Origin of the sequence: Streptomyces sp. NPDC016459 (genome assembly GCF_040632845.1) — a bacterium.
In the GTDB taxonomy this organism is placed as follows: Bacteria; Actinomycetota; Actinomycetes; order Streptomycetales; family Streptomycetaceae; genus Streptomyces.
The window spans coordinates 52743-110006 of the sequence record NZ_JBEYCR010000008.1; the positions used below are offsets into that span (position 1 = coordinate 52743).

Annotated in this window: 46 protein-coding genes and 10 pseudogenes (2 of these 56 running past the window's edge); 24 read left to right on the forward strand and 32 right to left on the reverse strand. The window is 69.0% G+C overall.

Annotation, left to right across the window (positions count from 1 at the left end; genetic code table 11):
• Positions 1-104, reverse strand: the beginning of a protein-coding gene (locus tag ABZ567_RS20495) for a GAP family protein (RefSeq protein ID WP_360791877.1). Its footprint begins 541 nt before the window's first position; the window shows 104 of its 645 coding nt (coding positions 1-104); it begins with the start codon at positions 102-104; its stop codon lies beyond the left edge, outside the window.
• A 1051-nt stretch (positions 105-1155) separates the two neighbouring features.
• Here ABZ567_RS20495 and ABZ567_RS20500 point away from each other — a divergent pair.
• Positions 1156-1474 (forward strand): annotated as a pseudogene (locus tag ABZ567_RS20500) (transposase); the annotation flags it as partial.
• Between the two features lie 761 nt (positions 1475-2235).
• On the opposite strand, the pseudogene ABZ567_RS20505 reads toward ABZ567_RS20500, so the two are convergent.
• Together ABZ567_RS20505 and ABZ567_RS20510 are read right to left on the reverse strand one after the other, a co-directional pair.
• Positions 2236-2703: pseudogene (locus tag ABZ567_RS20505) on the reverse strand (transposase); the annotation flags it as partial.
• Positions 2704-3179: 476 nt separating this feature from the next.
• Entirely contained in the window at positions 3180-3473 is a 294-nt protein-coding gene (locus tag ABZ567_RS20510) for a chaplin (RefSeq protein ID WP_360791880.1), read from the reverse strand.
• Positions 3474-3876: 403 nt separating this feature from the next.
• Between ABZ567_RS20510 and ABZ567_RS20515 the strand changes: the two are divergent.
• Positions 3877-4407, forward strand: a pseudogene (locus tag ABZ567_RS20515) (DUF4394 domain-containing protein); the annotation flags it as partial.
• Positions 4408-5245: 838 nt separating this feature from the next.
• Here the strand turns inward: ABZ567_RS20515 and ABZ567_RS20520 are convergent.
• The 7 genes from ABZ567_RS20520 to ABZ567_RS20550 all read right to left on the reverse strand — a co-directional run bounded on the left by ABZ567_RS20520 (position 5246) and on the right by ABZ567_RS20550 (position 12622).
• On the reverse strand, positions 5246-5683 hold the full coding sequence (locus ABZ567_RS20520; protein WP_360791883.1) for a hypothetical protein: 438 nt from the start codon (positions 5681-5683) through the stop codon (positions 5246-5248).
• A gap of 39 nt (positions 5684-5722) precedes the next feature.
• Positions 5723-6124, reverse strand: coding sequence for a cupredoxin domain-containing protein (locus tag ABZ567_RS20525; RefSeq protein WP_360791886.1), 402 nt, complete (start codon positions 6122-6124; stop codon positions 5723-5725).
• A 127-nt stretch (positions 6125-6251) separates the two neighbouring features.
• Positions 6252-7076, reverse strand: coding sequence for a ferritin-like domain-containing protein (locus tag ABZ567_RS20530; RefSeq protein ID WP_360791888.1), 825 nt, complete (start codon positions 7074-7076; stop codon positions 6252-6254).
• Entirely contained in the window at positions 7073-7858 is a 786-nt protein-coding gene (locus ABZ567_RS20535; RefSeq protein ID WP_360791891.1) for a ferritin-like domain-containing protein, read from the reverse strand. The genes ABZ567_RS20530 and ABZ567_RS20535 overlap by 4 nt, the downstream gene beginning before the upstream one ends.
• Before the next feature lie 120 nt (positions 7859-7978).
• Complete coding sequence (locus ABZ567_RS20540; RefSeq protein ID WP_360791893.1) at positions 7979-9628, reverse strand: sulfite exporter TauE/SafE family protein; 1650 nt, start codon at positions 9626-9628, stop codon at positions 7979-7981.
• The gene (locus ABZ567_RS20545) at positions 9625-10905 is read right to left on the reverse strand and encodes a tetratricopeptide repeat protein (protein ID WP_360791896.1); all 1281 of its coding nucleotides are present in this window, start codon (positions 10903-10905) and stop codon (positions 9625-9627) included. The genes ABZ567_RS20540 and ABZ567_RS20545 overlap by 4 nt, the downstream gene beginning before the upstream one ends.
• 148 nt (positions 10906-11053) lie before the next feature.
• Positions 11054-12622 (reverse strand): DUF4331 domain-containing protein, encoded by a 1569-nt coding sequence (locus tag ABZ567_RS20550; protein ID WP_360791899.1) that lies wholly within the window; start codon positions 12620-12622, stop codon positions 11054-11056.
• A 538-nt stretch (positions 12623-13160) separates the two neighbouring features.
• Between ABZ567_RS20550 and ABZ567_RS20555 the strand changes: the two genes are divergently transcribed.
• The 4 genes and pseudogenes from ABZ567_RS20555 (at position 13161) to ABZ567_RS20570 (ending at position 16020) form a co-directional block, all read left to right on the forward strand.
• Positions 13161-13304 carry a hypothetical protein gene (locus tag ABZ567_RS20555; protein ID WP_360791901.1) on the forward strand — a complete coding sequence of 48 codons (144 nt, stop codon included), beginning with the start codon at positions 13161-13163 and terminating at the stop codon, positions 13302-13304.
• A 194-nt stretch (positions 13305-13498) separates the two neighbouring features.
• Positions 13499-13723, forward strand: coding sequence for a chaplin (locus ABZ567_RS20560; protein WP_360791904.1), 225 nt, complete (start codon positions 13499-13501; stop codon positions 13721-13723).
• 314 nt (positions 13724-14037) lie between these two features.
• Positions 14038-15315: pseudogene (locus ABZ567_RS20565) on the forward strand (molybdopterin-dependent oxidoreductase).
• Between the two features lie 57 nt (positions 15316-15372).
• Positions 15373-16020 (forward strand): fasciclin domain-containing protein, encoded by a 648-nt coding sequence (locus tag ABZ567_RS20570; protein WP_360791907.1) that lies wholly within the window; start codon positions 15373-15375, stop codon positions 16018-16020.
• 134 nt (positions 16021-16154) lie between these two features.
• Here ABZ567_RS20570 and ABZ567_RS20575 read toward each other — a convergent pair whose 3' ends face one another.
• From ABZ567_RS20575 to ABZ567_RS20610, 8 genes and pseudogenes are all read right to left on the reverse strand, one after another.
• A complete protein-coding gene (locus tag ABZ567_RS20575) occupies positions 16155-16913 on the reverse strand; it encodes an anti-sigma factor (protein ID WP_360791910.1) in 759 nt (252 codons plus the stop codon).
• Entirely contained in the window at positions 16910-17494 is a 585-nt protein-coding gene (gene sigK / locus ABZ567_RS20580; protein WP_360791913.1) for an ECF RNA polymerase sigma factor SigK, read from the reverse strand. The genes ABZ567_RS20575 and sigK overlap by 4 nt, the downstream gene beginning before the upstream one ends.
• Positions 17495-17772: 278 nt before the next feature.
• Positions 17773-18441: pseudogene (locus ABZ567_RS20585) on the reverse strand (hypothetical protein); the annotation flags it as partial.
• A gap of 292 nt (positions 18442-18733) precedes the next feature.
• Positions 18734-19588 carry a helix-turn-helix transcriptional regulator gene (locus tag ABZ567_RS20590; RefSeq protein ID WP_360792320.1) on the reverse strand — a complete coding sequence of 285 codons (855 nt, stop codon included), beginning with the start codon at positions 19586-19588 and terminating at the stop codon, positions 18734-18736.
• A gap of 97 nt (positions 19589-19685) precedes the next feature.
• Complete coding sequence (locus tag ABZ567_RS20595; RefSeq protein WP_360791916.1) at positions 19686-20162, reverse strand: ATP-binding protein; 477 nt, start codon at positions 20160-20162, stop codon at positions 19686-19688.
• Between the two features lie 158 nt (positions 20163-20320).
• The gene (locus ABZ567_RS20600; RefSeq protein ID WP_360791919.1) at positions 20321-21040 is read right to left on the reverse strand and encodes a cation transporter; all 720 of its coding nucleotides are present in this window, start codon (positions 21038-21040) and stop codon (positions 20321-20323) included.
• The gene (locus tag ABZ567_RS20605; RefSeq protein WP_360791921.1) at positions 21040-21375 is read right to left on the reverse strand and encodes a metalloregulator ArsR/SmtB family transcription factor; all 336 of its coding nucleotides are present in this window, start codon (positions 21373-21375) and stop codon (positions 21040-21042) included. The genes ABZ567_RS20600 and ABZ567_RS20605 overlap by 1 nt, the downstream gene beginning before the upstream one ends.
• Positions 21376-21884: 509 nt before the next feature.
• On the reverse strand, positions 21885-24884 hold the full coding sequence (locus tag ABZ567_RS20610; RefSeq protein ID WP_360791924.1) for a BTAD domain-containing putative transcriptional regulator: 3000 nt from the start codon (positions 24882-24884) through the stop codon (positions 21885-21887).
• A 493-nt stretch (positions 24885-25377) separates the two neighbouring features.
• Between ABZ567_RS20610 and ABZ567_RS20615 the strand changes: the two genes are divergently transcribed.
• Entirely contained in the window at positions 25378-25641 is a 264-nt protein-coding gene (locus tag ABZ567_RS20615) for a hypothetical protein (protein WP_360791926.1), read from the forward strand.
• Positions 25642-25681: 40 nt separating this feature from the next.
• Complete coding sequence (locus tag ABZ567_RS20620; RefSeq protein WP_360791929.1) at positions 25682-25966, forward strand: hypothetical protein; 285 nt, start codon at positions 25682-25684, stop codon at positions 25964-25966.
• A 420-nt stretch (positions 25967-26386) separates the two neighbouring features.
• Here ABZ567_RS20620 and ABZ567_RS20625 read toward each other — a convergent pair whose 3' ends face one another.
• Both ABZ567_RS20625 and ABZ567_RS20630 read right to left on the reverse strand, forming a co-directional pair.
• Complete coding sequence (locus ABZ567_RS20625; protein WP_360792322.1) at positions 26387-26836, reverse strand: DUF2254 family protein; 450 nt, start codon at positions 26834-26836, stop codon at positions 26387-26389.
• 179 nt (positions 26837-27015) lie between these two features.
• Positions 27016-27208, reverse strand: a pseudogene (locus ABZ567_RS20630) (hypothetical protein).
• A 279-nt stretch (positions 27209-27487) separates the two neighbouring features.
• On the opposite strand from ABZ567_RS20630, the gene ABZ567_RS20635 reads away from it, so the two are divergent.
• Positions 27488-28819: a hypothetical protein gene (locus tag ABZ567_RS20635; protein WP_360791932.1), complete on the forward strand. Its 1332-nt coding sequence runs from the start codon at positions 27488-27490 to the stop codon at positions 28817-28819.
• Between the two features lie 108 nt (positions 28820-28927).
• Here the strand turns inward: ABZ567_RS20635 and ABZ567_RS20640 are convergent, their stop codons facing one another.
• Positions 28928-30241, reverse strand: a complete 1314-nt coding sequence (locus ABZ567_RS20640) for a cation:proton antiporter (protein ID WP_360791935.1) — start codon at positions 30239-30241, stop codon at positions 28928-28930.
• The gene (locus ABZ567_RS20645) at positions 30238-31323 is read right to left on the reverse strand and encodes a DUF2254 family protein (protein ID WP_360791937.1); all 1086 of its coding nucleotides are present in this window, start codon (positions 31321-31323) and stop codon (positions 30238-30240) included. The genes ABZ567_RS20640 and ABZ567_RS20645 overlap by 4 nt, the downstream gene beginning before the upstream one ends.
• Before the next feature lie 349 nt (positions 31324-31672).
• On the opposite strand from ABZ567_RS20645, the pseudogene ABZ567_RS20650 reads away from it, so the two are divergent.
• The 3 genes and pseudogenes from ABZ567_RS20650 to ABZ567_RS20660 form a co-directional block, all read left to right on the forward strand.
• Positions 31673-32045 (forward strand): annotated as a pseudogene (locus tag ABZ567_RS20650) (tyrosine-type recombinase/integrase); the annotation flags it as partial.
• Between the two features lie 66 nt (positions 32046-32111).
• A pseudogene (locus ABZ567_RS20655) lies at positions 32112-32478 on the forward strand (transposase family protein); the annotation flags it as partial.
• Positions 32479-32497: 19 nt separating this feature from the next.
• Positions 32498-33448 carry a DUF1214 domain-containing protein gene (locus ABZ567_RS20660; protein ID WP_360791940.1) on the forward strand — a complete coding sequence of 317 codons (951 nt, stop codon included), beginning with the start codon at positions 32498-32500 and terminating at the stop codon, positions 33446-33448.
• A gap of 126 nt (positions 33449-33574) precedes the next feature.
• Here the strand turns inward: ABZ567_RS20660 and ABZ567_RS20665 are convergent, their stop codons facing one another.
• Both ABZ567_RS20665 and ABZ567_RS20670 read right to left on the reverse strand, forming a co-directional pair.
• Positions 33575-33853, reverse strand: coding sequence for a hypothetical protein (locus ABZ567_RS20665; RefSeq protein WP_360791943.1), 279 nt, complete (start codon positions 33851-33853; stop codon positions 33575-33577).
• Positions 33854-34429: 576 nt separating this feature from the next.
• Positions 34430-34849 (reverse strand): hypothetical protein, encoded by a 420-nt coding sequence (locus ABZ567_RS20670; RefSeq protein WP_360791946.1) that lies wholly within the window; start codon positions 34847-34849, stop codon positions 34430-34432.
• A 597-nt stretch (positions 34850-35446) separates the two neighbouring features.
• Here ABZ567_RS20670 and ABZ567_RS20675 point away from each other — a divergent pair.
• Both ABZ567_RS20675 and ABZ567_RS20680 read left to right on the forward strand, forming a co-directional pair.
• A pseudogene (locus ABZ567_RS20675) lies at positions 35447-35957 on the forward strand (transposase); the annotation flags it as partial.
• Positions 35958-36598: 641 nt separating this feature from the next.
• Positions 36599-37468, forward strand: a complete 870-nt coding sequence (locus ABZ567_RS20680) for a hypothetical protein (RefSeq protein WP_360791948.1) — start codon at positions 36599-36601, stop codon at positions 37466-37468.
• 57 nt (positions 37469-37525) lie between these two features.
• On the opposite strand, the pseudogene ABZ567_RS20685 reads toward ABZ567_RS20680, so the two are convergent.
• Both ABZ567_RS20685 and ABZ567_RS20690 read right to left on the reverse strand, forming a co-directional pair.
• Positions 37526-37960: pseudogene (locus tag ABZ567_RS20685) on the reverse strand (serine/threonine-protein phosphatase); the annotation flags it as partial.
• 126 nt (positions 37961-38086) lie between these two features.
• Positions 38087-38479 carry a DUF87 domain-containing protein gene (locus ABZ567_RS20690; RefSeq protein WP_360791951.1) on the reverse strand — a complete coding sequence of 131 codons (393 nt, stop codon included), beginning with the start codon at positions 38477-38479 and terminating at the stop codon, positions 38087-38089.
• 384 nt (positions 38480-38863) lie between these two features.
• Between ABZ567_RS20690 and thrS the strand changes: the two genes are divergently transcribed.
• The 4 genes from thrS (at position 38864) to ABZ567_RS20710 (ending at position 44048) form a co-directional block, all read left to right on the forward strand.
• Positions 38864-40090 (forward strand): threonine--tRNA ligase, encoded by a 1227-nt coding sequence (gene thrS / locus ABZ567_RS20695; protein ID WP_360792324.1) that lies wholly within the window; start codon positions 38864-38866, stop codon positions 40088-40090.
• Between the two features lie 1227 nt (positions 40091-41317).
• Positions 41318-42196 carry an alpha/beta hydrolase gene (locus ABZ567_RS20700; RefSeq protein WP_360791953.1) on the forward strand — a complete coding sequence of 293 codons (879 nt, stop codon included), beginning with the start codon at positions 41318-41320 and terminating at the stop codon, positions 42194-42196.
• A gap of 17 nt (positions 42197-42213) precedes the next feature.
• On the forward strand, positions 42214-42717 hold the full coding sequence (locus ABZ567_RS20705) for a hypothetical protein (protein WP_360791956.1): 504 nt from the start codon (positions 42214-42216) through the stop codon (positions 42715-42717).
• A 401-nt stretch (positions 42718-43118) separates the two neighbouring features.
• A complete protein-coding gene (locus ABZ567_RS20710; RefSeq protein ID WP_360791959.1) occupies positions 43119-44048 on the forward strand; it encodes a glutaminase in 930 nt (309 codons plus the stop codon).
• A gap of 863 nt (positions 44049-44911) precedes the next feature.
• On the opposite strand, the gene ABZ567_RS20715 is transcribed toward ABZ567_RS20710, so the two are convergent.
• The 3 genes from ABZ567_RS20715 to ABZ567_RS20725 all read right to left on the reverse strand — a co-directional run bounded on the left by ABZ567_RS20715 (position 44912) and on the right by ABZ567_RS20725 (position 45895).
• Entirely contained in the window at positions 44912-45097 is a 186-nt protein-coding gene (locus tag ABZ567_RS20715; protein ID WP_360791962.1) for a hypothetical protein, read from the reverse strand.
• Positions 45098-45227: 130 nt separating this feature from the next.
• Positions 45228-45461 (reverse strand): hypothetical protein, encoded by a 234-nt coding sequence (locus ABZ567_RS20720; RefSeq protein ID WP_360791965.1) that lies wholly within the window; start codon positions 45459-45461, stop codon positions 45228-45230.
• A 236-nt stretch (positions 45462-45697) separates the two neighbouring features.
• Complete coding sequence (locus tag ABZ567_RS20725; protein WP_360791968.1) at positions 45698-45895, reverse strand: SOS response-associated peptidase family protein; 198 nt, start codon at positions 45893-45895, stop codon at positions 45698-45700.
• A gap of 1509 nt (positions 45896-47404) precedes the next feature.
• Here ABZ567_RS20725 and ABZ567_RS20730 point away from each other — a divergent pair.
• Entirely contained in the window at positions 47405-47692 is a 288-nt protein-coding gene (locus ABZ567_RS20730) for a hypothetical protein (RefSeq protein WP_360791970.1), read from the forward strand.
• 422 nt (positions 47693-48114) lie between these two features.
• Here the strand turns inward: ABZ567_RS20730 and ABZ567_RS20735 are convergent, their stop codons facing one another.
• Positions 48115-48273, reverse strand: a complete 159-nt coding sequence (locus ABZ567_RS20735; protein ID WP_360791973.1) for a hypothetical protein — start codon at positions 48271-48273, stop codon at positions 48115-48117.
• Between the two features lie 320 nt (positions 48274-48593).
• Between ABZ567_RS20735 and ABZ567_RS20740 the strand changes: the two genes are divergently transcribed.
• The gene (locus ABZ567_RS20740; protein ID WP_360792326.1) at positions 48594-50309 is read left to right on the forward strand and encodes an ABC transporter ATP-binding protein; all 1716 of its coding nucleotides are present in this window, start codon (positions 48594-48596) and stop codon (positions 50307-50309) included.
• Positions 50310-50922: 613 nt separating this feature from the next.
• Here the strand turns inward: ABZ567_RS20740 and ABZ567_RS20745 are convergent.
• Positions 50923-51936, reverse strand: coding sequence for a LacI family DNA-binding transcriptional regulator (locus tag ABZ567_RS20745; RefSeq protein WP_360791976.1), 1014 nt, complete (start codon positions 51934-51936; stop codon positions 50923-50925).
• Positions 51937-52234: 298 nt separating this feature from the next.
• Here ABZ567_RS20745 and ABZ567_RS20750 point away from each other — a divergent pair, with 298 nt between their 5' ends.
• The 4 genes from ABZ567_RS20750 (at position 52235) to ABZ567_RS20765 (ending at position 57123) form a co-directional block, all read left to right on the forward strand.
• Positions 52235-53545, forward strand: a complete 1311-nt coding sequence (locus ABZ567_RS20750) for an extracellular solute-binding protein (RefSeq protein ID WP_360791979.1) — start codon at positions 52235-52237, stop codon at positions 53543-53545.
• Positions 53546-53645: 100 nt separating this feature from the next.
• The gene (locus tag ABZ567_RS20755) at positions 53646-54641 is read left to right on the forward strand and encodes a sugar ABC transporter permease (RefSeq protein ID WP_360791982.1); all 996 of its coding nucleotides are present in this window, start codon (positions 53646-53648) and stop codon (positions 54639-54641) included.
• Positions 54642-54653: 12 nt separating this feature from the next.
• Positions 54654-55577: a carbohydrate ABC transporter permease gene (locus tag ABZ567_RS20760; protein WP_360791985.1), complete on the forward strand. Its 924-nt coding sequence runs from the start codon at positions 54654-54656 to the stop codon at positions 55575-55577.
• Between the two features lie 103 nt (positions 55578-55680).
• Positions 55681-57123, forward strand: coding sequence for a GH1 family beta-glucosidase (locus ABZ567_RS20765; RefSeq protein WP_360791988.1), 1443 nt, complete (start codon positions 55681-55683; stop codon positions 57121-57123).
• 107 nt (positions 57124-57230) lie between these two features.
• On the opposite strand, the gene ABZ567_RS20770 is transcribed toward ABZ567_RS20765, so the two are convergent.
• Positions 57231-57264, reverse strand: partial view of a Gfo/Idh/MocA family oxidoreductase gene (locus tag ABZ567_RS20770; protein WP_360791991.1) — the end only. It continues 956 nt past the right edge of the window; the window shows 34 of its 990 coding nt (coding positions 957-990); its start codon lies beyond the right edge, outside the window — the gene reads right to left on this strand; its stop codon occupies positions 57231-57233.

Consider the following 57264-nt stretch of genomic DNA (forward strand, 5'->3'; position numbering starts at 1 on the left):
CCCTTACGGACGCCCCGCCGCGAGGAGAGCAGCAGGATGAACGCGCTGTTATGCAGGGGCCCCAGGGTGATAGCCGTACCGATCACTACCAGGTCGAGGACCATCGGACCAGTCGCTCCTGGCTGTCAGGGTCGTCCGCGCCCCGTGGACGAGGGGCCAGCCGACAGAGGGAAGCGGCGCTGCCGCGGTGCCGCACCCCGACTGTGCAGGCGGCGGCCTGGCGGGTCAAGCAGGCCACGCCCACGAAGCCCTGTCGGCCCATTCGGGAAAAGCCTCGTCGGCTGACGTCTGCCTCGGCTTCAACGAGGCCACTGATTGATCCTTGGAGGTCATCTCATCTGGCTGCCGATAGTGGGGAATATTGCTGGTAGGAGCGTCTCGATCGCTGTTGAATGCCCCGATGAGCGACTACTGGACACGGAGGAGTCGGCAATCCTGAGGAGGACGTTCAGCGCCACTACCTCACCCCCACCACGCTCGAGGCCGCGACCGGCGAAGTCGCTGTCTCCCCCGGAGGCCTCACCCTCAAGCCCAGCTAGGTTCTGTCCGGCCGATCTTGGGTTATGGGAGGATGCCGCCCATGACATACATCCGAAGGGGCCGTGCCTCGTAGAACACCAGCGTCACTTCGGCCGCGGGAACGCGGCTGGGGGGGTAGACCCTGGGCACGGTATCGCGATGTCACGGGGCTGTCGGGAGCGGCGAATGCCGCTGTCCGTGTGCTCGAACGGGATCGGTTGTCTCCGGGCATCGTGGCGGTGGCGCTGAGGGTGTGGTCCGTGCGCGTCCACGGCACGAGGCGCCGGTGGAGACAAGGGGAGGCGGAGTTCACCTGTCTCTGCTGCGGCGAGGGTTGGGCCCGGGACAAGCTGCAGGATGCCCTGTTTATGCTTCCGCCAAGGGCCTCCAGCGAACTTCGGGTGCAGGTCGAGCGCCTGGACGCGGTGCTCCTCGGGCGAACGCACCACGAGGCGACGACAGAGCCGGAGTTGGCGTGGTGGCATCGCAGGTGCTGACCCGTAACAATGTCGCCTACTGGTTCGTCGGCTCTTGCGTGACTGGCCGGGGGGATCTGACAGAGGGCGGAGTAGCGAAGTCTGGAGCCACTGGCCCGCGGGCAGTAACCGCTGCGAGCGGTGGCGCGATCACCGCCAGGTGGGCAACGGCATCCTGCACCGGTGCGAACCGGGGGTGCAGTGGCGTGACCTGCCTGAACGCTACGGGCCGTGGAAAACCGCCTACGAGCGCCACCGGCGCTGGCCGGCCGTGGAAGACCGTCTACGAGCGCCACCGGCGCTGGCCAGCCGTGGAAGACCGTCTACGAGCGCCACCGGCGCTGGCCAGCCGACCGTACCTGGGAACGGCTACTCCAGCAGGTACAGGCCAAAGCCGATGCCGCCGGTGGGATCGACTGGGACGACTCGGTAATCCCACCTCGATTCCTGCCCACCAGCATGCCGCCGGCGCGCGGAAAGCCCCGCCGCCCGCCGCATCACAAGGGGTGGGCCGCGCAGCCCAGCACCCTGAAGATCACCACTCCGTCACAGCAACAGGCCTGGGGTGTAGGTGCTCGAGCTCCTGGAAGGGAAGGCGTCCCCACGGCTGAGGTGGGTGACCTGGTGGCGGGCTGGAGGCCCGGGGGCGCAGCCGGGGGCGCAGCGTGCATTGGTGGAGCTGGGCGGCATGGCGTCTGTCGGGACGGCGGGGCTCAGGCGCGCCGCTCCCGGCAGGCCTGCACGTACTTGATGCAGACCCACACGGCCAAGGTGAGGACGCCAGCCAGTATGACGACGCCGACAAGGAAGGGAACGATCATGCTGCCAGCATCTCAGGCGATCCTGCAACGACCTCCAGTACCCCCGGCTGGGGGTGGAGCACCTGGAAAGGCGTATGTCCGGGAGACGGTCCTGCCGCGCACCCACCCCGCACGACGCGGTTGTCTTTGCCCACGGCCTCGAAGGCCCATTTGTGCACGATGGTGACAGGTGCGTTGAAGGGCGGCTTCTTCGAGTCCTTGGGCAGACAGTTCTCGGGTTCTGGCTCACTTTCCGTGGAGCTTGCCCCCTGAGTGACGGTTGCGCCGGGTGCGGCTTGTCGGAGCGCGTTTACGGCTCCTGTCTGCGTCTTCCTGCCGACGTGCCCAGCGTCGGCAGGCGCCCTGGCTCGTGGCGCGCCTCTACCCGCGTGCTCGCCGACGTGGCAAGGAGGGGCGGATGGCGGGCGTTCTCCGGCCATAATCTCGGTGAGGATATGCGTCCAGTGCTTGGCGCCCTCGCAGCCGTCGCCGACCCACAGCCCGAGGACGTCGCGGCGGCCCTCGGTGGTTACGGCCAGGGCGACGTAGATCGGCCGGTTGGCAACGGCGCCGTCGCGGATCTTCACGTGGATCGCGTCGATGAAGACCACCGGATAGACCGCGTCCAGAGGCCGGTTCTGCCATTCGGCCATGCCGTCCATGACCTTGTCGGTGATCGTTTGAGATCGTCTGGCGGGAGACATCCGCGCCACAGACCTCAGCGAGGTGGGCCTGGACCTCGCCGGTGGTCAGGCCCTTCGCGGACAGGGAGATGACCATCTCGTCGACGCCGGACAGGCGCTTCTGCCGCTTCCTGGCGATCTTCGGCTCGAACGTGCCTTCGCGGTCGCGGGGGGGCACGGCTATCTCCACCGGACCGACGTCGGTCAGATGCAGGCCCTCGGCCTGGGCGCGGAGCCGTGTCCGTCGGACTCCCTGCCACACAACGGCACTCCCCGAAAGGAACACCGCCGGACCCTCTGGGACGCCGATTGTCCGTGCGCGTCCAGATGGGAGGGGATGTGGGTGCGGAAGGATGGCGGGCTGCGGAAGAACTTCCGCAAGCGGCGCGGCCCGGGCATCAGCCGAGCAGGTGATGGTTCAGTCGCTGCGGCCAGATCCCCGGACTGAAGTCCGGGCCCGCGATCCGCATCCGCGCCGTGTCAGGTCCGGGCCGGTCGTGGCAGCCCGGCACGAACCCCACCTCGGCGTCGGCGGCACCCTGGCGCGGTCCGGCGACCACATCAGGTACGCCCGCGGCCTCCCCCCGGAGGAAGGGGGAGGCCGTTTTGTTCAGGGCGGTTGCCCTGCGGCTGTTTTTTGAAGCTGGCGGACCTGCGGTCGGCATCCTGCTCTCAGCAGGACGTCACAACCGGTGGTGCTGTCAGTACTCGCCGTTGTGCTCGCCCTTGTGCTCGCCCTTGTGGCCGTCCTTGAAATCGCCGTTGATGCAGGTGTTACCGAAGGCGGGGTTGAGGAGGCCGACGACGTTGACGGTGTTGCCGCAGACGTTGATCGGAATGTGAATGGGCACCTGGACGACGTTGCCGGACAGCACGCCGGGAGAGCCCACGGCAACGCCCTCGGCCACGGCGTCAGCGGCGGCCATTCCGGCGCCCCCGGCCACCATGGCACCAGCGGCGAGGGTTACGGCTACCGACTTTGCGAAACGCGACATGGAGATCTCCTTGGAAACTGGACCCGCCGCAGGAGTGCGGCATGGACACCCTCCCAACAGCACGACCCTCCCCCCGGTCACAGAAGTTAGGCCGAATGGTCGTCTGTCCTCCCCTGCCGCCAATCCGGCGCCGCGGGCCCCAGCACCCGGCGCGACGGAGGTCCTGGCGGCCTGGTCGGCGTGCGGCTGATGTTCCGTGTAGTACCGCAGGGCACGGCGGATGCCGTCGCGCGGACGAGTACATGCGGTGCCGGAACAAAGCGGCTGGCCTGGTCACGCGGTGAGGGTCGCCACGACCGCCCGGACAGGCGGCGGCTTCCCTCGAACGCCCGCCTGCGGTGGCCCGGCGTGACCGAAGGGCCGACGCTCGTCACAGCACGCGTCCGGTCGGATGCGTGAGTCCGACACCAAGCTGGTCGGAATCGACTTCCGCGTCCAGAACGGCAAGCTGTACGGCGTCGGCGACCGAGGAGGCATCTACACCCTCGACAAGAACGCCAGGGCCGTGAAGGTTTCCCGGCTCACCGTCGCGCTCTCCGGCTGGTACTTCGGCGTCGACTTCAACCCCGCGGCCAACCGCCTGCGTGTCATCAGCGACACGGGCCAGAACCTGCGTCCCAACATCGACGACCCCGCCGCGCCGCTCGCTGTTCGACATCGACACCACCAACGACCGCGTCTCACTGCAGTCGCCCGCCAACGCCGGCACACTCGCCCCCACCGGCAACCTCGGAGTCAACGCCGGACCCTCGGCCGGCTTCGACATCTACTACTCCCCCGCAAGGGCACGAACCACGGATTCGCCGCCCTCAAGACCGGCGGCAGCCACCGCTTCTACAAGGTGGACGTCCTCACCGGACAGGCCCAGCTCATCGGCACGTTCCCCGCATCCCGCCGGGTCACCGACATCGCCCTCCCCCTCGACCAGAACTGACCACAACCCGCCGAGCAGCCCGAGCCCTGTCGCCCGGCGGCAGGTCGCGGACGGCGAGCATGTCGACGACGGCAGCGGCTGTCAGGCGGCCCTCCGGTTGGGGAGAGCAGGCAGGAGTCAGCTGCGGCCTGTACTCGAGAAACAGGCACGGCCGGAGCGCGGCGCCTTAACGTCGTGGGTGGGAATTCCGGCCCGTTCGGGCTAGCGCCACGCGTTCCGTACGTGAACCGCTCATAGCGTGGGGTGACGTCTGCAGGACGCTGGCTGAGGAGGTCTTCTGATGAGCAGTCGCAGCGCGGTCGCCGGTATAGCCCTGGCCATCACCCCTATCGTCCCCTTGTCCGGTGTCACGCTCAGGATCTCGATCACTGAGACTTCCGCTCCCAGGAAGACGCCCAGGCGGAATTCAACCGAGACACGAGTGACCCGAACCGGCTCGACGAAGACCAGGGCCCCGATGACGGCATCGCCTGCGAAGCACTGCCCAGGCGCACCAGCACGGACCCCGTGCAGCCGGTGGGCCGAGCGCCACCACTGTCCAGCCGGGGATTCCAAGTGCCACCGTCGTCCAGCCAGCGGCTCCCGTCGTTCCGAGCCGTGGCACCCGGGCCGGAATCGGAGGAGCATCCCGCCCCACGGATCTGCATACGGGCATAGGTCTTACCCTGGCCGTCGGAGCCGTCGTGGCGGGCAGCTACCTCGCCGTACGGCGCCTGAGCCGCGGAGCAAAACAGGCGTGATCGTCAGTCGTGCGGCCAGCCCGTCGAGGCGAGGATCGGTCGGCTGACTGAATGGCCGTGAGAGCTTCGATGGTGGCGACCACGAAGAGCGGTACAGGTCAGGCGAGGTGCCGTCTGCGTCGTCGGGTGAGGAGAAGGACCGAGGTGGCGATGAGGGCGACCACTTGGGCGATGACGACGATGTTCTTGTCGGTGAACCAGGCTGGTTCGTACATGTTGGGCAGGGGGCCGAGTTCACCGACGTCGACGTAGCGGTAGAGCAGGAGTGCGGCGAGTCCGCCTGCTGCCACGGTCCAGGCGAAGACGTCTGCCAGAGCATGGCGCCAGACGAGGACCAGCAGCGCCGCAAGGGCGGCGATGGCGGCTTCGATTCTGAAGAGGGTGCCCTGGCTGATGGTGGCGCTGACCGCGTCGTAGCGTTCGGCGAGGTGAGCGTGGAGGTAGGCGTCGACTGCCAGGCCGGTTGCGGCCAGTCCGCGGGCGACTGCGCGAAGCTTCCGGTGTGCGGTGTCCGGCCGAGTCGGATCGTGGGGCATGGGGCTGCTCCGGCGTGAGGGGTCTCGTGGCCGTGCGGGTCAGCGGACGGTGAGGGTGCCCCTCATGGACTGGTGGATGTCACAGAGGTAGCGGTACGTGCCGGCGGTGGGCGGTGCGGTGAAGGTGGCGGTCTTGCCGCCTTCGATGGTGCTGGTGTCGAAGGCGTTGGCGGCTTCGGCCGTCACGGTGTGCGGGGTCGAGTCCTCGTTCACCACGGACACCTTGGTTCCTGGTGCGACGGTGAGGTCGGCCGGTTCGAAGCGGAAGTCCTTGATGACGATGCGTGCTTCCTGGGCTGCCGTGGCTGACGTGGCTGGTGACGAGGGGGAGGTGGGGGCGGACCCGCCGGAGTCGGAGCAGCTGACGAGGGGGATGAGCATGCACAGCAGGGTGATCGTCAGGGCAACGTGCGGCCTGCGGATGCGGGGTCGGGTGAGCAAGGGATTCTCCTGGGGGTGCTGTGCTGGGCGTTGAGGCCCGAGTGCCGGGGGCGCCAGGTGATGCGTGCCGGCCCCCGGCACTCGGGTGATCACGCCGGTCCGCGGGTCTGCCGGGTGCCTGTGGAGCTCAGACGGTGAGGAGGTCGGGGCTGGCGGCCTTGTCGGTCCTGATGAAGTCGTCGGGCACCGGGTACTGGCCGAGGATGAAGTGGAGGATCGCGGCGTGCATCGCCTCGACGGGGGCGATGGTTGCCGCCGTGTTGACACCGCCGATGTCCTTCACGTTGAACGTGGCGAAGACGTACGTCTCGGTCGCCTGGTCCTCCAGTTGGAGCGCCAGCTTCGCCACCCCGGGGACGTCCTTGACCTGGCCCAGTGCCTTGACGACGTCGTCGTGGTTGGAGAGCGGGACCCCGGTGATCTTCGGCTTGCCGGCCCCCGTAAGGACCGCGTTCCACGCTTCGGCGTGGTCCTGGTGCTGGCTCATGGCGGTCTGGGCGAAGGTGGCGACGGCCGGAGGTACGGTGCCGAGCTTGCCGGCCTTGGCCGCGGCGAGGGCGGCCTGGTACGCGGCGACGGCCTGGTTCTCCAGTGCCGCGGCCAGGGCGACGACCTTCAGATCCCCGGTGTAGGTGCCTGCGGACGGTGAACCCGACGGGCTGGGGGCCGCGGCCCTGATGTCGGAGCTGCCGCCTCCGCAGGCGGCCAGGGTCAGCATGGCCGCGCCCGCGCCGGCGCCGATCAGGAAGTTCCGGCGCCCCAGGGACGGGGGCTGCTCCTGATCGGCCTGCGGACCGGTCCGCCTGAGGTCGAACACGCCCTGGACCATGTCGCGTGCCGAGGCCTGCATGACCGGCAGGGTCGCTTCGTGGGCGTCGCGCATCTCTCCGGTCAGGCGGGAGAGTTCACCTTCGCTGATGGGCAGCTCCCAGCCGTCCTTGTGGTTGCTCATTTCACGGCCCCTTCGCTGACCGGGGAGGCGTTCTTGGTCGGGTAGAAGGCATCGGGGAACCCGACCTTCCCGGCGGCCGCCGGAAGCTTGGCGACATCGGTGGGGATGGCGATCAGCTCGGGCATGTCCGCGGCCAGCAGTGCCTGCACGGCCAGCAGTGTGGCCCGGTGCTGGGCTTCGACCGGGGCGACGGAGGCGAAGAGCTGCCGCAGGTTGCGGTCCTCGACCTGCCCGATGTTCTTGGTGTAGGTCTGCGCCGCGACGTCTTCAAGGGTGATGGCCAGTTCCACGACGTCCGCCGGGGTCTTGATCGTCGGGAGCTTCTCCTTGACGATCGCCGCGTACTTGGGGTCGGGCGCGTTCTGGGCCTTGCCGCCGGCCTTGGTGGCTGCCGCGTTGAACGCCTTGGCGTGCGCGGTGTGCTGCTCGGTGGTCTTGGTGATGAACGCGACGACCGTCTTGTTGCCGTTCTTGATGAACGGCAGCCCGGCCGCGGTCCGGTAGACGTTCACGGCCAGGTTCTCCAGTGACGCGGCGGTCTGCAGCGCCATGATGTCGTTGCTGGTCGCGGCCGTCGCGCGTGCCGCCCCGAGCAGCGTGGCGGCGCCTGCCGCGCCGAGCACCGTGGTGCGGCGCTGCCACCAGCGGCGACGCCCGGGCTCGGCGGACTCCGTGAAGTCCGTCAGCGCCGTGCGCGTGACGCGCAGTGCGTCGCTGTTGAGGTCTTGTGACTGCTCGGTCAGCTCCCTCAGCAGTCTGGTGTCGATGTGTTCTGTGCCCATCAGGTCCTGCCTCTCTGCCGTGCTGGTCGGCACGGGCGTCGATGTGTTACTTCGGCACATGCGGCCCGAAGGTCGAGTGGTGTCGCGCGAACGGCCCACACCGGCCGCGGCTCCGGTGGGTCACCACGGGCCCATGGCGGCGCGCGCGGTGAGACCGAGGCCCACTGCGAGGACAAGGGCCGAGGTGCCCACGGGCGCGTAGCGGGCCAGGCTTCGTACCCGCTTCCAGCGGTCGGCCGCGGCGGCCTTCAGTCCGGCTTCGACGCGGTCGCGCAACCGTACGAGGAGCAGTCCTGCGAGGGTGAGGGTGGCTGCCATCCCGAGGCCGTAGGCGAGGACGAGCAGGACGCCGAAAGCGGTACGGCCCAGTGCGATGGCGCCGAGCAGGACGACGAGAGCGGAAGGACTCGGTACCAGTCCCCCGGCGACCCCCATCCCGATCAGACCGCCCCGAGTCGTCCGCGCGGGCTCCGGCTCGGGGGCGTGAGAATGATCGTGCGCGTGGGCGTGTGCGTGCTCGTCATCCTGCCTGGTCAGCAGCGCGACGGGGCTGCCCTGGTCGTTCTCGGTGTGGGGGCGGCGGCTGTCGGGGACCACAGGCGCGGGGTCGTGTTCGCCATGGTGGTGGCCGTGGTGATGATGGTGGTGGTGTCCGTGGCTGTGGCTGTGGCTGTGGCCGTGATGGTGATGCCCGTGACCGTGGTGATGGCCGGTGTTCTTGTGGGAGAGGGCGGAGCGCAGGAGCCACAGACCGATGCCAGTGACCAGCAGGCCGCTGGTGATGCCGAGCCAGGTCAGGATGGTCTCACCGGCCAGGTGGGTGGCCAGGGGAAGGGCGAGGCCGAGGATGAGGACCCCGCCGGTGTGGGTGAGGGTGACCGTCGCGCCGACGGTGACCGCGTCCCTCGGCGTTCCGCGACGGCCGGCGAGGTAGGCGGCCATGAGTGTCTTCCCGTGACCGGGCAGAGCCGCGTGGGAAGCTCCGAGCACGATGGCCAGGACGAGAGCAAGCAGCCCGACCGGGACGGTCAGCTCCCGCGAGCCGACGACGGATTCGAAGGTCGAGGAGATCTTGCCCAGGACCGTGCCGAGGGGACCGGCGCCGTCAGTCGCACTCCGAGTGACGGCGATCGGCCCGTCGTTGCCGGGTGCGGTGCGGAGCGTCGCTGTCCGCTGTTCCAAGGGAGTGGCCAGCGGATCCTCGGGGTAGCGGCGCAGTTCGTCGGTCGATGACCTGGCGGGCACGTCCGCGTCGAGGAGTTGCACGCCGTCGCCGCGGGCGGTGATCTCCTGCCAGCCGATGCGTCGGGTGTCGTAGGAGGTGCGCAGCTCGACGTGTGCCGGGGCGCGCAGGTCGGCCGGGGCGGTCAGGGTGCACTGGAGCCTGCTGGTCTTCAGCCCGGCCTCACCTGGATGGTGGGTCAGGGCGGCGGCCGTGACCGGTGCCCAGCGAAGTGGCACGCCGTCGGCGGTCGCGTGCAGCTGCGTGGCGAGGGTGGCACAGCTCTTGCGTGCGTACGCCGCGGACTCCTGGGTGGCGATCTTGCCGTCACGGTCGCTGTCGATGGCAGGGAGCTCCTGCATGGCGGCGATCTCGGCCCGGTCGATGACCAGGCGGACGTCGACGCGGTCCGGGTGGAGTACGAGTCCGGTGTGGTGGTTGACGGTGAAGTTGCCCAGCGGGTGCGCGGAGGCCACGGGCGTGCCGATGGCGGCGATGAGGAGGGCCGTTGACGCGCCGGCGGTCGCGCGCAGGAGGGTCGGGATCATGCGGTGTCGTCGATTCTGCTGAGCGTGCTGCGGGCTTCGGGGGCATGCAGAGGATGGAAGTGCGGGTCGATGGAGAGTGCGCGTCGGAGGTCGTCCCGGGCTTGTGCGGTGTGGCCGAGCGCCTGGTGGATCATTCCGCGGTGGTAGTGGAAGAGGGCACTGCGTGTGCCGAGGGCGAGGGCCTGATCGGCGTGCTCCAGCGCGTCGGTGTCGCGGCCGGCGCGGTGCAGGGCCCATGCGTAGGCGTCGTGGACGGCGATGAACGGCCTTCCCGTCAGTGCCGTGTCGGCCATCGAGACGGCCTCGCGTGCATCGCCGTGGTCGGCTTCGAACAAGATGGCGTCGATGTCGGCCGGGCCCCCGTTCGCAGCGCGAATGGCCTCCTGGGCGCGCAGGATCGCGTACTGGGCCTGGGCTTGCTCCGGCCGCCGGAGTGACTGCTGGAGTTCACCCAGGCCGAGCAGGTAGTGCGGCAGGGGAGCGATCGCGATGGCAGAGGTGTAGTCGTTGACGGCCTTCTCCGTGTTGCCCAGTGCCGTGTGGGCGCGGGCGCGGGCCTCCAGGAGGGCGCTGTCCCGTGGGGCTTCCCCCAGCCCGGCCTCCGCCTGCTCGACCGCTGTGCGCGGGTCACCGTTCTCCAGGGCGAGGAGCGCCAGATGCGTACGGGCGAACGACCTCTCGTCCGTGGTCGCCGCCGCCTTGAGTGAGCGAGTCATCAGCTCGCGGGCCCGGCGCTGGTCGCCCCGCAGCTCCCAGGTGTAGGAGGCGCGGGCGTAGGAGGCGGTGTCCGGCCGCAGGTCGACCATGCGCTGTACGGTCCGGTACGACTCCTCGTACCGGCCCAGCTGGGTGTAGGCGTCGGCCAGTACGCCGTGGGCGGTCGGGCTGTACGGGTTGGACGCCGTTGCCTTCTCGGCCCAGTCGAGCGCTTCTGCGAAGTCGTGACGCCCGGCGGCGAGCGCGCCCATGGCCGTCTCTGCCTGGTGGTTGCCGGACGGCTGGAGCTTCAGGGATCTCCGCAGGGCGTTCTCCGCCCGGTCGTAGGTGGCCGGGTCGGCGGTGGCACGGGCCTGCTGGACGTACGCCATTCCCAGCACGGCCCACCCGCCCGGGTCCTTCGGAAGCCGGCGCACGCGTTCCTGGAGCGCTGCGACGGTCCCCCGCCCGGCGGCGGCACTCTGCGGAGAGTTCTCGGTCAGGCCGGTCGGCGAGGGCCCGGTCGGAGCAAGTCCTACGGCTCCGACGGCGAACATGACCGCCCCGAGAGCGAGGGTCACCGCCGTACTGCGCAGGTGTCTGCGCCTGCGAGGTGGTTCGGGGGCGCGGGTGTTCTGGCCGGGCACTGATCCTCCGGTCGTGCGGGGGCGGGGCGACGGGCGCCTTGGTGGGGCGCGGCAGCCGCCGCGCCCCACCAGGGCACATGTGTCAGGCGGTGCGGCGGCGACGCCAGGCGCGGTAACCGCCCACGCCGAGCAGCAGCGCGCCCAGCGCGCCGAAGGCGGACGCCTGGGCCGGCTTCAGCGAGGACTGCTTGACACCGTTCCCGCCGCCGGAACGGTTGACGTTCTTGGTGTGCGGCAGAGCCACGTACGGGAACGACGACCCGAAGGCGACCTCGTTGGCGTTGACCTTGTCGCCCTCCGCCAGGGCGGGGACGAGCTGCCCGGTCTGGGCCGCGCCTTCGACGGCCTGCAGCGAGATGTCGATGACGTCGTCGGCCAGGCGTCGGCCGTTGGGGAAGCCGCCCAGGTCACCGGCGAGGACGCCGAGGCGGTTGGGCCGGGCGGTGGGCGGCACGGCCATGTTGAGGCGCAGTTCCTCGGCCGGGACGATCTGCCTCAGGTCGGCGTCCTGGTTGAGGCGGTGCGCGTTCAGGTCGGCCTTGATCGGGCCGCACGCCTTGCAGATGCCGGTGAGGTAGATCTCGGCGAGGTCGTTGCGCGGGGTGGCCGGTGCGGGGATGCCGTAGATCTGCTGGATGAGCTTGGGCAGGATCGGGTCGTAGACCTTGTCGACGACCGGCTGGACGGTGCGGTCCTGGTCGGGCGAGATGGAGTTGAAGGCGTCCTTGAACTGCAGCGGGACGACGACCTCGTTGACGAGCGGGTTGCCGAGGCGGGAGACCTGGCGGTACCCGTCCTTGGTCTTGGCCTTGGGGCCGCTGCCGGTGACGTCGGCGCCTCGGCGCTCGGTGGTCGACCAGATGCCGATGACCGGGTTGCGGGTGGCGTTGCCGCGCAGGGCCAGATCCTTCTTGGGGATCTGCAGGGCGACGGTGTTGACGTTGTACCCGGCGAGGGTGTCCTGGCCTCGCTTGCTCAGGTCGCCGCCGTACAGGAGGTCGAAGACCCGCAGGTCGGCGAAGAACGGGTCCTCGGTCTGCCCTGCGAACGCCTTGCCGCCGCCCTGCACGCCGAGCACGGCCTGGTTGCGCAGGGTGCCGTAGTTCGGCATCGACGCCTCGCCCGTGCGCGAGGGCGCGACGGGGGCGTTCCGCAGCAGGGTACGGGTCTGACCGCGCTCGTCGGTGACGGTGAGGTCGTAGAACTGGCGGAAGTTCAGGTCCGGGTCGTTCAGCGACGTGACCTGGCCGGTGTTGTACAGGAACTGGTTGGCCGCGTCGCGGATCTCGTTGCGGAACTTCCAGGTGTAGGTGACGTCCGGCCGCCCGTCGCCCGTGTTGTCGATCTTGATGGTGTAGCAGGCGTCGTCGGCGAACGGGTAGAAGTTCGGCCCGCCGTTGGGCTCCTCGAACGGGATCCAGTTCGCGACGAGAGTCACGGTGTCGCTGCGGTCGGGGCTGGTGAACGCGTACACGTCGGTGTTGTCCGCGCGCGGGTCACCGGCGATCAGGGGAGCCTCGCGGTGGCTGGAGGCGACGCTGGTGCTCGGGGCGAGGGTGAGCACCGCCAGGCCGGTGGCCAGAGCGCCGGCGCCCAGGACGAGGAGCGACTGGTCGACGACGCGCTTACCGGGCCTCTTGGAACGGGACATCTACGGCTGGTCCTTTCGGCTACGAACCCACCCGGCCCCCGCCGGATGCGCGGCGGAAAGCGGGGGTTCAGCACGTGTGGGGGTGGTGACCGAGCGAGGCGGCCGGCCTGGCGAAGGGATGCCGGACGGGCCGCCGCGTGGATCACCACGCGCAGGCTGCGTAAGCCGTAGAAAAGCATGAGCGCAGCGTCACCATCACGGTCGGAAAATCACCACACAGCGTGGTGGGACTGGAGGGATTCCCGTAAAGGCGCAGGTGAAAGTGCGTCAGCCCCCGGCAAATCGGTCCGGAAAAGAGGTCGACACGAAAAGCCGCAATTACGCCACTCGGGCACCCGAGCCCCTTAATGCGAACTATGCGCAATAAAGCACGTAACGGTCAGCGGGCAAGATCCTGAGGGCTTCCGCAGCCCTGCGAACGGGCGCGGCTCCGATCGGTTGTGCGCGGTTCCATCGGGCAAGGGGTGCCGCGTCCTGCCCATCCACGAGGGCGGTCGCGACGAATGACGGGTGACAGACGTCGAATGTGGTGAGTGGGATGACCGACGAAGAGTTCCTTCGCCTCCTACAGGAGGCGAAGGAGGAAGCCCGCAAGAACTTGTTGCCGCCCGTGACGGCCGAGGGCGAGTCGCTCTACGAGGTGCTCGGGCGGCACGCCGAATGGGGCGCGGCGGCCCACTGAGCGCGGTGGTGGGCGGACGGCTGGCCACGGCCCGTGCGCCGAGACTGCTGGTCCCTTCGAGTGAATGCGATCTCCTCGCCCAAGCCGGGCCGCCCCCACGGCCGAATCAGATGCGCAGACCTCGTCGGGGTCCGTGCGGCGCCGATGCGCCGGTCAGTGAGAGAACGAGGAGTTGTGCGATGTCCCGTGGATGGATGAGTGCCGGTCTGGCCCTGGCGGCTGGAGCGGCGGTGATCGGCGGCGCGTCGGCCGCTTCGGCGGACAGCTGGGCCGGGGGTGTGGCGGCGTACTCGCCGGGTGCCGGGTCGGGAAACCTGATCCAGGTGCCCGTGCATGTTCCCGTCAACGCGTGCGGCAACACGGTGTCGGTCATCGGTCTGCTGAACCCGACGTTCGGCAACGTCTGCGTGAACTACTGAGGATGAACGACGCCGGCTCCTTCCGCTGAGACTCGGGGACGGAAAGAAACCGGAAGGCCCGGGTGAAGGACCAGACATCGCGGTGACGGGCAGGGGTCAGGGCGTGGGGCCGGAGCGCCCCCGTCCCGTGCTCACACCTGGAGATTCCTCTTGCGATCGCCAGGCGGGGTTCAGGGGCTTTCGTCAACGTTCTCGCCGGAGATCCGAAATTCGGGTACGGGACCAATCCGTCAGGCCGGCGGCTGCGAATTCCGTTCGTGAGCATCAACAAGGCGGTTCTGGGGCGGGGCGCATCCGCGGCGCTCGCCGGGCTCATGTCCGGCTATGCGGCGCTGGCGTTGGCGGAACTGATCGCCGCGTGGGTCCGTCCTGAGGCCGGGCCCGTGACGGCGGTCGGGGCGCGGTCATCGACCGCGTCCCCGACCGGTGTCAAGGACTGGGCCATCCGCAACTTCGGCACCAACGACAAGCTGGTCCTCCAGGCCGGGATCCTGGTGGTGATCGCCCTGCTTGCGATGGCCCTGGGGGTACTCGCTCTGCGAATGCGCCGCGCGGGGGCCGCAGGTGTGGTCCTCTTCGGTGTCGTCGGAGCGGTCGCCGCACTGAACCGGCCCGACTCCGCCTCGCTCACCGACGCCCTGCCCTCGCTCGCCGGCGGCGTGGCTGGTGGTGCGCTGCTGTACTTCCTCAGTGGCCTGCTGGTCGCCCGGACCGAGCACGAGGCGACCGCAGTGGGAAAGGGCGGTTGGAATCGCCGCCGGTTCCTCCTGGCGGCCGGTGCCGCTGCCGCCGCGGGTACGGGTGCCGGTCTGGTGGGCCGGGCCTTGAGCTCGTCCCGCAGCGGCGACGCGGTCGCCTCCCGGGCTGCAGTGACGCCGCCTCGCCCCTCGTCCCCGGCTCCTGCCGTTCCTCGTGGCGCGGCGTTGCGCGTGCCCGGGATCAGCGCGTTCGTCACGCCCAACAAGGACTTCTACCGGGTGGACACCGCCCTGGTCGTCCCGAAGGTGTCGGCGGATTCCTGGCGCCTGCGGATCCACGGGCGGGGTGTAACGCCGGGAGTTGGAGATCTCCATCGAGGAGTTGCTCTCCCGGGAGCTCATCGAGCGCGACGTCACGCTGACCTGCGTCTCCAACGAGGTCGGCGGCCCGTACGTGGGGAACGCCAGGTGGCTCGGAGTCCGGCTCGCGGACCTTCTCACCGAGGCGGGCGTCCGGCCCCCGTCCCAGGGCGGACCGGCTGATCAGCTCGTCGCCCGCTCGGTCGACGGCATGACGCTCGGCACCCCGGTCGAGGACGTCATGGACGGCCGCGACGCCATGCTCGCGGTCGGGATGAACGGCGAACCGCTCCCCTTCATCCACGGATTCCCGGTGCGCATGCTCGTCCCCGGTCTCTACGGCTACGTCTCGGCGTGCACGTGGATCGAGGACATCGAGCTCACCACGTTCGACGTCCTGGAAGGCCGCACCCGGCACCCACACCCTCACCGTCCGGGCCACCGACCGCACCGGCGAGACACAGACCGAACGGCACACGCACGATCCCGGACGGTGCCAGCGGCTGGCACTCCGTCGTCGTCACCGCCGAATAGACCACCGCTCCCCTCTCCCATTCCTTATACAGAAATTCTTCGAAGGAGATCCCTCTCATGAACGCTCTTCGTTTCCGCCGCGCGGCTGTCGCCGTGGCTGCCGCGTCCGTCCTTCCCTTCTCGCTCGCCGCCTGCTCGGACTCCGGCAATGACGCCGCCTCCAACGAGACCAGCAGCGGGGCACCCGCGACCCAGGACGACTCCCCCAGCGCGGACGCCGACATGGCAGCGGACAAGCCGTTCGGTCCCGCCTGCGCAGGCGTACCCAAGGAGGGCGCCGGCTCCTTCGACGGCATGGCGAAGGACCCCGTCGCCACGGCCGCCTCGAACAACCCTGCGCTGTCCACGCTGGTCGCCGCCGTCAAGCAGGCCGGCCTGGTGGACACCCTCAACAACGCGCAGAACATCACCGTCTTCGCACCCACCAACGACGCCTTCGCCAAGATCCCCAAGACCGACCTGGACAAGGTCCTCGCCGACAAGGCCACGCTGACGAAGATCCTCACCTACCACGTCGTGGGGCAGAAGCTGACGCCGAAGCAGCTGGAGAACGGCTCCTTCGAGACCCTGCAGAAGGGGATGGTCACCACCAAGGGCTCAGGCGAGGACTACACCGTCAACGACTCCTCCAAGGTCGTCTGCGGCAACGTCCCCACGGCCAACGCCACCGTCTACATCGTCGACACCGTCCTCATGCCCAAGTAGGCACGACACACCGCGCACACGCCGAGCCGTGCGACCTCCCGAAACAGGGCAGTCGCATGGCTCGGCGTGTGCGCGGCGACAGCTGCCGCTCGCGGAGCGACGGCACGACCCAAGCGTCCTGCCGCCCTCCTGCCTCACGTGGTGGGGAAGGAGGTGAGGGCGAGCGGCGCGCTGGTGGGCTGGGGGGATCCACCGGCCGGTTCCAGGGTGATGCCCATCCCCCTCGCCTTGGCCACCGGCCCGTCGAGAAGGGTCACTGTGGTGGTCCGGTCGGGTTCGATCAGACCGGCCGGGCGCATGGTGCCCCGGTCGTCGAACCACAGCTGGTACACCTTGCCGGCGGGCGGTTCGGCAAGGCCCGTCGCGGTGAACACCGCCTGGTCGCGGCTCTTGGACACCGCCACGGTGCCGGTGGCCCGCTCCGGCAGTCGCATCACCGCGAGCTGGGCGTCGGGAGCGGACAGAACAGCGGCCACGGCGTCCGCCGCCTGCTGGACGCGCTGGGTGTCCCGTTCCGCGTCGCGGGCCGCATTCGTCTGCACGGCTGCGGTTCCACCGAGGATCACCGCGGAAGCGATGCTCGCGGCCAGGGCCCATATCAGGCCCGCCCGTCCGGCTCCTTTGCGCTTCTGCCGCGGCACAGGCGCTCCGGGTACCGTGGGCGGCACCTGGCGTACGAGAGGGATCTGCCGCATGACGTCGTCGTGCAGGGATTCGGGGGCGGGCGCCGACACCGCGAGCGCGAGCCGCGCCGCCGTCTCGGACAGCTCTCGTACTTCCTGGACGCACGAGGCGCAGCCGGTCAGGTGCCGTTCGAACGCCTCACGTTCTGCGTCGTTGAGCGCGTCGAGCGCGTAGGCACCGGAGAGCATGTGCAGGTCGTCCGGGTTCATGCCGTCACCCCCAGGCAGTCGCGCAGCTTCATCAGGCCGTCGCGCAGACGGGACTTGATCGTGCCCAGCGGCTGTGCGAGCCGTTCGGCGACCTCCCGATAGGTGAGACCCCGGTAGTAGGCGAGCGTCACCGACTGCCGCTGCAGTTCACTCAGCCCCCGCAGACAGGACCTCACGGCCTCACGCTCGAACCGCGCCTCGACCTCCTCGACCACCTCGTCGAACTCGGTCTTCCTGTCGAGGAGTGCCACGCGTGCCTCACGCGAGGATGCCGCCTGTTCCGAGCGGACACGGTCGACCGCCCGGCGATGAGCCATGGTGAGCACCCACGCGAACACCGACCCACGGCCGGGATCGTAACGAGGTGCCGTCCGCCATACCTCCACCAGAACCTCCTGAGCGACCTCCTCCGACATGGCGCGGTCCCGCAGGACACGGCTGACCATGCCGAAGACCGGATCCGACACTGCCTGGAAGACCCCGGTAAACGCCTCCTGGTCGCCCTCCGCCACCTTCTTCATCAGCGACGGCAGGTCGGCCTCTAGCTCGGGGGTCCTGTCACTGCGGACGTTGTCTGTCACGGAAGTGATTCTCCAGCACCGCCCGCCTACGACCCTCATTCGGAGCGGCAAGCCGCCCGGTTTGGTCCCCGTGAGGACAAAGGCACGCAAACCGTAAACCTCGCCGACAGGGGCACCTGGAGTAGCAACGGAGAGTACACAAACGGGTGCAAGGCGAAGTCTTCGGCGGAGATGGTGACGGCCTCGGTGTCGAGCGGACACCGAGGCCGTCGTGATGACGGAATGGCTGTGGTCCTAGGGCAGGGGGAGCCACCTTTTGAAGGAGGCTAGTTCTTGCCCATGGAGCCGCCGCTGTGGCCTTCGATCGTGCCGCAGCTGGCGGGGGCGGTGGCTTCCTGGGGCAGCTTGGGGTCGAGTTCGCTCTTGCCCTTGCCGAAGTCGTACATGCCGTTGCCGTTGGGGTCGATTCCGTGCTGGACGACGTGCAGGTAGGTGATGTTGTCGGCGACGGCCTGGGAGACGGCGATGGTACGCGAGTAGGAGAGGTTGCCGTTCTTGTCCGCGACCGGCATCCGGTCGACGGCCAGGCCGCTGGCCTTGGTCGTGTCGCCCTTGGTGGTCAGGGAGATGTTGATGTCTCCGTAGGCCGGCAGTCCCTCGGTGGTGGTGACGACGCCGTCGCCGTTCTTGTCGGCACTGGCGTCGGGGCAGGTGAAGTCGTGTCCGGTGGTGGAGCCGTGGATGTGCTGGGCGTGGGGCTGGCCGGGGACCAGGCCCTGAGCGTCGATCTTCACGGTGAGCTGGCGGCCGTCCAGGCTGAGCTGTGCGGTTCCTCGGGCTCCGGAGTCGTTCAGCTGCCGCAGATCGACCTTGTAGCTCTGGGCTTGCCGCGCCTGCGAGCCTCCGCTGTTTCCGTCGTGGGCGAGGGCCGGGGCTGCCATGGCGAGCCCGAGAGCCGCGGGGAGGGCCACGAGGGCGGTGATACGGGTTGAGCGCTTGACTGTCATCGCGATGCATCCCCTTCCGGGGAGATTTCACCGGCATGAGGCCGGATCGCATTCGGACATTCGTCCCTTTCACCCTCTATTCGGAGTGATGGCAGTAGAAGGATTGGTAACAGGTGGGACTGCTGTGATGTGAGAGAGGAGCGGGCCAGGAGGTACCGGTCCCACCTGAGAGGCGCCCAAAACCAGACGCCCGGCGGGCAGCTCGGCCAGGGGCAGCCGGGCGCGTGGGGCTGTCCGGCCCGATTCTGAGGGAAGGCGACTTCGCCGGGGAAGTGGCTTTTCAAGCGGGTGCTCATGAGGGGTAGAGCTTGATGGTCTCGGTGATGAGGTGCCGGGTGGGGTCCGGGCTGAGGGCCTGGGTCTGGAGGTGCGCGTACAACCGGCTGTACTGCTGCACGTCGACCGGCCTTTCCAGGCAGAGGCCGCTGGTGAACCTCTCCAGATACACCACCGCCTTGGGGCTGTCGGGGAACCGCAGGAGGCAGAACTGCCCCGACAGGCCCGGATGAGCGCCCGCCGTGTGCGGGAGGACCTGCACCGTGATGTGCGGTTCGGTGCTCAGGGCGTGCAGGTGCTCCAGTTGCTCGCGCATGATCTCCCGGCTGCCGACGACGCGCCGCAGGGCTGACTCGTCCAGGACGACCCACAGACGAAGGCGGGGAGTGGGGTCGTAGATCCTGTGCTGACGGCGAAGCCGCACCTTCAGGCGCGCGGCGGCTTGTCCGACCGTGACCAGGGGGATCGTTTCCTCGATGACCGCGGCCGCGTAAGCGGGAGTCTGCAGAAGTCCGGGGATCACCATCGGCTCGAAGGCATGGATGGAGGCGGCGTCCGCCTCCAGGTCCACATAGACGCTGTGGGGGATGTCGCCGTAGGAGTGCCACCAGCCCTGCCGGCCCGATTCCCTGGCCAGCGCCGTCAGGGAGTCGACGACATGCTGGTCGGTGACACCGTAGAGCCTGCACAGGTCGCGTACGTCGCGGGGACTGACCGCACGGCGGCCGGTCTCCATGTGACTGACCTTGGCCTGCGAGATCAGCAGTCGCGCCGCTACCTGCGTACCGGTCATGCCACTGTCCATACGGAGCCGGCGCAGCTCCGCTCCCAGTCGCCGCCCCCTGACCGTGGGGTTGTTGTCCGACGTCATCCGCCTGATGATCACGTACCGGGCCGTCGGATTCGGCAGCGACACAAGCGGATTGTGACCGTGCCATTTGTTGATCACCACCCCCTGGCGGGGTCTGTCACGGCTGGTGGCCGAGGACGTCCCCGCCGGGGTCGTCGGCCAGCGTGATCGCCGTGGTGATGCGTTTGCCCACAGGCTCGCGGTGGACCGCGAAGCTCTGGGAGACGGCCATGACGATCTCCAGCCCGTGCTGGCCGATCCGGGTGGGGTCGGGTGCGAGGATCGCCGGCGGTGTCGGGTTGCTGTCCCACACGCTCACCTCGACCTGCCCGCCCCCGTGGACCTCCAGGGTCAGCAGGCACGGCCCGGGTGCGTACTTCCGGGCATTGGTCACCAGCTCACTCACCACCAGCTGCACCGTGCCCATCACCCGCCCGGACACCGGCAGGCCGTACACGGCCTGCACGTCAGTGAGAAAGCCACGGGCCAGGGCACGCGCACCGCCGATGTCCTCACTGCCCTCGAACACCCCGGACACCGAGAAGACATCCCCCCGCAGCAACCGCATGCGCTCGCCGCCGGCCATCTGTTCCATTTGTCCGCCCCTGTCCGTTCCACCAGCTCCGGACCCTCGCTTACCCCCGCATCCTCCGCACAAACTCCCCACTGACCGGCCGATACAGCATTCCCGCCACTGGCCCTGTCCATGAGAGTTCCGACAGCAGCCGGGCCTTCGGCGTGGGCTGATCAAGCTCACCCACAGCAGTCGCAGCCGGGGCGGCAACCACACGCGTCTACCGGTGCCTGAGCGGACGAGCCTGCAGAAACGGGAGCTGCGCAGCATCCCTTGCCCTGCCAGGCGTCGCGGCCTTCCTTGACGGCGATGGCGGCGATGACGAGGGCGGCGATGGGATCGGCCCAGGACCAGCCGAGGGTGGCGTTGAGGATCAGGCCGACCAAGAGCACGGCGGACAGATAGGTGCACAGCAGGGTCTGCTTGGAGTCGGCGACCGCGCTGGCGGAGCCGAGTTCGCGTCCGGCTCGGCGCTGGGCCGTGGACAGGAACGGCATGACCGCGAGGGAGAGGGCGGCGATGACGATGCCGGGGAAGGAGCGTTCGGCCTCACCGGGGCCGGTCAACGCGCGGATAGCGTCGATGCCGACGAACGCGGCGAGCGCGAAGAACGACACCGCGATGATCCGCAGCGTCCGTTTCTCCCGCGCCTCTCGGGTGGCGTGGTCGGAGGCGGAGAACTGCCAGGCGACCGCGGCGGCGGAGGAAACCTCGATGACGGAGTCGAGTCCGAAGCCGATCAGCGCGGTGGAGGAGGCGATCGTCCCGGCGGTGATCGCGACGACGGCTTCGATGACGTTGTAGGTGATGGTGGCCGCGACCAGCAGCCGTATCCGCCTGGCGAGGACGTCGCGGCGGGCCGGGGAGGGGCCTATGCCGATGGATATCTCGGCGGTCATCAGCAGCAGCCCTTCTGCTCCGCGTCCGCACACGTCTTGTCGGCTTCGACGGCGACCACGGCGGTGCGCAGGTCGTCCAGCGCGTGACCGAGGCGCTCGTCGGCGAGCTCGTAGCGGGTGCGCCGGCCCACCGGCACCGCGACGACAAGACCGCAGTCGCGCAGGCACGCCAGGTGGTTCGACAGCCGGGTGCGGGAGATCTCCAGGGCGTCGGCCAGGTCGGCGGGGTGGGCCGGTGCCTCACGCAGGGCGAGGAGAATCCGGCAGCGGATCGGGTCGGCGAGGGCGCGGCCGAACCGCGCCAGCACCTCGATGTCAGCAGCGAGAGTCAGCACACCCACGACAGTACATGAAAGGCTGAATTCACCAAAGGCTGGAACGTCGAAGTCCCTGCCGCCTGCACAACGGTCCAACTTCGACGACAATCGGTCCAGGTCCCTTGTCACAGGACAGCGTGGCCTGGTGTCGCTCGCCAGTCCGGGTGTCAGAGGGCCGGGGTGGCGGCCGCCTCCAGGCGGATCCAGGCGTTCGTAGAGGGCGCGGACGAGACGGGCGCGGTCCTGGACACAGTGCACGGTGCCCTCGATCGTCACGGACAGCCGGCACTCCGCCTCCCGGAGAGCGACGTCGACGAATGATTCGTCGCGAGGAGCCCAGGGGCGGGACGAACTCCATCCGTACGGGTTGCCAGGATCGGGCTGAGCACGTCAGGTTCTGGAACGGAATCCCTGCGCGGGATCGCCCAGGAGCACGGCTACACCCCGCGGGACTGGGATGCGCCACAGTTGCACGGCACCCTTGTCGTGGCACCCCTGGCGGACGCGCGTGATCTATGACGGTCGGTTCAGCCAGCGGCTTCCGCGAGATGGCCGCCCAGCCTGCGCCGTGACGCGGTGGTTGCGGGGCTCAGGCCGGGCGACAGGCCCAGAGAGGCGCGAAGTGCTGCCGCTTCGTGACGCGCCTGGTCACTGAAGCCTTGCTCCTCGTGGATATCTGCGAGGACGTCGAGCGTACGTGCGGTCCAGTAGGGGGAATCGATCCGGTTCCAGATCGCCAGCGACTGCCCGATCGCCTCCATCGCAGCGGTGCGACGTCCGGCGTGCAGGTGCAGGTCGGCCAGGGAGCGCAAGGTGATCGCCTCGCCGAATCGTTCACCGAACCGACGATAGGCGCCCAGACAGCCGTCCAGGATGGTCTCGGCAAGCTCTGCGTCGCCGTGAACGTCGGTGAGATGGCCTAGCCACTGCAAGGCGTGCACTTCGCTGACATGGTTTCGCTGGGTTGCGGCCATGCGCTGAGCCAGTTCCAGCCGCTCCTGGGCGGCGTCGAGCCGACCGACGGCGAGCTCGGCGAGGCCGAGGCAGCGCTGTGCCGAGAATTCGCCCATGGGATAGTCGATGATGCGCGAGAGGGTGAGAGAGCGTCCGAACGCGGTTCGCGCGGCGCCGATTTCGCCACGCTCCATATGGACCGTGCCAAGCGCACACAGTGCGTAAGCCTCCGCGCGTGCGTTGCCAGTCGTCCGGGCTCCGGAGATCCCCCGCTCCAGGCTCAAGGACGCCTCGCGGTATCGGCCTCGCAGCCGCAGCAGGACGCCGAGGCCCACGGCAGCCGCGTGCTCACCCGGGTCCGGTTGCCCGCGTTGCACGTAGGCATCCAATGATCTCTGGAAGCAGGTGATGCCCTCGGTATAGCGGTCCTGGGCGGTGTTGAGTTCACCGAGCCCTCGGTAGATGACGGCTTCACCGAGCGTGTCACCCGCGGTTTGGGCGGCAGCCAGCGCCGCTTCGTGGGTCTCGCGCCAGTCGTCGAAGTGGCCCGCTGACTCGAAGTAGTCAGCGAGGGCGGCGGCGAGCCGCCAGGCTGTGCCGGGATCGGCTTGGCGCACCAGCGCGGACAGCGTGGTGCGCTCCGCGCTCAGCCAGCCCAGAGGCTCAGCCAGCAGACGGTCGGAGTCGTCCGGCTGCCACGGGGATGTCAGAGTAGGCACAGGCAAGGCGAAGCCCGAGGCGAGAGAACGGTCGGCACGCTGAGCAAGTGTCAGATACGCGATCCAGACTCGGGCGAGCGCGGCGGCCTGCTCGTGCGGCGGTTCGTGTGCGGCGGCCTGTTCCTGTGCGCACAACCGGACGAGGGTGTGCATGCGAAAACGCGGTTCGCCCGTGGCGTCGGCCGCAGCGACCTCCAGCAGGCGGTTGTCGACGAGGGAGTCCAAGGCGCGTTCGGCCTCCGCGAGCTCGCAGTCGAGGAGCGCGCCGACAACCCAACCCGGAACGGCAGGGGCCGACAGCACGCCGAGCAGCCGGAAGGCGCGCTCCGCGCTCGAGTCGAGAGCCTCGTAGCTCAGCGAGACGCTGGCGCGTACCTCCAGATCTCCGGCGATCAGCTCATCCAGGCGCCGACGCTCGTCCGCGAGCGCGTCTGCGATGCGCTCGGGGGAGAGATGGGAGCGGGTGGCCAGCCGCGCGCCGACGATGCGCAGCGCGAGCGGCAGATTCCCGCACTGGCGGGTGATGCGGGCGGCGGCGTCGGGGAAACGCCGTGTGCGGTCGTCCCCGACCGCGCGCGCCAGGAGTGTGAGCGCCTCGTCGTCGGGGAGGAGGCCCAGGTCGAGGCGGAGCGCCCCCTCCAGGCCTGCGAGTCCGCTGCGGCTGGTGATGAGGGCGGCGCTGTGGCCCGTGCCGGGCAGCAGGGGGCGCACCTGTCGTTCGCTGTAGGCATTGTCGAGGACGACGAGTACACGGCGGTCGGCGAGTTCTGCGCGATAGCGCCGGGAGCGTTCGTCGAGTCCCTCAGGGACGGCGGCGCCGCTTACCCCGAGGGTTCCCAACAGGGAGAAGAGGATGTCGCCGGGCTCGGCAGGATGCTGGGCGGAGGTGCGCAGGTCGGCGTAGAGCTGGCCGTCGGGAAACGACTCGCGCCGCAGATGCGCGGCATGCACGGCGAACGAACTCTTGCCGGCCCCGGCTACACCCGTGACGACGGCGATGCGTGGCACGCCCACATCGGGATTCTCGAGGAAGCCGAGAACCCGGTCCAGATACGTTTCGCGCCCAACGAAGTCCGGGATAGCGGGCGGAAGTTGGCAGATGGTCCTGGTTCTCTGGCGCTCGGCGTCGTCGAGTACCGTGCGGAGCGCCTCCTGCAGTCGGGCACCCGGCGCGACACCGAGTTCATCGCGCAGGAGACGCCTGGCCGAGGCAAACGCGTGCACTGCGTCGGAGCGGCGCCCCGAGCGGTGGAGCGCGATCATCAAAGTGGCCCACAGCGATTCGTGCAACGGCTGCTCGGCGAGCAGTGCGCCCAGCTCCGCTGCCAGTTCGCCATGCATGCCGGCGGCCAGTTTGGCTTCAGCCAGAGCCTGCCGGGCTGTCAGCCGCTCCTCTTCCAGACGCGCGGCCTCAGCCAGCACCGACGTCGTGGGCGGTACGTCACCGAGCGCCCGTCCGCGCCACAATCCCAGAGCTTCGACCAGAGCGCCGACAGCCTCGTTCGGGCGGCCGTCGGCCAGCGCGGCCCGGCCGGCGGCCGCGAGAACGGCAAACTTGCCGGCGTCCGTCTCGCCGGGGCTCACGGAAAGCTCGTAACCCCCGGACCGAGTGAGCAGGGCGCCCTCGGCCGTCCCCAGGGCCTTTCGTATCCGGTGCACGTACACCTGGAGGGACTTCACGGCCGAGCTGGGAGTCCGATCGCCCCACAGTTCGTGGATGAGCGCGTCCGCGGACACGAAGTGGTTGGCGTTGATGAGCAGGAGGCTCAGTACCGCTCGCTGTTTTGCGGCATTCAACGGAGTCCATTGCCTACCGTCGAAAACATCGAGCCGCCCGAGGATTCGGTAGCGCATCACACCGCCCCGTCCGCGGTAGAAAGTCCGGCCGCCCGGGATGCCCGCCGACGACGAAGCGAGCATGCCAAGTCGCGCCGCCGTCGCGCAACCACCCCGACACTACTGCTCGGTAATACAGTCACCGCTTCCGTGAACAGGCAGGAGACCGTCCATGGAACCCTTCTGCTCGGACGCCGTCGCCAGTGCCTGGCAACGGATGTCGCCACTCGCCGTCACGGGCGCGGTGGCCCAAGCACCGGCCAGGGCAGATCGACGGGTCGAAGCAGCAACCGTTACGCAACCACCGCGCAGCGCCTCTGTTCTAGAACGTGACCTGCGAACCCGAGGAGGACAGCCCGCACGGATTCGGTCCGTTCCGTTCTCCCCGCGACGCATCGTGGGCGTAGCCCTTTGAGAAGTAGATCCACGCAATTCATCAGATGGGAGCATTCGCGTGAAAAGGAACATCCGACGGGTCGCTGTGGCCTGCGCTCTGGTTGCCGGTTCCCTCGTGGTTACCTCCCCGGCCGCGCACGCGGAGCCCACCACGCCGGAGCACGCCGTCATCGTGTGCGACAGCGCCAGCTTCTTCGCCAATTACGACAGCGCGAACGGCCCGACCGGCTTGAAGCGCACCCTGCAGCGCGGCAACAAGGTCGGGCACACCCGCGGCGCCCACCCGGTGTACAACGGCTGGGCGGCGACGTTCGACTTCGGCCCCAACGACTGGGGATACGTCCGCAATGAATGTCTCGGCGGCTTCGGCTCCTGGTAGACCCCATGTGCCCTCTCCCTCCCCCTCGAAGGAACCGTTGATGAAACGAACCGCTCTGCGAGCCGCCGCCGTCTGTGGCCTCGCGCTCACCGCCACTCTCACCGCTACACCCGCCCAGGCCGCGAATGGCACCGTCGGCGAGCGCGAGACCGTCTGCGCCACTGATCTCTTCGTCCGTGTGACCGCGCCTCACGGAGCCTGGATGGGCACGCTCTACAGGGGTCAGACGTTCCTCGTCGAGAAAGTGAACGGGGACTGGGTCTACGGCTTCGCCTACGGTGACATCAACAGGCGAGGCTGGGTCCAGAACGGATGGTTCTGCTGACCGGTGTCGTAGCTCGCGGCCCACCCGGCGACAGCATGATCGGTGTTGTGCCGTGCGGCCGGCTCCCGCCCGGTTCGGCCACGCCCGTAGCGCGTTCGCCGCGAGCTCGTGGCCGAGCTGCCGGTCGGGTGACGTCCCAGCACTTGGTCCCGGTCTCAGCGGGCCGGGGGCAACGTAGCCCGGGATCGCCGGTTGCCCAAACCGGCGATCCCGCGCGTCACCAACCTCCTCGTTTCAGTCCGGGTAGGCTGAGCTGGCCTGACTGGCATGGGCCGTGACCGTCGCCGGCTGGGCATGGTTGGGGCCCGGCGCTCGGGTCCGGTGCTCCGGGGTTCCCCGGTTGGGGATGGCAGAGGTAGCGCGGCGGTTCAGGTTGCTGGCCCAGGCAGGGCCGTGAGGCAGGCGAAGGCGTTCGCCAGCTCATGCCCAGGTGACCGCCGCCCGCAGCGGCGGAAGTGGCCGGTCGCCGCCCGGCTCTGTCGTCACGCGGGCACCCCCGGGGGCATACAGAGACTGAAGAGTGGCCCGGCCGCGCTCGGTCACGGAATGAAGGACTGGCGCGAGCTGGATCGACGCGAAGGCCCGCAGCTGTAGGACGCGCAATAACGCCAACATGACCAGCAGCAAGACACCGGCGACGACAGGCACCACGATCGTCACCCGGACGCGGGTCCCGATCGTCCGCGCCGCGGTGAGGCAGAAGACCGCCAGGCTGATCGCGAACGCGAACGTGCGCCACACGATCGGGGCATTGCGGAACATGGTCAACCGTGGCGTGAACGTGGTGTGCGCCCACTGCACCCCCAGGAACAGCAGCCAGAAGATCACGGCCGTCACGCCGAGCACGCCGAAACCCAGTCCCAGCAGCATGTCGTTCACCGTTCACCTGCGCACCCGACGCTTGCGGTCGGGACGACCAGCACGACTCCCTCAGCGACACGACCACGCATCCTGCGGCCTCCACGAGCACACCCCCGCCGTCCACGCCCTCACTGGCCGGCGCGCCCGCCGTGGCCCGCGGGTCGCCTGAACGGCTCACACGAAGAGGTTCAGCCCGGAGGCTGTCGCATCTCCAGCACGTGCAGCCCGAGAGACTGGAAGCGCAGGAGCAGCCCGCACAAGTGGGCTTCGTCGTCGCACTGCCGAAGAAGAGTGTCTGTTCCGGTGCGCAGATGCGCTCGGGGTGGAGGTTTCGGCGAGGGCGTCCGAAACGACGCCGGCGATGCGGAACTCGTAGCGCATACGAGCACTTCTCTCGGACCGAGGCGGAGGCGAGGGGTGGCCGAGGCGCGGTTCTGCTGCCTCTTTCTGCCATGGTCCGTGGCCTGTGAACGTCCCCACATCGCCCGGCTTGCGTAGCGGCGTGCCCTCCGTGTCAATGCCGGGACCTCGGCCGAAGGTGACGCACCGCAGGCGGCCTGCGTGCCGCATCTGCCGTTCACCCCCACGGTCACTGAGCGCTCGCGCGTGACCGCGGTCGGGGTTTTGCTGGGATCGCACCGGCACACGAGAGGTCGCGCCATGCCGAATGAGGGATCAGCGGGCCCCAGGGGGGACGAACGCTCCGAGCTGGAGCGCCTACAAGCACGCATCACCGCTTTGGAGGCCGACAAGAAGGCTCGGGCTTCCCGTCACCGGTGGCGGTCCTTCTTCTCCGCGCTGCTCATCGTCCTCGGCTGCATCCTTGCCCCGCTGGCCGTCGTCGCGGCCTGGACGGCGGACGAGATCGGCGACACGGACCGCTACGTCGACACGGTCGCCCCACTCGCTTCCGACCCCGACATCCAGGCGGCCGCCGCGAACCGGGTCACCGACGCGGTGATGGAACACATCGACCTGCCGACCCTCCTGGAGGCAGTGGCGCCGGCTGACCGGCCGCTCGCCGAGAAGGCGCTCGGCAAACTCGGCGACTCGTTGGAGAGCGCCCTCCGCAGCTTCGTCCACGACAAGTCGCAGGAGATCGTCTCCTCCGACACCTTCGAGGATTTCTGGACCGATGCCAACCGCCGGATCCACTCGGCCGTCGACAAAGCCCTGACGGGCAGCGGCGGCGGCGCGGCGAAGATCAACAACGACTCGGTCACCGTCGACCTCGGCCCGGTCGTCGACCAGGTCAAGCAGCGCCTCATCGACGACGGAATGACCGCGGCCGCGAAGATCCCCGAAGTGCACACCGACTTCACGGTGCTGCGCGCCGACGACATCGGCAAGGTCAAGACGTACTTCCGCATCCTGCAGATGGCCGGGTTCTGGCTGCCCGTGCTCTCTGTGCTGCTCATCGCCGCCGGGGTCCTGCTGTCCGCGCACCGCCGCCGCATTCTCGTGGTCGCCGCGCTCGCCTTCGCCTTCGTCATGCTGCTGCTCGGTGGAGGCCTGACCCTCTTCCGCGTGGCATACCTGAACGCGCTTCCGGACACCGTCTCCCAGCCCGCTGCCGAGTCGGTCTACGACGCGCTCACGCGCTACATGCGCACCCTGGTCCGCATGGCGGTGACGCTCGGCGTGGTTGTCGCCCTGGCCGCCTGGCTGAGCGGGCACGGCCGACGGGCGACGTTCGTAAGGCAATCGTGGCATTCCGGCATCGGCTCCGTCCGCTCCACCGCCGACCGCGCGGGGATGCGCACCGGACCGGTCGGACCGTTCATCCGGCGCCACCGCACATGGATCACCTGGGTCCTGGTCGGTCTGGCCGTACTGACCTCCATCCTGTGGAGCTACCCGACCGCCCTGGTCATCGTCGGCATCGCACTGGTCTGGCTCCTCTTGATGGCCCTGGTGGAGTTCCTCGCCGGGAACCCGGAAGAAGAAGACGCATTGCCGGCCGACGTTCCGGCGGGGCAACCGACCAGCTGAGGACGGCGCGTCAGGTCGTCGCGTTCCCCGGCAACAAGATGACCTCCGTCGGACTGCTGGACGACGAAGACATCGACGAAGCCGGTTCCACGCTGGAGCCGGCCGGCTTCACGTCTCGGGCTGGTCCAGCGGGCCGAGCCTGCGGCGCCCGGGGGTCTCGAGTACGGGTGTGCCCTCGCGCAGGTCGCTGGTCGTGGCCGCGGTCTTCTCATGCCAGCGGCCGTACCGCTCGGCGAGGAATACGGCCGAGGCGCCGTGCAGCAGGACGCTGAGGCCGACGGTGATCGCGACCACCCTGCCCAGCAGCTCCACCCCAGGCACGTGTTCCTCCACTACGAGCAGCGCCAGCACGACGGACGCGAGACCTCGTGGCCCGAACCATCCGATGTACGCCACCGTGGGCAGCCGCAGCCTGCTTCCGGCCAGGGAGAGGGCCACAGGCACCATCCGGACAACGGTGAGGCTGAGCACTGCGTACAGGACGAGCCGCCAGCTCAGATGCTCCAGCGCTGGGCCGAGCAGCACCGCCCCGAAAACCAGAAGGCTCAACGACGCCAAGAGCCCTCCGAGGTTCTCGGCGAAGTCGGCCGTACGGTCCGGGCCTTCCACCTCGCTGCCGGTCCGGAAACGGCGCATGGCGAATCCGCAAGCGAATCCGGCGACCCAGGCGGCGATGAAACCGCTGCCGTCCGTCAGGACAGCGAGTTCGTACGACGCCCCCGCGACAGCCAGCAGGTAGACCTGCCGCCACTCCCGAGTGGCCCATCCCCGGACCCGGGCCCACTGCAGCAGCCGGCCGCCGAACCCGCCGATCAGTAACCCCAACGCGGTGCTCAGCACGAGTGCGCGCCAGAAGACACCCGCCACGCCCTCTTCCGCGTAGTGCGTGCCCGGGATGGCTGCCAGGAACAGGAGGAAGAACGGCAGCGTCATGCCGTCGTTCAGGCCGCTTTCGACATTGAGTCCCTGACGTACGAGCGCCGGCACTCGGGGATTGGAGATGGCGGTTTTTCCGAGGGCGGCGTCGGTAGGGGCGAGGATGGCGCCGACGAGTGCGAGTTCCCACATCGTCAGCCCCGGCAGCAACGGCCAGGCAAGGAGCCAACCCGCCCCGATACTCAGTGGCAGTCCGAGGCTCAGCAGACGGCCGGGCACAAAACCGCCGGTCTGCAGGTCCCGTCGGCGGACCGTCATGGCATCGGTGAACAGCACAAGTGCCAGCGTAATTTCGAGAAGCAAGATGATCGGTGCCGCGTCGTGCTCAAGGTCGACGAGGTCGAGCAGGGCCGGCCCGAGGAGGATGCCGCAGCCGACGAACACGATCGCCGACGACAATGGCGTCGAGGACAGCCGACGTGACCCCAATGCGTATGCCGCGGTGACGCCCGCCACCGCCACACCGGTCCATGCCTCACTGCTCATGTCCTGCCCTCCAGGAGATCCGAGGTCGCCTTCACGCCGCCAAGGCCCTGCCGGTCCGTGCCTTCCGCGACCGAGGCGAAGAGAGGATCGGGGAAGGACCGTGTCAGCCGGTCCAGTGCGGCTACGCGCTCCTCCAACGGAGCCGTCCGATCTGCCGTAACCGTCGCGGCCGCCTCCGTAAGCAGTGCGCGCATGCGGCGGACAACCTGCAACGATCCCGCGCCGTACTGCAGGATTTCGTCCAGCACGAGGCTCACGAGCTCCGGCCACTCCGCCGCGGGCCGGGTCAAACGGGGCACGCCGCTGCCGTCGAGGATCACCGTCCGGCCGACGGGACGGTGGGACAACCGGACCAGCGCGTCCTGAAGGTGGTCCAGGACTTGAACCGCCGTGGTCTGGTCGTTGACCGCCGGGGACAGCGCCCGAATCGCCATGTCAACCAGCAACCGCAGGCCGTAGGCGGGGTCCTGGTCGATGACGCGAGCGCGGCCGACACGGACACATGCCGCCAGGCGGCGCAGTCCCAGCCGTACCGCGGCCCGCAGCAAGACGACTGTGTCCATGACCACCAGGAGGATCGCCAGGGCTACCGACAGTTGTGGCCCGTCGGCCGTCCGGGTCTGCGCCAGCACGATGAGCGCGTACACCGCAGTGCCGATCAAGAGGCCCACATGTGCCAGCGATCGGCCGAAGTGCCGGACGACGCCAATCAGGCGGGGCGACATGTTCTGGACGGTCTGGATGACAAGAGTGACGGCAGTGATGACGAAGCCGGACAGCGTGATCATCCCGCCGGAGATGGCCGCGAGGGTCGCCTGTGCCGTCGCCACCTCGTAGTTCAGGCCTGGCGACGGAACGGCCCTCTCCCAGTGCGGCATTCCCAGACCCAGCACGCTCAGGGCGGCCACCGCAGCCACCCCGAGACCCTGATCGCGAAATCGTGCCGCGCGCCCCCAACGGGACTCGGGCATAGGGCCACGCGCCTTCACCGCCTCACCCAGCACCTCATTACGGTAGAAGCCGAGCCGGGCCGGCGCGCTTCCGCCGCAGGAAACCGACCACGTCTCGCTCGTATGGCCCACGGCGTCGGAGATTTCGCTCTGACACCGTCAGCGGTCGCCCGCCCGCAGCTCGGGGGCGACGAACGGCCCGTGTACCCGTGCACGCTTGTCCGCCGAAGCGGCACCTCGATACGTGCACCGCCTTCGACAGACAAAAGGGCGACGGCCACGCGTTTCCCGAGACGTCTCACCTCGCCCGGCTCGGCCGCACGAGCCGCGCCCGCCAGGGCATCTGCCAGAAGGAAGTAGCCCCTGAACAGGAAGGGCGCCTCCCTCCACACAAGAATGTCGCGGACCCCAGTAGCCATAACCTGTCGCCACTTCGAGGACAGCCCGGGCCCCTGGCCGTCGACGACCCTGATACGGGAGCTGGACCGTCCGCAGGCAGACCACCCCGGCCCGCGGCGGGCTCGTCGACAAGGCCACGAAGGGGCAAGCGCGCCCAAGGTGCCCCTCATCGAAGGAGTACGACCGGTGGTCGCCCAGCGCCTGCTCGCGGCCGGTGACAGCCCAGACGCCCGACTCTTCTTCGGCCATGGTGGCGGACGGATCTCCACCGCCGCCTGCGCGACACAACCCACTGGGACGACGTCGTCACCGAGCTCGGCTTCGAACACCTGCGACGACACGACCTGCAGCACACCGGATCGACGTGGTTCGCAGACGCCGGAGTCCCCCTGCACGTCCTGCACAAGATCGCCGGGCACGGCTCGCCAACCACCACCCAGCGCTACCTACACCCCTTCCTGGTCCCCAACTTGTCCCCAAAAACGATCTAAAGGCCGTATCGGATGCTTCCGCTACGGCCTCTGACCTTCGTAAAAGCGCCCGCGCTGCCCGGCCGCACCCACGACCTGACCGCCGCCCGCACCCACCGCATCATCCGAATCTGCGAACGGCCAGGGCGTTCCCGTCCTCGCCGACCACGCCTACATCGGAGCCGGCCCCTGGGTGACCACACCGATCAGACGGCTCCCGAACCGAGACCTCACCACAACCCGGCGAACGATCAACCGAGCCCTGTCCGCAGCGCGAGCACCGGTCGAACGAAGCATCGCGTGACTGAAGTCCTGGCGAATCCTCCGCAGCGCCCGCTGCAGCCCCCGAGCCATCGCGTGTCGAGTGATCACCCTGTGTTGCCGTAGCCGTGCCCTCATGCCAGGATTCCGACAATAGAGGCTTTTAGGAGCATATGATGTCGAAATCTCTCCGAGTGAACGTCGACAACTTCGTACGCGCCGAGACCGACAGAATGTTCAACGACCTCCAGCGGGCAGCTGGCGGCGTGAACCGCTGGTCCCACAACCGCACCCCCACCCCCATCGACCAGCAGCCCGTCATCCGGATGAACCGGGACACGCTCTACAGTTTCGCGGTCGTCGACATCAGCCGCGGCGCGACGCTGAACATCCCGGACCCCGGTGATCGCTACATCTCGGTGATGGTGGTCAACCAGGATCACTACATCAACCGCATCTTCCGCGAGCCCGGTGAGTACGAGCTGACCGTGGAGGAGTTCGACACTCCCTTCGTGGTCGTCGCCCTGCGCGTGCTCGTCGACCCCTCCAGTTCCGACGACTTGGCCGCCGTCGGCGAGCTGCAGGACAGGTTCGAGCTCACGGCCGTGTCGGACCACCCGTTCGAACCGGCCGGCTACGACGAGGAGAGCCTCACCGCCACCCGCCAGGCCCTGCTCGAACTCGCCAAGGGCCTCAGCGGAGTGGAACGCGCCTTCGGTACGCGCGACGCCGTGGACCCGGTACGCCATCTCGTCGGAACCGCCGCCGGGTGGGGCGGCCTGCCTGAAGCGGAGGCGTCCTACATCACCGTCAACCCCGGTTTGCCCGCCGGTGAGTACGAACTAACGGTCCGCGACGTTCCCGTCGATGCCTTCTGGTCGATCTCGCTGTACAACGCGGACGGATTCTTCCAGGCCAACGACCGGGATGCCTACAGCGTCAACAGTGTCACCGGAGTGCCCGATGACGACGGTTCGATCACCGTCCGTTTCGGAGGCTGCGCGGACGGCCGGGCCAACTGCCTGCCCATCATGGAGGGCTGGAACTACCTGGTCCGGCTCTACCGCCCCCGCCAGGAGATTCTCGACGGCTCCTGGACCTTCCCCACCATCGACGCAGGTTCATGACGTTGCGGGCCGGTGCCGGCCTGCATACTCCGCCTGTCGTACGGTCGGCTGACGGCCTTCGGCTTCCCGCGCCGCTGCTCCAGCCCGATGCGCCCCGCGGGGATGCCGGGTTCACCGTGGGTGGTCTCAGCTCGCTTCCCGCCCAGGGTCGGTCACGATTTCGGTCCACACCGCAGGGAAGCGTTCGGCGAGCTCGCTTTCGACCCAAGCCAGGCGGCGGGTCAGGGCCTCGTCGCGAAACGTGTGGCTGGCGCACAAGTGCTGGAGCAGACCTCGCAGGCGGAGGAATACAGCCGGTGAATTGGCCGCGGCGATGATGTCGTCGAGACTGCCGCGCAGGAATGCCTCCCCGTCGGGGAGCCGCATCAGCACCCGCGCCACCCCCTCGGGATCGGTGATCCGCATTCAACCCGCGGTCTCCCGTTCCGGCCCCGGCGCGCCGAGCACGTCCTGAAGGCAGTCCACGTCACGCACCCAGCGCCGTATCCCCAATCCGGTGAGTACGAACTTACTCCCGAGGAGTTCGACACCCCGGTCGTCGTCGTGGCTCTGCGCGCGGGCCGAGCATGCGGCGCACGACAGTCTTGGGTACAGGTGTGGCCTCGCGAAGGTCGAGAGTTGCCTGTGCCGCCGCTGCCTCCTAGTCCAGGCCGCCGGAGGAATGACCTGTGCCCAGTGCGGCATCCCAGACCCAGCACCGCACACCCAGTGCGACCGCCGCGGCCCCCCGAGTGTCGCGTCGTCCCCTGCTGGGGACCCGGCCGTGCCCTTGACGGGACTCAGGCACAGGGGCCCGCACACGCGCCTCGCCGGCTCACCCACCTCGTAACCGTAGAAGCCGGGCCGGGCCCGCCTGCTCATGACACAGGGAACCGACCGCATCTTGCCCGCATGGCACGACACCGTCGGCGCAACGTCACCCCGTGCAACGTCTCTCAGTGCGAACAAACCTTCGCTCTGGCCCTCTCAGCGGTCGCCCGCTCACCGCCCAGGAACGACGAACGGCCCATGCACCCGTTCACGCTTGTCCGCCGAAGTAGCAACCTCGATACGTGCACCGCCTTCGACCTCCACGGAAGTGACGACCACGCGCTTCCCGAGACGTCTCACCTCGCCCGGCTCGGCCGCACGATCCGCGCCTGTCAGGGCATCTGCAGGAACAAAGTCACCCCGGTACAGGAAGGGCGCCTTCCTCCAGACAAGAACGTCACGGACCCAGTAGCCATAGCCTCGCCGCCATTTCGCGGACAGCCCTCGTACCTGGCCGTCGACGACCCTGATCGCTCCCTTGAAAACGCCCGGCTGACGGCTGATCCAACGCCGGCGCGTCAGCACAACGAGCAACAGAACGACGACCAGGATCAAGTCGACACCCAGCACAGCGAGCAGCGCGAGCACCATGCGTCCATCCTCTCGCGGTTGCGGCGGGACCGCCTTCCCGCCACACCTGATCACAGCCCTCCGACCAGACGACGACTTCATCGTCGAGGACCAGGCCGTACGGAAGCTGCGCCGCCGCACTGACGAGGGCGGGCAAGTGGCGCTCGATCAAGCTGCCGCGTCGGGACTGCAGGAGCACCGGCTCGCCCCGGGCCGGGGTGAACAGCAGTCACCTGTAGCCGTCGAACTTGGTCGAACGCGAGCCCGCCGGGCAGGACGCCGGGGCCGGGGAGGGCTCCCTGGCCTGGGCGAGCATCGGCTCCACCGGGGGACGTAGCACCAGGTCCTCGTTCCCGACAGGGAGCCGCGCCGCTCGGGGGCGGGCACGGCTCCCCGACTGTGGGGTCGCAACCGGCCCGGTCCTGTCAGCGGACGCAGCTGCTCCTCCCTGTCTACGGCCCGGACCGCCTCCGCGCGACCGGCGCCCCGCAAGTCGGTGACCAGGCTCCCTCGTACGGATGCTTCTCCACCCGTCGGCGAATCGGTAGAACCGGCGGATCCGTCGGTGAGGGCCTGCATATCGATGAACAGCACATCGCCGAACCCGGGCTCGTGGTTCCCTCCGGCGGGGTCAACAAGCCGGTCTGGCTGTGGTGGTCGGGCACCGGCGCCACCGCGGCGGACCTCGACCGCTGCTGGCGGTCCTTCCTGCGCAGATTCGACGTCGAGCACACATTCTGCCTGTTCAAGCAGACCCTGGGATAGACGAAGCCGAGGCTCCGCAGCCCCGAGGCCGCCGACCGCTGGGCGTGGCTGGTGATCGCCGCTCACACCCAGCTCCGGCTCGCCCGTCCGCTCCCCGTCGACCTGCGGCGGCCGTGGGAGAAGAAGGCCGAGCCGAACAGGCTCACCCCCGCCCGGGTCCGCCGGGGGTTCCGGAACCTCCACGCGAAGACGCCCTCCCCAGCGCGTCCACCGAAACCCGCCGCGCCCCCCGGCCGCCCGCCCGACTCCAAGAACCGCCGGGGGGCGCCACGCCACGACGTGGGGCGGGTCCTGGTCACGGGCGGAGGCCTACACTCGCCCCGCCCCCCACAGGAAGGGCACCGAGCCCCGCCGAACGCAATAGACGAGCAGCCGAGCCCCTCGTGCTGCCGCGATGCGCTCCATGGATCTTGAGAACCCCAGCGGACTGGTGATACGCCACGCGTATGCCTCGGACTGGTCCGTACTGGCCCGCATCGGCTCCATCGCGGCATCGGGCGACGAGGCGCGGCGCGCGAGTATCCGACGCTGGTGCGAGCAAGGCTCGGTCCTCCTGGCCGAGGACGCATCCGGCCCCTCGGGCTGCAGCGTGCTGGAACACACCTTCTTCGAGCAGGGCTTCATCACCATGGTGACGTCGCGCCCACCGCCCCCCGACAAAGGGTGGGCGCACGACTCCTCAAGGCCTCCGAGGCCGCGTGCACCAGCCCGAAGCTGTTCACCTCGACCACCGTCTCCAACCACCCCATGCAACTGCTACTGCAGCGCGTCGGCTGGAAACCGGTTGGCCTGCTCCACGGCCTGGACGAAGGCGATCCCGAACTCTTCTACCTCTGCCCAGGCGCCCAACCACACGGCCTGGTCGAGGCCGAAGGTTGCACGACAAGCTAAGAACTCGCGCAGATAGGGCGCAGACTCATGTGCCCGTTGGTGCTTCATCCGGTGTGCCCGCTATGCTCCGCCCCCACCGAAGCGGTGGGTGCAGAATCACTACGATGGGCGGCTGTGACGCAACCGCAGATACGGGATCTACTCGACGAGAGTCGCCGCGACTATCGGGACGACGGGCGCCCGCGCCCGGTCCGGACATACCTGTGGCACCCGCCAGTACCGTATGGCGACGCGCCGCCGGTGGTGCTGGTCTCGCACGGCACCGGCGGGGCGGCTCAGCAGATGGCGTGGTTGGCGGAGCCGCTCGCGGCGGCTGGCTTTCTGGCGGTCTCGGTGGACCACCACGCCAACAACCTCGTGGACGGCTACCTTCCACAGGGCTTCGCCTTCGAATGGGAGCGGCCCCGGGACTTGTCGTTCGCCTTGAGCGTGCTGGCGGCAGAGCGGCCGTTGGGCCCCGTGGGGGCGGCCGGCTTCTCCTCCGGCGGGTACACGAGCGCGGCCCTGGTCGGCGCCCGGCTCGACCGGGCGCTGTTGCTAGCCGTACTGGGCGGTCGAGTGCCGATTCCTGACCTGCCGGAGTTTCCGGGTCTGCTGGATGCCCTCCGCGCGTCCGTTCCGGACGAACAGCTGGTGCAGGCCATGGCGGAAGCAGACGGAGACCATGCGGATACCCGAGTGCGAGCGGCGTTCCTCGTGTGCCCCGCGATCGGCGAACTGCTCGCCCTGGAGAGCCTGACAGCGGTCGACCGGCCGGTGGAGATCCGATGGGGCGACGCCGACACGATCACGCCGCCGGAGGCGAACGCGCTGCGGTACCTGAACGCCATCCCCACCGCTGATGGCCGTTCGGCCGGCGCGGACGTGGAGCACTACCACTTCCTCAGCGACAACCCGGTCGGCGAGAGCACACGCCGTCAAGTGGCTTCCGAAGCGGTGAACTTCTTCCACGCCCAATTGAGGACAGAGCCCAGGAGAGCTTGATCTTCAAGAACTCGCCGCACGGACGGGCACGGATGACGCCCCGCCAGAACGGCAGGCGGTGAAGCGGGGGTCGGTGACGATGATGTACGCCAGCGCGTGCGCAGCCTCTTCGACCTGCTCCAGCACGTCCTGGGTGACGTGGGTGAGGTAGAGCTCCAGGATCCCGATGGCGTCACCGCGGTTGGTGACCGGGGCGAGCACCCGCTGCCCGCGCGCACCCTCCGACACCCGCACCAGTTTCTGGCCGCGCAGCACCTCGTCGTAGACACTGCCGAGCAAGGGGACCTGACCGGCGTCATGCCCCCGGCGCGGCGCTTTCTCCTCGTAGACGGGCAAGAGTCGTCGGCCGACGACATCGACGAACAGGAACGACACAGAACGCGCACCGAACCGCTCGCGCAGATAGTGCGTCACGACATCCAGGGAACGCACCGGCGCTGCAACCTCCGCCTCCGCCAGCACCCTCGCCAACCCGATCCGATCACGCCCCACCACAGCCTCCCTCGGTCACAGACTTCCTTCCCCCGCCCACCCCCAGGAATCACAGCCGCCGCGCATCCCTCACCTCCCCACGCCTCGGCGAGCGCGGCTGTGCGACGGGGTCGATTCACTCGGCAGCTAACAGGTGGCCGCCATGGCCCGCCAGGCCGAGGCCCTTGATGTGCCGGTGCTGACCGCGACGCCTTCCTGCGCGAGCCAGATCAGCGCGTCGTGGATCTCGCCGATGTCCCGGCAGTAGGTGACGCCGGGCACGCCGCGGGCCCAGGTGTGGGAGATCCGTTTGAAGTCCAGGACGAACGCGTGCGCGCCGTTGTGGATGAACTGGCAGGTGATGCAGCGCAGGATGGTCGACTTGCCACCGCCGGTGGCTGCGGAGATCAGGAGGTGCGGGGAGTCGGCGTCCAGGTCGACGGAGACCTTCTTCTTGCCCGCGCCGAAACCGATCAGCGGCGCCGAATCGGGCATCTTCGCCAGGATCTCGCGCACGCCCGGGTCGGACAGGCGCAGCATCTTGGGCGGGGTCTGGCGCTTTTCGACGACGACGTGGGTGTCCTTGCCCGCCCGGCGCCAGGTGAAGGAGACGTTCTCCAGGGCGAGCTTCTTCTTGATGTGGCGGCCTCAGCCCCGCCCCAGCGGAGACATGGGCCGGGTACGCCAACGACAGCTGGACCCACTACCTCGCAGCCCGGCCATGATGAGGAATGACCGTGTGGACATCGCTACGTCCTGCTAACGTCTGCGGCATGAAGCGCGCTGCTATGACGACGACGCCGGAGAGTGTCCCGGCGCGCTGACAGATGATCTGATCCGAAGCCCCGGGGCAAGTGCCCCGGGGCTCCGTCGTAGGCCCGGTCACTTGCTCCGCAACCAGCAAGGGAGACCGCGATGACCACCGTGCACGACCACCGCAAGCTCGGCCGGGAACTGAGCCTGTTCGACACCGACCCGCTGATCGGCGCCGGCCTGCCGTTCTGGCTGCCCGACGGCGCGGCCGTGAGGCACACCCTGGAGGAGTACATCCGTACCGCCGAGCGGCGGGCGGGCTACCAGCACGTGTACTCGCCGGTCCTCGGCAAGCGGGAACTGTACGAAATCTCGGGGCACTGGGCGCACTACAGCGACGACATGTTCCCTCCGATGGACCTCGGCGGTGAGCAGGTCGTCCTGCGGCCGAGCCTGTGCCCTCATCACGCGGTGATCTACCGTTCCCGCTCCCACAGCTACCGCGAACTGCCTCTGCGCGTGGCCGAACTGGGAGGCATGTACCGCTCCGAACTCTCCGGCGTGCTCGGCGGGCTGACCCGGGTGCGGGCGATCCAGCTCAACGACGCGCACATCTTCTGCACCCTGGACCAGGTCGCCGGGGAGGCACAGGCGGCGCTGGAGATGATCCGCCGGGCGTACAAGGCACTCGGCATCACCCCGACCCGGTACCGGCTCTCCCTCCCGGGCCCGGGCGGCAAGTACGTGGCCGCACCCGAGAAGTGGCAGCGGTCCATCGCCCTGCTGACCGACGTCCTCGACCGCTCCGGCCTGCCCTACGAGGCAGCCGAGGGAGAAGCCGCCTTCTACGGTCCCAAGATCGACGTCCAGGTCACCGACGGCGCCGGCCGGGAGTCCACCCTGTCCACCGTCCAGGTCGACTTCCACCAGCCCGAGCAATTCGACCTGCACTATATCGGCGCGGACGGCGCCAAACACCGCCCGGTCATGGTCCACCGCAGCATCATCGGCAGTGTGGAACGTGCCGTCGCCCATCTCATCGAACAGCACGGCGGTGCCTTCCCCGCCTGGCTCGCCCCTACTCAGCTGGTGATTCTCCCGATCTCCGACACCGAATTGCCGAACGCCGTAGCACTCGCCGAGCGATGCACCCATCTCGGGCTGCGTGCCCAGGTCGCGGGACCGGAACGCGGCAGCCTGGGCGCCCGTATCCGAGAGGCCCGCCTGGTTCCCTACCAAGCCGTCATCGGCGCCAAGGAGACCGCTGACGATCACGTCGCACTGCGCTTGCGTGACGGACGCCGACTCGACCCACAGCCGGTCAGCGACGTACTCACCCATATCAGTGCTCTCATCGGGGCCCACAGCACCGACCTGTGGGCGGACGCCGCCTCGTAACAGGCGTCGCGATCAGCTCCTGTTGCCGCCCGGCGCGAGGAGACTAGTGATTTTTGCGAGGGCGTCGGACGAGGGCTTGAAGTGACGGCGGACGTTATCCGGCTCCGGCCTTGTTGTGTCTCGACTTGGCCATCGGCATCAGCCTGCTGACTCGGGCCTCGCCAAGCTGGGCGAGGCCCGAGCGACGGTAGTCGTGTCGGGCCGTCCCAGCCTCTGCCCGGCAGTGGGCTCATCGCCAAGGGCGCGAGTCTGGGGTGACCGAATGGCGCACGGCCGACATACCACCTCTTCACCAGTGGAACAGCGGCGTCGAGGCGGCAGAGTACCGGGTCTGGGCGGAGACGCCAACGATGGTTCGGCCCGTCAACGACCTCGACTACAGCTCGGTCCCGACGGTCCCGCTCCCGCCGCCCTCAGCGATCGCTGAGGCGCTCGGCCTGCGCCGCCTGTCCGGCTGGGTCCTGCGGAAGGCTGGTCCTGGCCGTGGCCTCGCCCAGGGCATCGTCCGCGCTGTCGACTGCGCCGAGGCCCCGAACGATGCGCCCCGACTCGGCTGGAGCGCGCCCGGGAGGTCGCCGAGCAGCCGGGCGTCCGGCTCTGCTCCCTCTGCGCTGCTGCGGCCGAGCTTGGCCCCGTGCTCCGCGGTTTCGACCAACGCTTCAGTGACTGACCACAGACATCAGACACTGTGGGACACGATCAGCCGGCTCGTCAGCCCACCAGGCCTGACCTGCGGCAACGCCCGGCCCCTGTGACGGGGCGGGGAGGGGGTGATGGAGAAGTCCACGGAGGGGACTGCTCGTCCCGGTCTAGGGTCTGCTCGGGCTCGTCTGCGGTGCTCGCCGCAGGGCGCTCCTGAAAGGTGGGGCGGGTCCATCCCGCCATTCACTTCGTGCAGGTGCGGTCTTCGGCTCTCGCGTGACGCCGGTCTTGAAGAACCTCTCCGTCGTCACCGCATCGTGATCAGCCGGAAGGGAAGAGTTCTCCCCCGTCAGCAGCCCGACGTTCAAAGATCGCCAGAACACGACTCCTCACGGGCGGTCGGTAATTCGATGGCGGGCGTACCGGGCGGGACCTATGGTCTCGATCATGTACTCGCTCCTGCACAACTGGCAGTCTCTGCGCATCCGTTCGGTGTCTCGGACTCGGTGCTGACCCGAGCGTTCCGTCGGCACCTGGTCATCCGTGCACGTACACCGTTCGCCTCAGGATGACGAGGATTCCTTCATGCGTATCACCGCACACCCCACCTTCGTATTTGTTCCCGGCGGGTCCAGCAATGCCCGCGCCTGGGGGCCGTTGCAGAACGAGCTGGCCCTGCTCGGTCACCGTTCGTACGCCGTCGACCTGCCCGGTCACGGCGACCACGCCGACCACCCGGCCGTCTACTACCGCCAGCCGCAGGACCTTGCAGCACTGGCCACCGCGCCCTCCCCGATGCGCGGCATCACGTTGCGGGACAACGTGCGTCACGTGGTGGACGTCCTGCACCGGCTTGCCCCGTCCGGGCCCCTGGTCCTGGCGGCCAACAGCTTCGGCGGCCTGACCGTCACCGCCGTCGCGAACGCCGTGCCCGAACTCCTCGACCGTGTCGTCTATCTCTCCGCGGTCTGCCTCAGCGACTCGGCAATGGTCACCGAGAAGTGGGACGTCCTCGACAACAACTTGCTGGACGCCGCAGCAGCACACATCACCGTGCCGCACCCAGGGAATCAGGGAGTGGTACGGCTCAACTGGGGTGCCGCGCACACCGACTCCGTACTGTTCGCGCAGCTCAAGACCGCCATCATGGCCGATTCCACCGACCACCAGTTTCGGATGCTGCTCGACTCTATGGACCCGGACGAGAACTACGCGGTACTGGAGGAAGGCGCGGTGGCCCGGGCCGCGCAATGGGGCAAGGTCCCGCACACCTTCGTACGCCTCACCGAAGACCTGAGCATCCCCCCGGCCGTCCAGGACTACATGGTCCGCAAGGCCGACGAACTGACCCCGGAGAACCCGTTCGACGTCCGTACGCTGGCCACGTCACACGTCGGATACTTCAGCCGCCCACACCTCTTCGCAGCACTGCTGGCCGACCTGGTCCAAGCAACGCCGATGTAACAGATCCTCCCGACCGGGTGCTGATGCAGTTCGGAGCCGCGCGTCACCAGATGGTGGAGACCACGGTGCTGGTGAGTAATTTGCGGGAGAACTTCGATACGACCACACGCCTGCACGCCGAGTACTTCGGAGAACACCGCCCCACCCGCACAGTCATGGGCATTTCCGATCTGGCTGTCGAGACGCACAAGCGCGCCAATCTCCACGAGCTGGTCCGGCAGCGGCTCCTGCCTGCGGAAACGACGGTCCGGCGGCTACTGGCCCGCTTCGACGGCGACACGCTGGACCAGGCGGTCCGACGCTGGCTCGCCGACCGCCGCCCGAAGGTGACCGGGCTGCGCGGCCTCGCGGTGGACGGCAAAAGCCTGCGCGGCGCGGCCAAAGCAAACGGCCGCAAGATCCACCGGCTTGCCGCACTGGAGCATGCCACCGGCCTGGTCCGGGCCCAGCTGGATGTCGGTGGGGAGACGAACGAGCTCACCTGCTGGGCTCGGGGCTTGGGGAAGGGCGCGTCGTCGTAGGTGAGGGGCCGACGGTGTCGACGTCGAGGGGTCAGCGGAGCTTGTGAGGAGGGCGGTGAGCGCCGGCGAATAGAGCTGGGCGGCGCGCACGGTGCCGTTGGTGTCTGCGGGGAGGGGGCCGGGGTCGGCGCCGTCGACAAGGTCGCGCGCGGGCGGCGAGGGCGGGCAGGCCGGCCCTGAGCGGGGTTGGTCCGTCGGTGGCGCCGGGGCAGTCCGCCTCCGAGCCCCACGACACGACGAACGACAAGGCGACAGTGCACGAGATGCCCACGGGCAGGCGCCCAGTGCCTCCGTGGCCACATAGGCAACCGCCCGGTGACCGCTTCCCCCTCCGCTCTACTCATACTCGTTCTTGAGGAATACCCCATGCCTGACCACCCCACTGCGTTCGGACGGACACCATGACCACAGCCGGAACCGGACGCTTCGGCGCCATACTGGACCGCATCGAGAAGGAGACCGCGGCGCTCGACGAACGCGGCCGTCCCGCCGACTACATCCCCCTGCTCGCCGGTGCCGACCCCCGGCGCTTCGGCATGGCCGTCGCCGAACCGGACGGAACGGTCTACGGCGTCGGCGACTGGCGGCAGCCCTTCTCGACGCAGTCCATCACCAAGGTCTTCGCCCTGACCCTGGCGCTCTCCCTGGACGGTGAACGGATCTGGCACGGTGTGGGCCGCGAGCCCTCTGGCAACCCCTTCAACTCACTGGTGCAGCTGGAGTACGAGAATGGCATCCCTCGAAACCCCTTCATCAACGCCGGCGCCCTGGTGGTGACCGATCGGCTGCAGACACTGACCGGGGACGCGGCCGGCCTCATAAGAGAGCTGCTGCGTACCGAAAGCGGCAACCCGGCCATCGACTTCGAACCGGCGATCGCCGCCTCGGAAGCTGCCCGCGGCGACCGCAACGCTGCCCTCGCCCATTTCATGGCCTCCTACGGCAACATCGCCAATCCCGTCCCCGATCTGCTGGCCGCTTACTTTCAGCAGTGCTCGATCACGGCCTCCTGCGCGGACCTGGCACTCGCCGCAGGTTTCCTTGCACGGCAGGGTGTCCGGGCCGATGGCTCGGCACTGCTGACGCGGAGCCAGGCCAAGCAGATCAACGCGGTCATGCTCACCTGCGGCACGTACGACGCGGCAGGGGAATTCGCCTACCGGGTGGGCCTGCCGGGCAAAAGCGGCGTGGGCGGCGGGATCATCGCGGTCGTACCCGGCGTGTGCACCCTGTGCGTGTGGAGTCCCGGATTGGACCAGCGCGGCAACTCGGTGGCAGGCGTAGCGGCCCTCGACCGCTTCACCACGCTCACCGGCCTCTCAATCTTCTGATCAAGCTGCCATCCGGCACCCGGCACCGGGCAGCCACCCGGTGCCTGATCCGACGCCTATTGCGCGGACATGGCTGAGCTGTGGCGCGCGGCCCATGGCGTCACTCGGCTGGCCGACCGCCGACGACGCGAGCGCGTGAGCCGTCCCCTCCCCCGGATGGCCGGTTTCCCATGACGGCACCGGGTCGTCGGCCAGGGCATGTCCAACGTGGTCTTCCCGCGCCTGCCGTTCCCGGCCTGGTCGCCGTTGGTGCCTCCGCCGTCCTTGGAACCACCACGCACGCCGCATCACGTTCCGACGGCGCCGTCGAATTCGCCTACGAAGCCCCCGAGATCAACGACGAAGACGGCCACGTCATCTGGCACTGGACCCTCGCCGACAAGACCGACCACCCCGTCTCGAACGTGGTGCTCACCAGCAAGATCGCCCCGCAGCTGACCGTCACCGACGTGTCCCAGGGGTGCGAGGTGCAGGACACCAGCACCATCGTACGAGGCACACCCACGCCCCGAAGCGTCAGGCAACGCCGTCACCGAAGGACCCGCCCTCGGCGTAGGAGACGGGGCCTACCTGGCTACTCCTTGGAAATGGCCCTCCACCTCGTCCGTCAGCACCTGGGCGACGGCGGGACGCTGCCGGTCGCGGCCGGTGAGGTCGTACGCCGGGGCGAAGACCTCGGACGGTGAGTGCGGGCACAACGCCTCAGCTTCGACAAGCTGACGAGCGTGCAGCAGTGGATGTGCGAACACGTCCTGGGCCCACCAGGTGATCGCCGCGGGCGGGATGCGGGCGTGCGAGACATGCCCACCCGGCTCCGACCGTCGGCATGGCCGACTGACCGACACTGCGCGGGCCCCGGTCGGCTACTCGGCGGGGGTCCGGCGGGCAAGATCCGCGGCGAGTTGCCCGGCGGCCTGCCCCCGCGGGGTGAGGTCGAGCACCTCCAGCAAGCTCAGGTAGCCCACCGCGTCCCGTGCTCCGGCCGCAGTGATCGGCGGCAGGCGGGGGTCGGTCCGGTAGTCACCGGTCCCCGGCTCAGCAGTCTCCACACGGAGATCAACCGGTGACCTGCCCATCGGACACGATCTGCTGCTGCCGTTTCACGGCACCGTTGGTATTTCAGCTTGCCGTTGTGGCGCTGGTGAGAGACCGGATGGCGAGCGGTGTCGATCAGGAGGCCTACGTGTGCTGCCCTGTGGAGTTGTTCTCCTTGCCGTCGGCACGGGTATTGGCGTTGTTGTTCTCGGTCTTCTGAGAGTCGCTGATAGCGGCGGTGTTCAACAGTGCGATGTTGTCCAGGACGTCGGCGTTGTTGAGGGTGCCGTCCACGATTCCGGCGTGCGCCGGTACGGCGGCCGTGAGGGCCATGCCGACAGCAAGTACGGCAGTGGTCATGAGGTTTCGCTTCGTCATGATCTCAGCAACGACGATCACTACCGAAGGTCACACGGGCTGAGCGATGGCGGGGCCCGGGCAGCGTCGGCACGGAGGCGACGCGCAGGCTTCCTCAGCGCCTTCGCCCTGAACACCAGGCGCGAGAGGGTCCGCGGCATCAGCCCGACCGAACACCGGGACGCGAGGCCGGTACTGAGCCGATCCGTTCGGCCCCGGCGTCGTCTACAACGCGCTGAAGCTGGCCTGCCGCAGCGTCACTCGTTCGAGCGGAGGCCCTGCCGTGGTACCTCGTCGCCGTCGTCCCGAGCGGTGCGTTCCAGGACCGCGTAGACCTCGTCGGTCGGCGCGACGTTCCAGCTCGGCGCCGGCGTCTTGGCAGGGGTCCAGTCGGTGGCCTGGACGAGCCGGCTCAGGTCCTCGGGACCACGGGTCGAGGCGTAGCGGCCGCACATGAAGCCACTGTGCCAAGCAACTCCCAGGCCGGGATGACGAAGAGAGGGACGCTCACGGCTCACGACAGCGGGTGCCGCCGGGCAGACTCGGGCTGAAAGTCAGGTGCGCCTGCAACAGGAGAAGGCTGCAGTTCCGGCACCAGATCTGTGCTGCGGGCGCTTTCCTGCGCGCCGCCTTGAGGAGCTACGTGAACGTCACCCCGGAGAAAAGCGCGCCGCACTGGGCAGACGAGATCCGCTCCCCCGCCGAGCTTGCCCCGCCCGAGACCGACCACGAGGTTGTCCACGGCGCCTCCTGGTCCATTGAAGCGATCGGTTGTCCGGCTTCCGTCGCGTACCCCCATCCCGGCCGCGCACCGCACTTTCATCCAGAAATGCGTCGATGCCTTGGCCTGACCCCCACAAGCCCGACTGGTACGCCGTTAACGGCCTGAGAGTGCCGAGGCGTCATGCGCTCGCCTACATCCCGCGCACGGTCTCTCCGGGCAGGCTTTGCGTCCAGTTCCTACGTGCCGCACGCAAGCTACCCCCCGGGCGTAAGGCCGACAGCGCAGACTGGGCGACCGGTCTCCTGCGACGCGGGGGCTCGGGAGCGGTGTGAGCGCTGCTGACTCGGGTAGCCGGGCCGTCATGTTCAGACACCGACGTGTAAGGGTTACGTGCGTTCTGCTGGTCAGCTGGGGGGCGCTGACCGCCATGGGACGCTGGGCGGAGCACGCCACTTGGCCGACGGCCATGGTGAACGGACTGCTGCTGGGGTGTGTGGTGGCGGGTACGTGGTGGTTCGCCGAGATGACACAGGGGCGATCATCACGAAGGAGGGATTCCCGCCCCGATACCTCGGGGCGGGCTGACACGAAACCGGAGCAGGAGTCAGCACCCGAGCGTCGCACCGAGAAGGGGCTCGGGCGTGCTCGGTGATCCCGTGTGAGCGAGACGCTGGGCGCGAGAAGGAACACGGCCACGACGTACGCAAAGAACGCGTTGCGGGCCGGCGGTGGCCGCAGCGATACCAGGCATCCAGCGCCGCGGCCGGCCCATAGGCATCAGGCTCAACGGCGTCGAGAAGAAGGTGTTCACCGCGACCGGCTGTCCGTCGCGCACCGTACGGTCGACGGCGTCCGTGCCCTCCTGCGAGGCGAGATCGACCACACCGCGAGGAACCTCCTACGCGACGCCCCACTGCCCCGGGATGGGGCAGTGCCACCAGATGTCGTCGCGGATTGGGGCGGCGTGACCTTCCTGGAATGCACGAGCGACAGCGCAAAGACACATTCCTCCTGTCCAACCCCTGAGGGTGAGGCTGTGCAGACGAGCGATGCCGCTCATCGTGTGGTGGACCCTGAGCCTTTTCCAGGATGGTGGTGCTGACCGCGGCCACGGCACATGAACACGTCGCGTCTGAGCTGCGGCAACGCGGGTAGGCGGGGAGAACTGCCGCCCTTTCGACGTATGGAGTGCGAGGGGAGCTACGGCCCCGCACGCCCGCCGCACGAGGAGATGCCCGCCATGAGCCCCGCCCCGGTCCCGCCCCTCCCCCGCCGGGCGGTGCGCGCCGCCGCCGATGCGTCTGTCGCCGTCCCGCCTTCGGCGCTCGACGCGATGCTGGACGCCGCCTACGAAACGCACCGCCGCTTCTGCCACGGCGCTTTCGCCGAGCCCTGCCCGACCTGCCACGTCGCTGCGGGCGAGCTCTGCCTGGCGCGTCGCAGTGTGCACGCCGCCCGCCGCCTGGCGCACCGGGCTCGGGTGGTGCAAGCCAAGCCGGTTTCCCGCACGGCCGCGGAGGCCTGCTGAACACATGGATGGGTGGCGTCGGGGTCAGGTGCCGGTCGGGCCGTGCCTCGGGCGCGTCCCGCGAGAGCCGCCGGGCGGGCAGGGAGCGGCGTGTGACAGCCGGCGTCCCTCTTGTTCGTGCGTGGCGTGTTGCGCTGGCGGTGTGTTTCAGGCCTCGGCGGTCGCCGGGCGCGTGCCGAGAGCGGCCCGGACCGAGTTCGTCAGTACCTCAGCCGCACGTGCGTGAGGCCGTGCCGTGGGCGTGATGTCAGCCGTCTGCGGGTGGCCGGACGCGCACGCCCGGGCGAGAGACGTCCCGGGTTCCGTGTTGTTTTCCTTGTCGCCGGGCACCTGGCCGCCAGGGTCCGGGTCCGCATGGCGGGGATCAGTCGGTTGCCGAGCCCGCGCGCGGGACAACCCTGCGAACAAGGCAGGAGTTGGTGTCAGCCGCTGCGGCTGTGCATGGTGCTCTCCGCCATCCCGTAGATGAGCCCGCCCAGCCGCTCGCGGGCCGACTCCGAGACCTCTACGTGTCCGTGGCGACCGAGGTCGTCGCAGTCCGCCGGGTCCAGTCCTCGGAGGAGGTGGTCCGTCCGGGCCACGACGCACCTGGGCCTGTCGGCTGACGTAGGAGATGGCGCCGGGGCGGGCGGCACGCGGAGAGTTGACACGGTTGCCCCCTCCTCAACCGCAGGGCCCCACTCACCGCGTCTGGCTTCCTGGAGGTTCACACCACGGCCCGTACCCTCCCGGCGCGGACGTACATTGATGTCTCCTCCCGCCCGGGCGGACCCCCGGCACAGCACGACAACGAGGAGCACGCGTGGCCACCACCACAGAGTCCGCCCCACCTTCCGAGGCCGCACCGCTGGACCGGTCCGCGAACGATGAGCCGACCGAAACCGCCACGCCCGCCTGGCGCATGCTCCTGGGCTACGTACGTCCGCACCGTTGGACGCTGCTCCTCGGGGCGGTGCTGTCGCTGGTCACCGGAGCCACCGGGCTCGCGCTGCCGCTGGTGGCCAAGTTCCTCATCGACGCGCTCTCCGACGACCGTCCGATCGCCGGGGCCCTGTTGCTGATGTCGGCTCTGGTCGTCGCCAACGCGGGGATCGGCGCGCTCGGCGGGTACGTCCTGCAGCGCACCGCGGAGTCGGTCGTCCTCGGCGCGCGGCGCGCCCTGTCGTCGTATCTGCTGCGACTTCGCATCGCGGCCGTGGACCGCAGTGAACCCGGCGATCTGATGGCCCGGGTCACCTCGGACACGACCCTGCTGCGCGAGGTCACCACCGATTCCCTGGTGGGTCTCGGCACCGGGGGGCTGACACTCGTCGCGACTCTGGTGATGATGGGCGTGGTCGACCCGGTCCTGTTGGCGGTCACGCTCGGCGTCGTGGTGGTCGCGGGAACGGTGATCGGTGTCTTCGTGCCCCGTATCAACAAGGCCAGCAGGCAGGCACAGGACGCCGTCGGGGCGATGGGGGCATCACTGGAACGCGTCCTCGGCGCACTGCGCACGGTCAAGGCATCCGGCGCCGAGCACCGTGAGGAGCAGGCCGTGCACGCGGCGGCCGAGGAGTCCTGGCGGCAGAGCCTTCGAGCCGCCAAGTGGTCCGCGCTGGCCGGCAACACGGCCGGCCTTTCCCTGCAGATCGCGTTCATCACCGTGCTCGCGGTCGGCGGTGCCCGGGTCGCCACCGGCGCGATCGATGTGGGAACGCTGGTCGCCTTCCTGCTGTACGTCTTCTACCTGATGTCGCCGATCCAGCAGGTCGTCGGCGCCGTCACCCAGTACCAGGCCGGAGCCGGCGCCCTGGCCCGTATCCGCGAGGCTCTGCAGTTGCCGGCCGAGCCGCCCGCCGCGCCCGCGCCGCTGCCCGCACCCGGTGCCGAACCCGCCGCGCTGGCCTTCGAGGACGTCAGGTTCCGGTACTCGGACGATCTGCCGCATGTCCACCACGGCGTGACCTTCTCCGTACCGCAGCGAGGCATGACGGCCTTCGTCGGTCCGTCCGGCGCGGGCAAGACAACCGTCTTCTCGCTCATCGAGCGGTTCTACGACCCGGAGGCCGGACGGATCACCCTCGACGGCCGCGACCTGAACGCCTGGGAGATACCGCAGCTCCGTTCCGCGATCGGGTACGTCGAACAGGACGCGCCCGTCCTCTCCGGCACCCTGCGCGACAACCTGCTGCTCGGCAACCCCGGCGCCGGCGAGGACGACGTACTGAGGGTGCTGGGGACCACTCGGCTCGACGGTCTCGTCGAGCGGCTCCCCAAGGGCCTGGACACACTCGTGGGCCATCGCGGGACGAGGTTGTCCGGCGGCGAGCGTCAGCGCGTCGCCATCGCCCGCGCGCTGCTGCGGCGCCCCCGGCTGCTCCTGCTCGACGAGGCCACAAGCCAGCTCGACGCCGTCAACGAGGCCGCGCTGCGCGACACCGTGGCCGATGTGGCCCGCACCACGACCGTGATGGTGGTCGCCCACCGGCTGTCCACGGTCACCATGGCGGACCGTATCGTCGTCATGGACGCAGGCCGTGTCCGGGCCGTGGGCACGCACCGCGAACTCATCGCCGCCGACCCGCTGTACGCCGAGCTCGCCGCCACCCAGTTCCTGGCCACGGCCGACAAGTGACCTCTACGAGCCGCCCGCCGCGGCACCCGGTTCGCACGGGGCTCCGCCCTGGTGATGGGCGCGGTGGCACCTTTGGTGCTGGGCGGCTGGTTCGGTTATCGGCACTGGACGGAACCGCTCGAGGGGCACGTGCTGTGCGGATGCGACGACGCCACCAGCCCGGCGAGCACCACGCCACACAGCGAGAACGTGTTCACCGGGCGCGCCGTGGCGTTCGAGGAGCAACGGCATCGCGGGGTGGACCCGGGACGTCTACCGGATAGAGGTCACCTCGGTCCTGCGGGGCACCCTGCCCGGAATCTACCGTCTGGACGAGGGCAACACGGGCCGGGAGCCGGCACGGTCCGGCCCCCGACCGTACGCACCACCGCACTCGCTTCCGCCACACTGGTACTCGTGGCCATGGCCACGAGTACCAGGCCGCTTCCACCCCCGGCTCCGGCAGTTTCCAGACGATCTCGCGGGGGAGGCAGCAGGCACGCCCCAGGAGTTGGGCGAGAACCCACTCTCTCTTCTCCGGAACCATCCCGCCGACTACCGCTTCCGTCATGTCGGCTTGCCGGATCAGGTACTCGGCGACATCGCCGAGTACCTCGTTCCAGCGAAGCAGGCGTCACGACGACTCGCGCACCACCAGTTCGGTCGGCAGCGTCACCTGCTGTCGTTCCGCGCCGTGACGGGTGATGTCGGTCAGGATCCGGGCCATCGTCCGGCCCAGTTCCTCGACCGGCTGACGCACCGTGGTAAGAGGTGGGGAGGTGTGGCGGGCGAGGACGGAGTCCTCGAATCCGACAAGGGCGATGTCACCCGGCACCTGCCGACCCAGACTGCGGAGTTCGGCCAGAGCGCCGACGGCCATGAGGTCCGATGCGGCGAAGACGGCGTCCAGGTCCGGTGCACGTTCAAGAAGCGAACGCATCGCGCGACGCCCCCCTTCCTCGGAGAAGTCGCCGCCTTCCACGAGGCTCTCGTCGGCTCGCACGCCTGCCGTGCGGTGTGCGTCGCGCCAGCCGGCCAGTCTCCTCCGGCCGACGTCCATGTCGAGCGGACCGGTGATCGTGGCGATGCGGCGCCGACCCGTGTCGAGCAGATGCCGGACCGCCTCGGCGGCGCCTCCCGCGTTGTCGGAGTCGACGTAACTCAACTCCTCCCCCTCGCCCCGGCGGCCGGCCAGCACGGTCGGCAGTCCCATCTCCTCCAGCATGCCGGGCAGCGGGTCGTCCGCGTGAACCGAGACCAGCAGGACGCCGTCGACCCGGCGGGTGGCCACCGAAGCGATCATCTGGTCCCGTTCGGACTGGTCACGGACGAGGGTCAGTTGCAACTGCGTCCGGGTGTCGGCGAGCGCCGCGCTCACCCCGCGGATCAGGGCGGCGAAGAACGGCTCCGAGCCGAGCCGGCTCTCGGACTCCGGGATCACCAGGGCCACCGCGTCCGTGCGGCTGGTCACCAGGCCCCGGGCCACGGAGTTGGGAACGTAGTTCAATTCCTTGATCGCCGCAAGGACCCGCTCACGGGCTTCCGCGCTGACGAGGTCCGAGCCGTTGACCACACGGGACACAGTGGTCCGCCCCACCCCAGCGCGGGCGGCGACGGTTTTGATCGTGGGCCGACGGTTCTCTGCCATGTGCTCCTCCGGGCGGCTGCCACGGCATCGCCGCGGATGTGATCAGCGGTAATTGTGGCAGACGGGCCAGCGATGACGTCACCTTCCCAACGCCATGAAACGAACGCTGATGACCGTTTCGGCGTAGGGAATTGTTTACAAGCCATTGACATGCGCGTACGACACCCAGGAGTCTTCCAACCGCCGGTGGGCACGTTCCCACCCCTCGATGGGCACGTTCCCATCACGTGTTGATCCGTCGTTGCCCCACGCCCAGCCGCCACTCCGGTGCGTCAGCGCCGCCGCTAGGAGGAAAGTCATGAGCACAGTTCGCAGGACACCCCGTACGAGAGCGGTCGCGGTCACCGCGGCCGTCGGTGCGCTCGCACTCGTCGTCGGCTGTGGAGGCGGTGACGACTCGGCGACGGGCGGTGGCGAGAAGGACGGCAAGGTCACCATCACCATGGGGATGTACGGGGTGATGGGCTTCAAGGAGACGGGCCTCCTGGAGCAGTACGAGAAGGAGAACCCGAACGTCGACATCAAGGCCGAGATAGCCGGTGACGAGCAGACCTACTACACCGCCCTGCAGACGCGGCTGGCCGGCGGCAAGGGCCTGAAGGACATCCAGGGCATCGAGATCGGCCGGGCCAAGGAGATCGTCGACACCCAGGCCGACAAGTTCGCGGACTTCGCCGGCATGAGCGGCACCGACCACTTCCTGCCCTGGAAGCAGTCCCAGATCACCACCACCGACGGCAGGGTGCTCGGTCTCGGCACCGATATCGGCCCGATGGCCATCTGCTACCGCAAGGACCACTTCGAGAAGGCCGGTCTGCCCACCGACCGCGAGGAGGTCGCCAAGCTGTGGCAGGGCGACTGGAAGAAGTACGTGGAGGTCGGCCGCACCTTCAAGAAGGACTTCAAGGGTGACGGCGTGGCCTACATGGACGCGGCCAGCGGTCTGTTCAACGCCATGGTCTACGGGCACTCCGAGCAGTACTACGACGCCCGGGGCGAGCTGATCTACGACAAGAACCCCGTCGTCAAGGAGGCCTGGAACCTCGCCGCCGACGCCGCCGAAGCCGACCTGACCGCCAAGCTGCGCCAGTTCCAGCCCGGTTGGGACCCCGGCCTGGCCAACGGCACGTTCGCCACGACCGTCTGCCCCGCCTGGATGCTCGGCCACATCGGCGAGAAGGCCGGTCCGGCCAACAAGGGCAAGTGGGACGTCGCCAAGGCGCCCAAGGGCGCCAACTGGGGCGGTTCCTTCCTCGGCGTGGTGAAGCAGAGCCCGGTGCAGGAAGAGGCCAAGAAGCTCGTCGCCTGGCTGACCGCCCCCGAACAGCAGGTGCACATCTTCCAGAAGCAGGGCAGCGTCCCGTCCTCGCAGAAGGCGCTGGAGGCCCCCGAGGTCCGGAACGTCACCTCCGAGTACTTCGACAACGCCCCGATCGGCCAGATCTTCGGCGCGGCCGCCCGGGAGATCCCGGCCAAGCAGGTCCTCGGCCGCAAGGACGGCACGATCAAGGACACCTTCTCCCAGGGGCTGACCCTGATCGAGCAGGGCACCTCGCGGGACAAGGCCTGGGAGACCACCGCGCAGCGCATCGAGAAGGCGGTCGGTTGACCGTCGCTCCTCCGGCCGCCCGGGCCCGCCCGCACCACGCCGGCGGGCCCGGGGGAACGGCTCACCTCTCTGCTCTGCTTGCTCTCAGGAAGGAACTCCGGTGGCCACTTCCACCACCAAGGCCCGAGCCGGCCAGGGGCGTCGCGGACCGTCCCGCACTCCGGGCGGCGAAAACGCGGGTCGGCGGAGCGGCGCGCTGCTGCACCGGCTGGACGTCAGGGGCGCGCCGTACGCGTTCGTCGCCCCGTTCTTCGTCGTGTTCGCCGCGTTCAGCTTCTACCCCCTCGTCTACACGTCCTGGATCTCCCTGCACCGGGTGGAGCTGGCCACTCTCGACGTCATGGAGTGGGTGCGGTTCGACAACTACGTCGAACTCTGGAACGACGCCCGGTTCTGGAACGCCCTGGCCAACACCGTCACCATCGGCGTCATCTCCACGGTGCCGCAGCTGCTGATGGCGCTCGGTCTGGCCCATCTGCTCAACTACAAGATGCGCGGCTCGCTCTTCTTCCGCATCGCCTCGCTCGTCCCCTACGCCACCTCGGTCGGTGCCGCCGCCCTCGTGTTCACCATGCTCTTCGAACGCGACTTCGGCATGATCAACTGGGCACTCGGACTGGTCGGCCTGGACCCGGTGGACTGGGAGGCGGACAAGTGGCCCGCCCAGGCCGCGATCTCCACCATCGTCATCTGGCGCTGGACCGGATACAACGCGCTGCTTTACCTGGCCGCCATGCAGGCCATCCCCGCCGAGCGCTACGAGGCCGCCGCCATCGACGGGGCCTCCCGCTGGAAGCAGTTCACTCACGTCACCGTGCCGGGGATCCGCTCCACCATCGTCTTCACCATCGTGCTCTCCACCATCGGCGCGACGCAGCTGTTCGGCGAGCCGCTGATCTTCGGACAGGGCCCCAACGGAGTGACGGGCGGCGCGGACAACCAGTACCAGACGCTGGGTCTGCTGCTGTACGAGGAGGGCTGGAAGAACTACCAGATGGGCCGCTCGGCGACCGTCGCCTGGGCGATGTTCCTGCTGCTCGTCCTCGTCTTCGTGGCGCAGCGCCTCATCGGGCGCCTGCGTTCCCGCACGTCCTGACCAGGAGTCTCCATGACCACAGAAAGCCTCCCGGTCCGGACGGACGCGCCGGTCCGGACCGCCCCGAAGAAGACTGCCGCCCGCGCCGGTCGGCGGATGCTCGGCCGGGGTGCCGGCCGCCAGCACCACGCGGGCCCGCTCGCCTACGTCCTGCTCTCGATCACGGCCGTCGTGTCGGTCTTCCCGCTGTACTGGACGATGGTGGCCGCCTCGACCGACAACACCCGGGTCAGCCAGACACCCCCGCCGCTCCTGCCCGGCCCGAACCTCTTCAACAACCTCGCCCGAGCCTGGGACGAGGCGGCGATGGGCAAGGCCATGTTCAACAGCCTGATCGTGGCCGGCTTCATCGCCCTGTCCACGGTCATGTTCGCGACGCTGGCCGGGTTCGCCTTCGCCAAGCTGCGCTTCAAGGGCCGCAACGTCCTGCTCATGCTCGTGATCGGGACCATGATGGTGCCGCCCCAGCTCGGTGTCGTCCCGCTGTTCATGATGATGTCCGAGCTGGGCTGGTCGCAGGAACTGCCCGCCGTCATCTTCCCCACCCTGGTGAGCGCGGTCGGTGTCTTCTTCATGCGGCAGTACCTGTCGGAAGCCCTGCCGGACGAGCTGGTCGAGGCCGCCCGCGTGGACGGCGCGCACTCCCTTCGCATCTTCTGGAGCATCGTGCTGCCCGTGGCGCGGCCCGCGATGGCCGTCCTGTTCATGATCACGTTCGTGCACGCCTGGAACGACTTCTTCTGGCCCTTCGTGGTGCTCGACATGACGAACCCGACCGTCCCCGTCGCCCTCACCCAGCTCAGCGCCGGATACGTCCGGGACCAGTCCCTGATCATGGCAGGCGCCCTCCTCGGCACGCTGCCACTCCTTGCGATGTTCATCGTCTTCGGCCGTCAGATCGTCAGCGGCATCATGGCCGGCGCCGTCAAGGGCTGACCCGCCGCACCGGCCGGCCGGACGGCCGCCGTCCCGCGCCGCCCGGCCGCCCGCCACTTCGCACACCCCCGAACATCCGACACCCCACCAGGAAAGGACCTACGTGGTCACCGCAGCGCAGCAGCAGGCCGTTTCCGCCCCAGAGGCCTCCCGCACCTTCCCCGAGGACTTCGTCTGGGGCTCCGCGACCGCCTCGTACCAGATCGAGGGGGCAGCCGCGGAGGACGGTCGCACGCCGTCCATCTGGGACACCTACGCCCGCACCCCCGGCCGCGTCCGCAACGGTGACACCGGTGACACGGCCACCGACCACTACCACCGCTGGCGCGAGGACGTCGCCCTCATGGCCGACCTCGGCATCGGCGCCTACCGCTTCTCCCTCGCCTGGCCCCGCATCCAGCCCTCCGGCCGCGGCCCCGCCGTACAGAAGGGTCTCGACTTCTACCGGCGTCTCGTCGACGAACTCCTCGGCAAGGGCATCCAGCCCGTCGCCACCCTCTACCACTGGGACCTGCCGCAGGAGCTGGAGGACGCCGGCGGCTGGCCGGAGCGCGCCACCGCGGAGCGGTTCGCCGAATACGCGGCCCTGGCCGCCGACGCACTCGGGGACCGGGTGAACACCTGGACCACCCTCAACGAGCCCTGGTGCAGCGCCTTCCTCGGCTACGGCTCCGGCGTACACGCACCCGGCCGCACCGACCCGGTCGCCGCCCTGCGCGCCGCCCACCACCTCAACCTGGCCCACGGCCTGGCCGTCCAGGCGGTGCGGGACCGGACCCCTGCTCCCACCCGGTGCTCGGTCACGCTCAACATCCACCACGTCCGCCCGCTCACCGGTGCCGAAGCCGACGCCGACGCGGTCCGTCGCATCGACGCACTGGCCAACCGGGTCTTCACCGGACCGATGCTGAGAGGCGCCTACCCGGAGGACCTGCTCAAGGACACCGCGGCGCTCACCGACTGGTCCTTCGTCCGCGACGGCGACCTCCAGCAGATCCACCGGCCACTCGACTTCCTCGGCGTCAACTACTACACGCCCACCCTCGTCTCGCGGGCCGACGGCAGCGGCACCCACACCTCGGACGGCCACGGCAGGAGCACCCACAGCCCGTGGCCGGCCGCCGACCAGGTCGCCTTCCACCAGCCGCCCGGCGACACCACCGCCATGGGCTGGGCCGTCGATCCCAGCGGTCTGTACGACCTTCTGCGTCGGCTGGCCTCCGACTTCCCCGAGGTGCCGCTGGTCATCACCGAGAACGGCGCCGCGTTCGACGACTACGCCGACCCCTCCGGCAACGTCAACGACCCCGCCCGCATCGCCTACCTGCGCGGCCACCTGGCCGCCGTCCACCGGGCCATCGCGGACGGCGCGGACGTACGGGGCTACTTCCTCTGGTCGCTGCTCGACAACTTCGAGTGGGCCCACGGCTACAGCAAGCGTTTCGGCGCCGTCTACGTCGACTACCCGACGGGTACCCGCATCCCCAAGGCCAGTGCTCGCTGGTACTCCGGAGTGGCCCGTACCGGCGTCCTGCCCGGCGCCTGACCAGGCTTGGTGGGGCGCCTCCTCGCGCCGCACGGTGCCGCAGCGCGAGCCCGCCCCCGCAGCCCCTCGCCCGGGGGCCCGGAGGCGGGCTCGCCCTTTCCCTCCGTTCACTCCCCCGGGTAGCGCACGCCGATCCGTGCG

Excerpts from the sequence above, each read along its gene's own strand:
- ABZ567_RS20510 (WP_360791880.1), bottom strand. The coding sequence starts at position 3,473 with ATGTCGCGTTTCGCAAAGTCGGTAGCCGTAACCCTCGCCGCTGGTGCC.
- ABZ567_RS20520 (WP_360791883.1), bottom strand. The coding sequence starts at position 5,683 with ATGCCCCACGATCCGACTCGGCCGGACACCGCACACCGGAAGCTTCGC.
- ABZ567_RS20530 (WP_360791888.1), bottom strand. The coding sequence starts at position 7,076 with ATGAGCAACCACAAGGACGGCTGGGAGCTGCCCATCAGCGAAGGTGAA.
- ABZ567_RS20535 (WP_360791891.1), bottom strand. The coding sequence starts at position 7,858 with ATGGGCACAGAACACATCGACACCAGACTGCTGAGGGAGCTGACCGAG.
- ABZ567_RS20540 (WP_360791893.1), bottom strand. The coding sequence starts at position 9,628 with ATGATCCCGACCCTCCTGCGCGCGACCGCCGGCGCGTCAACGGCCCTC.
- ABZ567_RS20550 (WP_360791899.1), bottom strand. The coding sequence starts at position 12,622 with ATGTCCCGTTCCAAGAGGCCCGGTAAGCGCGTCGTCGACCAGTCGCTC.
- ABZ567_RS20555 (WP_360791901.1), top strand. The coding sequence starts at position 13,161 with ATGACCGACGAAGAGTTCCTTCGCCTCCTACAGGAGGCGAAGGAGGAA.
- ABZ567_RS20560 (WP_360791904.1), top strand. The coding sequence starts at position 13,499 with ATGAGTGCCGGTCTGGCCCTGGCGGCTGGAGCGGCGGTGATCGGCGGC.
- ABZ567_RS20570 (WP_360791907.1), top strand. The coding sequence starts at position 15,373 with ATGAACGCTCTTCGTTTCCGCCGCGCGGCTGTCGCCGTGGCTGCCGCG.
- ABZ567_RS20575 (WP_360791910.1), bottom strand. The coding sequence starts at position 16,913 with ATGAACCCGGACGACCTGCACATGCTCTCCGGTGCCTACGCGCTCGAC.
- ABZ567_RS20590 (WP_360792320.1), bottom strand. The coding sequence starts at position 19,588 with ATGACGTCGGACAACAACCCCACGGTCAGGGGGCGGCGACTGGGAGCG.
- ABZ567_RS20595 (WP_360791916.1), bottom strand. The coding sequence starts at position 20,162 with ATGGAACAGATGGCCGGCGGCGAGCGCATGCGGTTGCTGCGGGGGGAT.
- ABZ567_RS20600 (WP_360791919.1), bottom strand. The coding sequence starts at position 21,040 with ATGACCGCCGAGATATCCATCGGCATAGGCCCCTCCCCGGCCCGCCGC.
- ABZ567_RS20610 (WP_360791924.1), bottom strand. The coding sequence starts at position 24,884 with ATGCGCTACCGAATCCTCGGGCGGCTCGATGTTTTCGACGGTAGGCAA.
- ABZ567_RS20620 (WP_360791929.1), top strand. The coding sequence starts at position 25,682 with ATGAAACGAACCGCTCTGCGAGCCGCCGCCGTCTGTGGCCTCGCGCTC.
- ABZ567_RS20625 (WP_360792322.1), bottom strand. The coding sequence starts at position 26,836 with ATGCTGCTGGGACTGGGTTTCGGCGTGCTCGGCGTGACGGCCGTGATC.
- ABZ567_RS20635 (WP_360791932.1), top strand. The coding sequence starts at position 27,488 with ATGCCGAATGAGGGATCAGCGGGCCCCAGGGGGGACGAACGCTCCGAG.
- ABZ567_RS20640 (WP_360791935.1), bottom strand. The coding sequence starts at position 30,241 with ATGAGCAGTGAGGCATGGACCGGTGTGGCGGTGGCGGGCGTCACCGCG.
- ABZ567_RS20660 (WP_360791940.1), top strand. The coding sequence starts at position 32,498 with ATGTCGAAATCTCTCCGAGTGAACGTCGACAACTTCGTACGCGCCGAG.
- ABZ567_RS20665 (WP_360791943.1), bottom strand. The coding sequence starts at position 33,853 with ATGCGGATCACCGATCCCGAGGGGGTGGCGCGGGTGCTGATGCGGCTC.
- ABZ567_RS20670 (WP_360791946.1), bottom strand. The coding sequence starts at position 34,849 with ATGGTGCTCGCGCTGCTCGCTGTGCTGGGTGTCGACTTGATCCTGGTC.
- ABZ567_RS20690 (WP_360791951.1), bottom strand. The coding sequence starts at position 38,479 with ATGCTGCGCCTGTCCGACCCGGGCGTGCGCGAGATCCTGGCGAAGATG.
- ABZ567_RS20700 (WP_360791953.1), top strand. The coding sequence starts at position 41,318 with ATGCGTATCACCGCACACCCCACCTTCGTATTTGTTCCCGGCGGGTCC.
- ABZ567_RS20710 (WP_360791959.1), top strand. The coding sequence starts at position 43,119 with ATGACCACAGCCGGAACCGGACGCTTCGGCGCCATACTGGACCGCATC.
- ABZ567_RS20720 (WP_360791965.1), bottom strand. The coding sequence starts at position 45,461 with ATGACGAAGCGAAACCTCATGACCACTGCCGTACTTGCTGTCGGCATG.
- ABZ567_RS20725 (WP_360791968.1), bottom strand. The coding sequence starts at position 45,895 with ATGTGCGGCCGCTACGCCTCGACCCGTGGTCCCGAGGACCTGAGCCGG.
- ABZ567_RS20730 (WP_360791970.1), top strand. The coding sequence starts at position 47,405 with ATGAGCCCCGCCCCGGTCCCGCCCCTCCCCCGCCGGGCGGTGCGCGCC.
- ABZ567_RS20740 (WP_360792326.1), top strand. The coding sequence starts at position 48,594 with ATGCTCCTGGGCTACGTACGTCCGCACCGTTGGACGCTGCTCCTCGGG.
- ABZ567_RS20745 (WP_360791976.1), bottom strand. The coding sequence starts at position 51,936 with ATGGCAGAGAACCGTCGGCCCACGATCAAAACCGTCGCCGCCCGCGCT.
- ABZ567_RS20750 (WP_360791979.1), top strand. The coding sequence starts at position 52,235 with ATGAGCACAGTTCGCAGGACACCCCGTACGAGAGCGGTCGCGGTCACC.
- ABZ567_RS20760 (WP_360791985.1), top strand. The coding sequence starts at position 54,654 with ATGACCACAGAAAGCCTCCCGGTCCGGACGGACGCGCCGGTCCGGACC.